A 57671-nucleotide genomic window follows, 5' to 3' on the forward strand; every position below is an offset into this window, starting at 1 on the left:
AGCTCGGCTGGAACCTCCTGTATGAAAATCCAGGCCATAGTCTACGTAAGGCATTACCTCCTTCATAAAGCGGTAAGCAACACGGCTGGCCAGTGATCCTTCCCTGTTCCCCGGGAAACTTCGGTTCACATCTTTGCCATCCGGCACTTCCCTCGAGAAGTTCAGGAAACCGTAAATATTCAGGATTGGGACGGCAATGATAGTTCCCTTCAGCGGGTAGAGCATCTTCTTGGAAAGCATCCGGCGGATGATCTCTGTGCCATTCACTTCGTCGCCATGCATACCTGCCATCAGCAGTACCACCGGCCCATCGTGCACCGACCTGAAAACGTAAACCGGAATTTCGATAACCGTGCCGCTGGGTAATTTACTGATCACCAGTTTGGTCAGTACTTTTTCACCACGGTCTATGCTGCGACCGTTGATAACTATAGAATCGGGCATTTACTCTTTTATTCTTTTCTTTGGCTTGGTCTGGGTCAGACTTTCCACATACTGAACTATTTTACCGGCAATGTCTTTCTGGGTAGCTTTTTCGATCCCTTCCAGGCCTGGCGATGAGTTTACTTCCAGAATTAGCGGACCGCGCTTGGATTGCAGCATATCGACACCGGCTATTCCTAATCCAAGTGATTTGGCAGCTAACAGGGCGGCAGCTTTTTCTGCACGGGTAAGTTTGATAAGAGAGGCTTTACCACCGCGGTGCAGGTTAGACCTAAACTCACCTTCCTTGCCCTGACGTTTCATGGCCCCCACTACTTCGCCGTTAACTATAAAGGCACGTATATCGGCACCGCCAGCCTCTGAAATAAACTCCTGCACTATAACGCGTGCCTTCAGGTTATGGAAAGCTTCAATTACTGATTCAGATGCTTTTTTGGTTTCTGCCAATACTACCCCCAGGCCCTGCGTGCCTTCCAGCAATTTAATTACCAGCGGCGCTCCTCCTACTTCTTTTACCAGCTCCGATGTTTCTTTAGAGTAATTTGTAAAAGCAGTTTTAGGCATCCCCAGCCCAGCACGACCCAAAATCTGAAGGCTGCGCAGTTTATCTCTGGAGCGAACGATAGATTGAGAATCCACAGCGCTCTTCACTTTCATCATCTCGAACTGGCGCACCACGGCCGTACCATAAAAGGTTACCGAAGCACCGATGCGCGGAATAATGGCGTCAATACCTGTCAGACGCTCTCCTTTATATAAAATATGTGGGTCGCCTTTCTCAATGATGAGGTCGCAGCGAAGGTGGTCGAGGACCATGGCCTGGTGCCCCCGCTGCTCAATGGCCTCTACCAAACGGCGGGTAGAGTACAACCTGGGGTTGCGGGAGAGAATGGCTATTTTCATAAATTGGTATGTTTCTGCTTTTGTTTGATCTTAAACTTTTGAGAGACGTTTTTGCGGGAAACATCTACTATAAACCTGCCTTTTAAAAGCTTGCGACCGATAAGCACAGGGTACTTCATATCGCTGCGATCGGATAGCGAAAACTCGGCTTCTATAACTTCACCGAAAAGCTCGATAGTTGTACGGATAACGTAGCGCTGCTGCACCTCGCCAAACGAACTTTTTATATCCCGGAAAACGAATTCAGCGAAACGCAGTTTTTTATGGTTGTACTGCGGATGCGATGGATCGAGCAATTCCACACAGATCACTTTTTTACCGTCTGCGGTGGTTTCTTCGTGTATGTCGGAGCAATGTATGGCTGATGTATACGCACCGGTATCTATCTTGGCTTCGATCTCCTCAATTTCCAGTTCGGGCAGCGCAACCAGCTCGCGCCGGCCTATTACGTGCTTTTCCGGTTTTGCAGGAAGGACTTTTTTATCTTTCATCAGAAGCGAAAGTAGGTATTTTAATTTCGAATTATGAATTATGAATGCTTAATTATGAGTTATCAGAAGCATGATCTCATACTTTGCTGATATCCCATTCACAATTCATAATTTCTAATTCATCATTATTTCTGATAAGAAATCCTATAAATGGCGTTGTTGGTGTCGTCTGAAACAAGCAGTGCGCCGTCTTCCATTACCACTACATCTACAGGGCGGCCCCAGGCTTTTCCGTTCTGTAACCAGCCTTCGGCAAATGTTTTATAGTTTGAGGCGTTGCCCTTACCATCTACTGCTAACTGCATTACACGGTAGCCAATTGGCTCAGAGCGGTTCCAGGAGCCATGCTGCGCTATAAACAATTGGTTCTTGTACTGCTCAGGGAACATGTTACCGTTATAGAATTTCAGGCCTAATGAAGCCACGTGCGGACCAAGCTTTTGTACCGGTTTCACAAACTCGCTGCAATCGCGGTTCTTGCCAAATTCAGGGTCCGGGATCTCGCCTTCGTGGCAGTACGGAAAGCCAAAGTGCTGACCTTGTTTAGTAGCCAGATTCAGTTCATCGTTCGGAATATTATCACCCAGCATATCGCGGCCATTATCTGTAAACCATAGTTCCTTCGACTCCGGGTGCCAGGTAAAACCAACTGTGTTCCGTACACCTTCCGCAAATATCTCCATGCCGGTGCCATCTGCATTCAGGCGGGTTATAGTTGCGTAAACCGGGTTCTCTTCTTTACAAACATTGCAGGGTGCGCCAACCGGCACGTATAGTTTCCCATCCGGTCCGAAGGCGATGTATTTCCAACCGTGGTGCGTATCGCTCGGGTATTTGTCATACACTACTTCGTACTTCGGGTTGTTGCGCATGTTCTGCTCTATCTTCGGAAACTTAATGATGCGGCTGATCTCGGCTACATACAGGTCTCCGTCTTTTAAAGCCACCCCATTCGGCGAATTTAAGCCCGAAGCTATAGTTATGGTTTCGTCTGCTTTGCCGTCTTTATCTTTATCAACTATAGCAAATACCTTGTCGTTGCTGCGTGTGCCTACAAATAATACTCCCGACGGACTCAATGCCATAGAACGTGCATTTTCTACATTTTTGGCATAGTAATCGATCTTAAAGCCATCCGGTAATTTTATTTTGGCCAGGCTTTCATCAACTGGTTCGCTTGGTTCGTCATTGTTGGCCGTGGACTCGGCCTGCTCATTTTCAGTTTTGGTTTCTTTATCTCCTTCCGAAGAACAGGCGGTGCCAGTTAACATCAAAGCAAAGCTAAAAGCGATCAGGCGGTTCGGGTATTTCATAGAGTATAATGTTGAAATTGGTGGAATCTATAGTTAGTTGTATATATACTTTGCTGCAGATCTATAGTTGCCTTAACTATAGATTCAGGCTTTTGCGCTTATGAAGCAGTTCGGCTACATCCTGTATCAGGTTGGAGTGGCCGGTCTTTAACACGATTAATTCGCCTTTATCCAGGGCATCCATAAATACGCTCACGCGCTTCGGGGATATTATTTCGTCGTACTCGCCCAGGAACATAGTAACCGGAATTTTATAGTGGTTAAGCAACCGTACGATCTGCCGTATATCGAAATTCAGGTCCCGGAAACCTATCCAGCTACGGTACACGCGCAGGCGTTTTGCAGTGCTGTCCATCTGGTAATTTGCAAACCGGATAAGGCTTTTGTGCGCCAGGTTATATTTATGGAGTACCTGCAGAAACTTGAAGAAAGGCTGCGGTTTAACAACCGTGCGTTTAAAAAGTTGCTGCATCCAGCCGGGGTAGGTGGCAATGTTATACCAGAAACTGGTTTTAATACCGTCGGGCGCAATCAGGTATAGTTCCTCTACCCTGTGTGGCATTTGTTCTATTAAGGTAAGCGCAAACTTACCACCCATGCTAAACCCCATCACCGAAAAGCGGTCGATCTTATATTTCTCCAGAAAATGCCCGATCATCTCTTTCAGAAACTCCTTGGTAAGCGGCATGTTGTCTTTGTGCAGCCGGCTTCCCCCATGAAAGAAAAGATCGAATGCATAGATCGTATAATCGCTACCTAAGGCCTGCTCCATCGGGTGGTAATACAAACTGCTTTGCCCATACCCATGAAATGCCAGCAACACTTTACTCCCATTCCCGATTACCCGGTAATGCAGTTTCGATTTATCCCTGATCAGGTACACTTTGTTTACTTATGAATAATGAATTACGAATTATGAATGGGTGCTGGTTTATGATCTATAGTTTATTCGTCATGCATACAATTTTGTTGTCTGAACCGGGATTAATCTTGATTTTATAGACTGAGTTTAACTATTGAATACTGGCTGTTTAGTGTAGCAAGTCTTCAACCTGCTTTGCTTTGAGAAAGCAAAAATAACGGTAGCTGCAACTATAGAACGATAGCCATTAACTATAGATATTAATTAAAGAGCTTTTCCTATAATCAGTTACCTTCTTTATACCTAGTCCTATAACCGCGAAACGCCACCCGAAACGATGAATTTCATCACGTCGGAACTTGGTATATTCAGGTAGGTAACGTTGTGGCGCGGCACCAGGAACAGTTCTCCTGAGAAGTTATAAGAGTGCGGAAAATAGACGGCTACTTTATCTTCCACTTGTATAGTTTCCAACACATCCTGCGTCACAAATCCGAACTTATAGTTGTCAGAGTCTTCGCTCATCTTTACCATCACGGGCTTGTTAAACTTCTGGTTATCGCCTACAAATGCATCGAACAGGTCGCGGATGCTGGAGTAAACGATGCCTACCAGCGGCACTTTATGGAAGATGCGCTCCGTAAGAATAATGAAAGGCTTAACGAGGAAAGATGAACCCAGGAAACCAACCAGCGTCAGGAGTATCACCATCAGCAAAATGCCCAGCCCCGGATAGCCGAGGTCAAACATGTCGTTCAGCCAGTCAATTATGGCTACCACTATCCAGACGGTAATGGTAAAAGGTGCTATGATCAGAAGTCCGTTAAGGAAATAACCAAAAATACGTCTCATGTTGTTGGGGTCACAAAAAAGGCTTTGCCGAAGCAAAGCCTAAAAGTAGTAAAAAGCTTATACTTTATAAGTTCTATACTTAACAAACAGGCTCATTTAGCTTGGCAATTCCATCTGCCACCTGCTGCATCAGCCACATGGGCGTAGAAGTTGCACCACAAATGCCTACACTATTTGCATTTACAAACCACTCCGGATCCAGTTCGGTCTCGTTCTCTATAAAGTAGCTGTTTGGGTTATGCTGTTTACAAACGCTATACAAAGCCTTGCCGTTAGAGCTTTTTTTACCGCTCACAAATATTAGTACATCGTGCTCGGTAGAGAACCTGGCCAGTTGCGGTTCGCGGTTCGATACCTGTCGGCAGATACTGTCGTTGGCATCAAACTCCGGTTGCGTGCTGTCCTGGTTGGCTTGCTTAATGCGCTCTTCAATAAGGGCTTTAATATGGTAAAAGCCTTTGGTACTCTTGGTTGTCTGGCTGAACAGGGTTACCGGACGTTTAAAGTCGATCTTATCCAGGTCTTCTTCCGTGGTAACTATAATGGCTTCGTCGCAGGTTTGTCCCGCTAAGCCGATCACTTCTGCGTGGCCAACCTGGCCGTAGATCACAACCTGGCCTTCATCTTTTTTAATAGAATCGAACGCATGCTTTACGCGGTTCTGCAGTTTTAAAACGACAGGACAGGAGGCATCTATCAACTCTAAATTATTTTCCAGCGCGATCTGGTACGTTTCAGGCGGTTCGCCGTGTGCGCGTATCAGCACTTTGCAATCGCGGAGGTTGCGCAGTTCTTCGCGGTCTATTACGCGAAGGCCTTTCTGGTAAAGGCGCTGCACTTCCATGCTGTTATGTACTATGTCACCGAGGCAATATAGTTCTTCTACATGCTCCATTTCGTCTTCTGCCATTTGTATGGCAAACTCTACTCCGAAGCAGTAACCTGAATTCTTATCTATGGTGATCGTCATTATCTGAACTGTTTAGTCTTGCTCTACACTATACTTTTGTTCCAGCAACTTAGATGCCACTTTGTGCATCACAAACTCCACCTGCTCGTCAATCGTCATGTGCGAGGTATCCAGCAGGTCGGCATCTTCGGCGCGGCGCAATGGGCTCTCAGCCCGTGTTGAGTCAATATGGTCGCGCTTCTTCAGGTTTTCCCTTATTTCATCCAGGTTCACGAGCTGGTTCTTCACCAGCAACTCCTGCTGCCTGCGTCGGGCTCTTGTGTCCACGTCGGCAGTCATAAATATCTTCACTTCCGCGTCCGGGAACACGGCAGTACCAATATCGCGACCATCCATTACCACACCGCGGCGCTTGCCCATTTTTTGCTGCTGCGCTACCATAGCATGGCGCACCGCTGCCACTACACTTACTTCGCTTACCTGGTTAGAGATGTACATTTTGCGTATCTCGTCTTCCACGTTCAGGCCATTAAGGTAGGTTTCGTTACGCCCGGTTTTAGGATTATAATGGAACGTGATGTCTATATTTTTCAGGGCATCGCTAACTTCCTTCGGGTTGGTAAGCGATATATGATGATCGAGGAAATAGAGCGTAACCGCCCGGTACATAGCGCCGGTATCAATGTAGGCGTAACCCAGTTCGGCTGCCACCTGCTTGGCCGTTGTGCTTTTACCACACGAGGAATGACCATCTAACGCGATCACGATTTTCTTCATAAAAACAGGGTAAGTATTAATTGGAATCGCAAGGGCAGGGAGCTTTACCGCGCTTGCTCATTTTCTGGTATTTAGCCGTTTTTTTCTGTTGTGCTGATTTGGGGCTACACCCGGCCAGTGTACCAGAGCTCAATACGCAAGCTATCACCAAATATGAAATTATCTTTCTCAAAACGACTGACTTTAATGCAAATATAAAGTAATTTACGGGTTCAAGCCCCATTTACAGGCAATTTAATAAACTAATACCAGATACCATGCAGGCAGCCTATTCTGTTTCCGGACGCATCATAGACATACACAACAAAGAAATATTTGAAGGTACAGTTCAGGTTGAAAACGGCCGCATTTCTAAAATAGTTCGTGAAGCTACTACCACCACAAATTATATTTTACCCGGTTTTGTGGATGCCCACGTGCACGTAGAAAGCTCGATGCTGGTACCCAGCGAGTTTGCCCGCCTGGCAGTGGTACACGGAACTATAGCCACCATCTCTGACCCGCACGAGATCGGCAATGTGCTTGGCGTGAAAGGTGTGGAGTACATGATCGAGAACGGTAAAAAGACGCCTTTCAAGTTTTACTTCGGAGCGCCATCTTGTGTACCGGCTACTCCTTTTGAGACGGCAGGTGCTGAGATAACGGCTGCCGACATTGAAGAATTGTTTAAGCGCGAGGAGATCGTGTATCTGGCTGAGATGATGAACTGGCCCGGCGTACTGCACCGCGACCCGGTTGTGATAGAAAAGATTGAGCTTGCCAGGAAATACGGCAAAGCGGTAGACGGCCACGCGCCCGGTTTAATGGGCGAACAGGCCAAACTATACGCCTCTGCCGGCATTACCACCGACCACGAATGCTTTACTGCCGAAGAAGCCCTGGACAAACTGGCTGTGGGGATGAAGATACTGATACGCGAAGGCAGTGCTGCCAAAAACTTTGAGGCCTTGATTCCTTTACTGCCAGAGCACTACCAAAACATCATGTTCTGCTCCGATGATAAACACCCGGATAATTTAGTAGAAGGTCACATCAACCTGCTGGTAAAACGCGCGCTCGCAAAAGGCAACGACCTGTTTCACGTATTGCAGGCGGCTTGTGTTAACCCGGTGGAGCATTATAAAATGAAGGTAGGCCTGCTCCGCGAAAACGACCCGGCCGATTTTATAGTTGTAGACAACCTGGATAATTTCGACGTACTGGCCACTTACATTAACGGTGAGATAGTAGCTGAAAACGGAAAGTCGAATATTGCTTTTACAGAGAGCGAAACTATAAACAACTTCAACACCAGCCCTAAAACTATAGACCAATTCAGAATTCCCGCGGCAGATGCGCACAAGATACGCGTGATCGAAGCTTTTGACGGACAGCTGATAACGAAGGAAGGTATAGTGGCACCTAAAGTAGACAATGGTTTTATAGTTTCGGATGTGGCGAATGATGTGCTGAAAATGACGGTGGTGAACCGTTATGAAGAGGCTGAACCTGCTGTAGCCTTCATCAAGAACTTAGGTTTGCAGTCTGGCGCTATCGCTTCGTCAGTAGGTCATGATTCGCATAACATTATTGCTGTTGGCGTGGATGATGAAAGTATAGTTCGGGCTGTAAATCTGATTATCAGTGCAAAAGGTGGTGTATCGGCAGTAGATGGCGAAAAGGAACAATTATTGCCCTTGCCGGTTGCCGGAATTATGTCTGCCGAGGATGGTTATAAGGTAGCGGAGGCGTACTCAACTATAGATAAAATGAGCAAAGACATGGGCAGCAATCTGGCATCGCCCTTCATGACGCTTTCGTTTATGGCGCTGCTCGTTATTCCATCACTTAAACTCAGCGACAAAGGTTTATTTAACGGCGATACGTTTTCGTTCGTACCTGTAACAGCATCATAAACTAAACCCGTTGCCTGGCGCACGGCTGCACATGGAAGAATTGCTTATCTTCTTTATTGGTATACTTGTCAGTGGATTCGGTACTGTCATCGGGTTTGGTGGCGGGGTTTTTATGGTGCCGATTCTTATCATCTTCTTCGGGTATAACATCGAGATCGCGATTGGGTCAACGATGGCTGCGCTGGTTCCGGCGTCGTTTATCGCCTCCGTATTCAACCTCCGCGACAAAACCATTGATTACCTGGTGGGCACTTTAATTCAGATTCCGGCTATAGTTGGCACGGTGCTGGGCGCGTTTATGGTTGCTTTTCTGCCAGTATTTAAGTTGCAGCTCATTTTTGCGCTTTTTGTGATAGCTGTCGGCTTTGCAATGGTTATCCCGACGAGACAGGATGCTAACAGCCACGGCGGTATGATGTACCGTATGCGGCGTGTACCAACAACATTTATCCGGAAAAATAAAGCCAAGCACCTGGCTTACAGGTTAAATGGCGGTGTGGTGTCTACGATGGGTTTTGCATCCGGTATTATGGCCGGCTTGTTTGGCATTGGCGGTGGCTTTGTGCAAACTCCTATGATGATAAAGCTTTTCAGGATACCTCCGCAGATCGCCACATCCACTTCCCTGTTCATCCTTGTTATCACCAGTTTTACCGGTTTCATTACACACTTCTTGCTGGGCAATGTACTCTGGAGCCGCTGCCTGCCCCTGATAGCTGCCTTTGCACTCGGCGCACTTGGCGGCAACCTGTATAAACAAACGCGCGGCAAAATCAGCCACATGGAAAAGCTTATCGGAATCGGACTTTTTCTGGCGGGGATTGGTGTATTGCTTAACCTGGCAATAAAGTCTAAAGCCGGTGTAGGATTCTCATTTTAGCAGCAACAAAAAGCCCTGCAACTACAGGGCCCACCTAGATTACAACTATAAATTCAACTATACTTTGTCGGTTTGTTTACTTGAGAAGTATTTCCGCATCAGTTTATCCAGCTTGTCGGCGGTAAGTGGCTTGGTAATATACTCTGCAGCATATTTAGTCACTGCATCCGTGTCCTGTGGGTGCGTGGAGGTTGTCAGCACCACCATAACTATACCCTTTCTGAATTCGGTATCAAGGCGATCGTATAGTTCCAGCAGCTCAAAACCATCCATTACCGGCATGTTAATATCCAGGAATATCAGTTCAGGCTTAAAATAACCGGCGTTACCCGGGTCGTAGTTATTATTGCTGATGTTGTAGAGGTAATCGAAGGCCTGTTTGCCGTTAACGAAAATATGAATATGTTCGGTCACCTGCATTCTGTCCAGCAGGCGCTGGTTCAGAAAGTTTGTGGTCTCATCATCGTCAATGAGCAGTATGCCGGAGAGTTTCTTCATTAGTAATATTGAGTTGCCCAAAACAAGTGCAGTTCCAGGCAAAAGAATCTAGCTAATATTTTGCCAGAAATGCATTGTGCAGTCCGGAGCCAGTGGCCCTACTACTATGCAACAATAAACAAATATAAAATTATAAGGTTTTACCGCAACAGTTTAACAAGGCTGTAACGCTGCTCGCACTACCTTAATACGGCTAAGTTAATAACGAGATCCCTGATATGCAAAAATAGTATGCTTACAGGGTAATACTGTATTTTATAGTACTAAAAATACAAAAAAGAAAAGCCCGGACAAGAGTGAACGGGCTTTTCTTTGTTAAAGTTATAGTTAGTCGATGTACCCCTGGGCGCGCATCCACTCGTCGTTATAGATCTTGGCAAGGTAACGCGTACCGTGGTCTGGCAACAACACTACTACCACATCTTTTTCTGTCAGGTTGTTTTCGCGGGCATACTCCAGGGCACCAACTATAGCTGTACCTGAAGACCAGCCTACAAAAAGCCCTTCTTCTTTGGCCAGTCTGCGCGTCATAACAGCGCCGTCTTTGTCCGTTACTTTTATAAACTGATCGATCAGGTCAAAATCTACGTTCTTTGGCAAAATATCTTCGCCGATGCCTTCTGTGGCATAAGAGTAGATCTCGTTTTCGTCAAAAATACCGGTCTCTTTATATTTCTTGAAAACTGAACCGTAGGTATCAATTCCAATCGTTTGTACAGCCGGGTTCTTCTCTTTCAGGTATTTAGAGATACCTGTTACCGTTCCGCCAGTACCTACACCTGTAATAAAGTGGGTTACTTTACCTTCGGACTGCTCCCAGATCTCCGGGCCGGTGCTTTCGTAATGCGCCTGCCAGTTCGAAAGGTTATCGTATTGGTTCGGGTAAAACGAGTTTGGAATTTCCTTGTTCAGGCGTTTGGCTACCGAATAATATGAATCCGGGTGCTCCGGTGCTACGTTGGTAGGGCAAACTATAACTTCGGCACCTACAGCACGCAGGATGTCCATTTTCTCTTTACTCTGCTTATCAGAAAGCGTAAAAATACACTTGTAGCCTTTGGCAATAGCTGCCAGCGCAAGGCCCATGCCTGTATTACCGGATGTACCTTCTATAATGGTGCCACCGGGCTTCAGAATGCCAGCTTTTTCAGCGTCTTCAATCATCCGGATCGCCATGCGGTCTTTTACAGAGTTACCCGGGTTCATGTACTCTACTTTAGCCAGGATGGTGGCCTTTGTTTCTTTTGCAATACTATTAAGTTTTACAAGAGGTGTGTTACCGATCGCTTCGGTTATATGGTCCAGATACTTCATGTGAGGTATTTTTGAATTCGGTGCAAAGGTAAGTAAATTAAATTATGTTTTCAGCAGGGCTACCGCAGAGGCCTATACCCTTAACTATAGTTGCAACGTAAACGCGGTTCTGCTTCGTTCCGTTTAACTGCAGCAGATGGCTTATATTAGCTTTAACTATTTTTTGTACGCGCCATAAAAAAGCCTATTTTTGCACATCCTTATTATTAGACGGTTATACACAACTAAATAAGATACACATGAGTGTTTTAGTAAATAAAGATTCGAAAGTGATCGTACAGGGCTTCACAGGTTCTGAAGGTTCTTTCCACGCATCTCAGATGATCGAGTACGGCACTAACGTTGTTGGTGGCGTTACGCCAGGCAAAGGTGGTAACAACCACTTAGACCTGCCGGTTTTTAACACGGTAGAAGAAGCTGTAAAAAGAACAGGTGCTGATGTATCTATCATTTTCGTGCCGCCGGCTTTTGCTGCTGATGCTATTATGGAAGCTGCTGATGCTGGTATTAAAGTGATCGTGTGTATCACAGAAGGTATTCCTGTAAAAGACATGGTAGCTGCTAAAAACTACATCAAGTCTAAGAATGTAACGCTTATCGGACCAAACTGCCCGGGTGTAATTACGCCAGGTGAAGCGAAGGTTGGTATCATGCCAGGTTTCGTGTTCAAGCCAGGTCGTATCGGTATCGTTTCTAAGTCAGGTACGCTTACTTACGAAGCTGCTGACCAGATCGTGAAAGCCGGTTTAGGTATCTCTACAGCTATCGGTATCGGTGGTGACCCGATTATTGGTACGCCTACAAAAGATGCGGTTCAGTTACTGATGGAAGATCCTGAGACAGATGCTATCGTGATGATCGGTGAAATTGGTGGTAACTACGAGGCAATGGCTTCTAAGTACATCAGCGAGAGTGGCAACAAAAAGCCGGTAGTTGGTTTCATAGCTGGCCAGACTGCTCCTGCAGGTCGCCGTATGGGCCACGCGGGTGCTATAGTTGGTGGCGCTGACGATACGGCTGCTGCTAAAATGAAGATCATGCGTGAGAACGGTATCCATGTGGTAGATTCCCCTGCTGAGATCGGTGAAGCAATGGTAGAGGCTCTTCAGAAAGCCGGTATCACCGCTTAAGTTAGATTTAACTTTACTTTATAAATAAAGGCTGCTCTTAACAGGGCAGCCTTTATTGTTTGTCTGAATCAGGATTTTCAGGATGAATGGATTTTCAGGATTGGGGTTATTGCTATAGTTATGCCTATAGTTCTATAGTTTAGCTTCTCCACTGGCGCGGGTTTACAACCCGTGCCTAATTATGGTGTTGAGTTTGTAACTCAACTGGCCCGGCAGGGACAGGAATTGTCTGAACCAGAATTCACAGGACAAAGGATTGCTATAGTTGAAGGTAAAGTTTTATAGTTGCGGTTAGTCCAACCACCCCAGCCCCCCTAATCCAAGACGGGGAGCCTGTAGGTTACTTTTTCATCTGTCATCCTGAAAGTATCTTGGTAATAGGGAGGTAAGACTTTTACTTTAGTTAGAGGCACAATTCTATAGTTCGCGTTTTAACCCACCCCTACCCCTCCCGAGAGGGGAATCTTTGCTATTGCTATAGTTAGAGCTATAGTTTTATAGTTAAGGCATCAACACCCCTGTAGTCCCCTTAAGGGGACAATTGCCTTGCCCTCGCTCGTGTCCCGCGAGTGTGAGTTACCTTCGGACTCTGGCCGCTTACATCTATAGTTATGATTCTCGCTACTTAACTATAGTTTATACTTGTTACGATTGACGTGGCGGGACGCCACCTGTAGCTCACACTCGCGGGACGCGAGCGAGTGTGCAGTTTACGCTATCGTTCTATAGTTGCTGCTGGTCATCACTCTGCCCCCTTCAAAGGTGAGACTTGTTGGCCTCTTCTATAGTTCCGGCCAACAACCATGTTATAAAGACCCTTCCTTTCTAACTTTTAACTTCTCAACTTTCTAACTTACTGCAATCACCTGCTGCTTTTTGCGGTTAGCTATAGTTGCGGGTATGGAGGTTATAATTTCCTGTTGCAGTGCTTCTACTAATTTCTTCTTCAGGAAACTTTTATGCACCACCACGCTTACTTCGCGCAAGGGCTTGGGTTCTTTAAATGGTCGTACCAGGCGCTTTTTATCTTCGGGCATTTCCAGCACGGATAGTTCGGGTAATAGCGTTAAGCCGTGCTGTGTTTCTACAATCCGTTTCAGGGTTTCCAGGGAGCCGCTTCTATAGTCGAGGTTTGCCCCTTCCGATCCTCCAAGTTTGCCACCACGGTTACAGATATTGAGCACCTGACTCCGGAAACAGTGGCCTTCGTTCAAAACCCACAAGTCATCCGGCAATAACTCTGCAGGATCTATTTCGGTTTGTTTTGCCAGTGCATGCTTCGGGTTTACATATACCATAAAGGCTTCGTAAAACAGGGGCAGTTCTTTTATAGTCTTGTTCTCCAGGGGCGTAACCAACAGGCCAACATCCAGCTGCTCGTGGTTCAGTTTCTCTACAATTTCATTTGTCAGGAGCTCCTGCACCACCACTCTTACCTGCGGATACTTTTCCAGGAAGTTTGTAATAAAAAGCGGCATCAGGTAAGGTGCAAGGGTAGGTATCACGCCAATTCTAAGTTCGCCGCTCAGCTCCTGTTTCTGGTCCTGCACTATTTCCTGTATCTTTTTTGACTCGGCAAGTACGATACGCGCCTGCGCAATTATCTCCTTCCCTACTTCTGTCGGACGTACCGGCACCCGGCTTCTGTCAAACAACTGCACGCCCAACTCTTCTTCCAGCTTCTGTAGCTGCATACTTAAAGTAGGTTGCGTTACAAAGCAATTCTCTGCAGCTGTAGCAAAATGCCTGTAAGTATCCACGGCAATCAGGTATTCTAGTTGTACAAGTGTCATGGGGCAAAGAGTTTTAGATGACCAACATATAGTAAATGTTCTATAGCTAGCTACAAAGGTACGTTATAGTTTAAAGCTATCAAATCATAAAAACAATCAATTTGATTTATGAGGCTAATAAGGAGACCTTTGTAACACATCAAAAGGAACAACAACTCAAACTATAAGAACTATGACAAAGCTGACAAATATAGGATTGCAGAAAGAAGACTCTAAACAGATAGCTGACAAGCTGAATGAGTTACTGGCCAATTATCATTTGTATTACCAGAACCTGCGTGGCTTTCACTGGAACATTAAAGGGGTAAACTTCTTCCAGCTGCACGCCAAGTTCGAGGAACTATACAATACCGCTTTAACGCGCATCGATGCCATTGCAGAGCGCATTTTAACTGTAGGCCAGCAACCGCTGCATACTTTCTCAGATTACCTGCGCGTGTCAACTATAAAAGAGGCTGCCAACCTAAGCAGCGACAAAGACACCATCAACACTACGCATCAAAACCTGACCGCTATACTTAACCTGGAACGCGAGATCATGAGCCTGGCCGCTGAAACCGGCGACGAAGGAACTATAAGCCTGCTGAGCGAAGACATTAACGAGAACGAAAAAACACTCTGGATGCTGAATGCTTTCCTGAGCTAATCTAAACTATAAATCAATTTATAATTCACCCCATATACATATCATGACACAGAACAGAATATTATCTGTAGGATCTACTTTCCCGGCTTTTACAAAACAGGCTGTGGTATCATTAGAAAAAGGAAAAGAGTTTGCTGACATCACCAGCGAAGACCACAAAAACAACGACCAGTGGATGGTGATGTTCTGGTGGCCAAAAGACTTTACGTTTGTTTGCCCTACCGAAATAGCTGAATTCAACAAAAACTATGACGAGTTCCGTGACCGCGATGCTCAACTGATCGGTGCTTCTACTGACTCTGAATTTGTGCACCTGGCCTGGCGCCAGAACCATGAAGACCTGAACAAACTACGCTTCCCGATGCTGGCCGACACTTCTAAGTCGCTGGCTGAAGAGCTGGGCATTTTAGAAGCCAATGAGAAAGTAGCGTACCGTGTTACCTATATCGTGGACCCGCAAGGCATTATCCGTTGGGTGAGCTTAAACGACCTGAGTGTGGGCCGTAACGTGGCCGAAGTACTGCGCGTGCTGGATGCCCTGCAAACCGATGAGCTATGCCCATGTAACTGGAAAAAAGGCGAAGAAACCATCGCTGCTTAATTTAAACTAAAAAATGAACGAGGTGTGAGTAAAACAGAGGCGGAAGCGGCACAGCTATAGTTGGGCTGCAACCGCACCTGTTATTCCCAACCCTAACTATAAAACAATATGCTGACTGCAACACAAGAAACAAAAACAGACCTGCTTCGCGACCTGGGCCTTCCAGAAGAAAGTAATTACCAGGCATTAGAGAAGCTCACCGAAACAGAATCCAGATACCTGCGCGACCTGCGCGTGAACCTTAAATCGGCTTTATCAGGCGAAACCCTTACTTTAAAAGAGGCTTACTTGCTGGCCCTTTCGGCGGCTGCCAACGAAGAAAACGATGTACTGAGCAAAGCTTTCGAAGAAAAGGCTATAGAAAACGGTGCTGACCAGGGCGAAGTTGCCGAAGCTATTGCCTGCGCTTCGTTACTGGCTACTAACAATATCCTTTACCGTTTCCGCCACTACGCCAACAAGGATGTATATGAGCAGCAACCGGCCCGCGTAAAAATGAACATCATGATGAAGCCTGTACTTGGCAAAGAGTTCTTCGAGTTGATGAGCCTGGCTATTTCAGCAATTAACGGATGCGAACGCTGCATCACTTCCCACGAGGCTTCTATCATGCAACTTGGTACCACCGAGCCTCGCATTTTCGATGCGATTCGCATAGCGGCTGTAGTGGTTGGTGTGAGTAAGATTGTACGATAGAAATTAATATAACTAATCTATATATGTAAAGCGCCTGTAGTTTCTGCAGGCGTTTTTTTATTGTCTGAACCAGGATTTGCAGGATTAAAGGATTGGCAGGATTGTGGTGTGCCTGTAAGTAAGTTTATAGTTCTATAGGCACCGCTTCTCCACTGGCGCGGGTTTGTAACCCGTGTCTTACTATGGTGTTGAGTTTTCAACTCAACTGGCCCGGCAGGGACAGGATTACCAATAGTGTTGGCTATAGTTTCATAGTTGGCAAGATCCAATCACCCCTGCCCCTCCTTGACTAAGGCGGAGAACTTTTACGGCTACTTCTCATTTTGTCATCCTGAAAGGATCTTGGTAGAGGGGAGCTTTACAGCCTTTGCCATAGTTTTGAGTTATCGTTTTATAGTTGTGGTTTTAACCCACCCCTACCCCTCCCGAGAGGGGAATTCCGGCTATAGTTATAGTTTGAACTATAGCTCTATAGTTACCCGCTCCTGTTTTTAGGAGGGGGAAGGGAGAGGTAAACAAAAACCGCCTGCTGTAACGGGTACAACAGGCGGCCTACTTTGGCTAAAAGTATAAAACTATTTGGCGTAACTGATCGCTCTCATTTCGCGGATAACCGTGATCTTGATCTGACCAGGATATTGCATTTCTTTCTCGATCTTCTGCGAAATATCAAACGACAGCTGCGCTGCTTTTTCGTCGGTTACATTATCAGCATCCACCATAATGCGAAGCTCACGACCAGCCTGGATGGCGTAGCACTGGTTTACTCCTTCAAAGGAGATAGCTGCTGCTTCCAGGTCTTTCAAACGCTTGATATATGATTCCATGATTTCGCGGCGGGCACCCGGTCTTGAACCGGAAATAGCGTCACAAGCCTGGATCAGTGGAGAGATCATCGCCGTCATCTCGATCTCGTCGTGGTGAGCACCGATGGCGTTACAGATATCCGGATGCTCCTTGTATTTCTTAGCAAGCTCCATACCGATGATCGCGTGTGGCAATTCCGGTTCGTCTGGGGTTACTTTACCAATATCGTGTAGTAAGCCGGCACGTTTAGCGTGTTTCACGTTTAGGCCAAGCTCTGCAGCCATGGTAGCGCAAAGGTTAGCTACTTCGCGTGAGTGCTGTAATAAGTTCTGGCCATAAGACGAACGGAAACGCATACGTCCTACCATCTTGATCAGCTCAGGATGCAGACCGTGGATACCCAAGTCAATGGCAGTACGCTCACCAATCTCGATAATTTCTTCTTCGATGTTCTTGCGGGTCTTGGTAACAACCTCTTCAATACGGGCCGGGTGAATACGACCATCTGCAACTAAACGGTGCAGCGACAGACGCGCAATTTCGCGGCGAACAGGATCAAAACCTGAGATAATGATGGCTTCCGGAGTATCGTCAACTATAATTTCTACACCGGTTGCAGCTTCAAGGGCACGTATGTTACGTCCTTCACGACCAATGATCTTACCTTTAATATCGTCACTTTCGATGTTAAATACCGAAACGCAGTTCTCGATAGCATGCTCTGCTGCTGTACGCTGTATCGTTTCAATAACAATCTTCTTAGCTTCTTTGGTAGCGGTAAGTTTAGCCTGCGCTACAATGTCTTTGATGTGAGATGAGGCCTGTGTGGTGGCTTCACTTTTCAGGGCATCAACCAGTTGCTCACGAGCCTCAGATGCAGTTAAACCGGCAATTTTCTCAAGTTGGCTAACAACTTCTTTGTGCTGATTCTCTACTTCCTCTTTGCGCTTGTGCAGGTGCTCTAACTGTAGGTTAAGCGCCTCTTTTTCTTTGTTAAGTTCGTTCTCGCGGCGCTTATTATCTTCCATCTGCTTGGTAACATGCTGCTCGCGCTGCTTTACCTTGTTCTCGTTCTGGATGATAATGTTCTTCTTCTTGTTTGATTCTTCTTCAAACTCAGATTTAAGCTTCAGGAATTTCTCCTTAGCCTCCAGCATGCGGTCTTTTTTGATTGCTTCGGCGTTGATCTCCGCCTCACGGATAATAGCTTTTGCCTTTTGGCGGGCGGCTACTTCCTGCTGCTTGTATACCTTTTGCAGCAGCAAACGCCCAATGTACACGCCCACAGCGAGCGCAACAATGGCGGTGATTAGAATTAATAGAATATCGGACATGTTAACATGTTTTAAGGTTTATTAAAACACATTAGCAGTAACTGCAAAAAGACGGGATTAAAGCGGTAAAATAGCTAACACGTAAAAGGCTGCGCGACAAAACACATTACTTTGCCGACGACAGAAGATCGTCCAGCACATTAAGCTGCTGGCCTACTTTAGAAAGATGTTTGTTCTTTTCATCCTCCAGTTTAAGTTTCTCTACCATAGTTTCAAAAGCAACCATAGCCAATAAGTCCTGCTTATCCTGAATCCCAAACTGATCTTTAAAGAACTTTAGTCGCTCATTCAGCAACTTGCCCACAATACGGAGCCTTTCTTCTTCTTCTTCCTTTACCCGCATCGGATACTCGCGTTCTGCGATGCGAATCTTTATCGATAATTCACTCATCCGTTGCGTTGTTTTATAGTTTCCTGCTTACCAGTTTCTGCGCTGTATTTCATATACTTTAGTCGCGCAGGTAAGCAATACACTTATCAATTTCTCTGATATATTCGTTTAGCTTGAGCTTTAACTCAGTCGAATTTGCAGGATTTCCTGCTATCGTGTCTACAATTTTAACAATATTCTCCTGATTTTGAAAATTTTTTATTTGCTGATCTTTCTCTTCCAGCTGTGTTTCCAGAAGTTTTATTTCTTCCTGGGCACTGCTTAACCGCTGATGCACCTCAGCGTAGCGGTCTAAAAGTTTTCGCAGCTTTGTTTCAATATGCTGGAGTTGTTGCAGTTGCGCGTCCTTTGGCATAGCTTATTTCCGGATAAAAGCTCCTAACTGTTTCTCAAACTGCTGCATCAAACGTGTCATCGTAGAGTCAATTACTTTATCGGTCAGGGTTTGCTGTTTATCAAGTAAGCTAAAGCTGATCGCATAAGCCTTTTTACCCTGCTCTATCTTATCGCCTTCGTACACGTCAAACACGTTTACATCCTGCAGCAGCTTGCGCTCCGTTCTGAAAGCAATGTGCTTCACCTGGTCAAAGGTAACATTCTTATCCAGTACCAGCGACAAATCGCGGCGCACTTCCGGGAATTTTGGCAGTTCTTCACCTACCAGGTTGGCTTTATACTTCTTCAGCAGGTAATCCCAGTTCAGTTCAGCGTACCAAACCTGTTCCTTTACTTCCATAAACTTCGTTACACCAGCTTCCACAGGGCCAATTTCGGCAACTACAGTTCCGTTTTTCACATAGGCTACACCTTGCTTCAGGTACGGATTTGGCTGCAGGGGCTGTGTTTCGTAATCCAACGCATTCAGTTTGCGCAATACATTCTGCACCACGCCGGCCAGATCATGGAAAGCAACTTTTGCACCAGGCTGTTTCCAGCTTTCGGCAGTTACATTACCAGCCATATATAAAGCTAAGCGGCGGCTTTCTTTGGTTGTGCCGTCTTCCAGTTGCTGGTAAACTTTGCCCAGTTCAAACAATTTCAGGTCGCGTTGGCGGCGGTTAATGTTGCGGCGCAGCACTTCCAGCCCCGAAAACACCATGCTCTTACGCAACACATCCAGGTCTTCGGAGTTATAGTTTAATACTTTCACCAAGCCTGCCACTTCCGCATCGCCGGCTGGTTTATAGTAGTTAGAGTTTGTAATCGAGTTCGTGATGATCTCATAAAAGCCCTGATCGGCGATGTAATCCATGATACCATCGGTCACATCTTCCGGGTAAGGCTTCGAGAAGCTGGCCATGTATGAAGTCCCCATGTGCTCGCTTACCTCGATGTTATTAAAGCCATAGATACGCAGGATCTCCTCCACCACATCGGCTTCGCGCTTCACATCCACTTTAAATGGCGGAACAGACAGCTCCAGGTGCGTTTCAGTCTCCCCTTTCACTTCGATGCCCAGATCGGTAAGTATTGTTTTGATACGCTCCGTGCCGATGTGCTGCCCAATAAGCTGGTGCGCACGCTCGATGCTCAGGCTTAGTTCCGTATTCAGGATCGGGTTTGGATAAATATCTACAATATCGGAAGAGATAACACCACCGGCAATTTCCTGCATTAACAAGGCAGCACGCTTAAGCGCAGTTATTACCATGTTCGGGTCAGTGCCACGCTCGAAACGGAATGATGCATCCGTCTTTAAGCCATGCGCAGTACCGGTGCGGCGCACATAGTCTGGCGAGAAATAAGCGCTTTCAATAAATATAGTCGTCGTTGCTTCAGTTACGCCAGATTTTTTACCACCGAATACCCCGGCGATCGCCATGGGTTCTTCCGTGTTGCAGATCATCAGGTCGTTAGCTTTCATTTTGCGCTCTACATCATCCAGCGTTACAAAAGGCGTACCTTCTGCCGCGGTTTTCACAATGATTTTGTCGCCTTTTATCTGGTCGGCATCAAATGCGTGCAGCGGCTGACCCAGTTCGTGCAGCACATAGTTCGTGATGTCAACTATATTATTGATTGGTGACAGGTCGATGGCACGCAGTTTTTTCTGCAACCACTCCGGTGACGGGCCAGCTTTTACACCGGTTATAGTAACACCGGCATAACGCGGACAAGCTTCCGTATTTTCAACTTCAACAGCTATTGGTTTGTTCGTATTTTCTACTTTAAAAGCAGATACATCCGGCAGCGTAGCAGGTGTTTTAAGCAAAGCCTGCAGGTCGCGGGCCACTCCGAAGTGCGATGCAGCGTCGGCACGGTTCGGTGTTAAGCCAATCTCAAAAACTTCATCCGGGTTCAGGCCGAAATACTCCGCAGCAGGTGTTCCGTTTGGCAGATCAGTATCCAGCACTATTATTCCGGCATGCGATGTACCAATACCAATCTCATCTTCTGCACAGATCATTCCTTCCGAAACAGCCCCGCGTATCTTAGACTTTTTGATCTTGAACGGTTCACCGCCTGTCGGGTAAAGTGTGCTGTTTACAGTTGCTACCACTATTTTCTGGCCAGCCGCTACGTTTGGCGCACCACACACGATCTGGCTCGGTTCACCTGTTCCGATATCTACCGTCGTCAGGCTCAACTTATCAGCATCCGGATGGCGTTCGCAGGTTAGCACTTCACCTATCACAATACCTTCCAGGCCACCTTTAACAGCCTCCAGTTTGTGAATACCTTCTACTTCCAGGCCTGCGCCCGTTAGCAAAGCACCTACTTCTTCCGCGTTTTTATCTATATGAATCAGCTGTTTTAACCAGTCGAGTGAGATCAGCATGTCGTAATTTTTATTCTTTTATAGTTTAGCCCACGTTGTTTGAGCCAGTTAACTTCAAAATTAAACATTATTCTGTTTCCTGCTGCACGAGATGTGAAATTGTAGGGTTTTATAGTTTGTCTAAAGTTGTCATTTCGAACGAAGTGAGAAATCTATCTCAGCCTATAGTTTGATTTTCTACCGTACGAACCAAGCCTTTTCTTTCAAATATCCTCCAATCCTGGGAGCTTTACTTACCTATAGTTTCATCTTTAGCTGTGGTGCCCTCAGGCCGGGAGGCCCCGTCTTCGGGCATCGCGCTGCTGCTTTCCTGCTATCCTCGTTCCTCGGATTGCCTGACGGCACCGCAACAAATCAAAGGCGCTCAACCCAAAGACTGTGATCAGTTCGATAGCTCAAGCTATAGTTGATTTGAACCGGTAAACTTCGATTTTTATCGTGGTAGTATCTCTAAAGGGACAGGTGAACGTGCCCTGATCATGGACTGTAACCATAGCACTATAGTTTGCGAATTGGCAAGGGTGGAATTGTCCCCTTGAGGGGACTACAGGGGTGTTAAGGCCGCAACTATAAAACTAAACCTCAACTGTAGCAGCAACAAAATTCCCCTCTTGGGAGGGGCAGGGGTGGGTTAAAACAGCAACACTATAGAATAATGACTCAAACTATAGCAATAACAGAAAAACTCCCCGCCTTAGACAAGGAGGGGATAAAGGGGGCGTTGGATTACAGCAACTATAGAACTATAGCCAGCGCTACTACTTTTTCCTGTCCCTATCAGGCCAGTTGAGTCTGGAGACTCAACACCATAATAAGTCACGAGCGAGGACGCTCGCGCCAGTTGTACAAACGATAAACTATAGCTTCTATAAAACTCCCTCCCCTGTTTAAAAGAGGTAATTACTTCTTAATCTCGTAGGTCCTCTCCCCTGCCGGAATCGCAACAGTCAGGCGGTTGTCTTTAGGGGGCACCGGGCACACATACTCAGGGTTGAAGGCACAGAATGGGCTATAGGCGCGGTTAAAATCCAGTACTACAGTTTTGGCGTCTTCTTTATAAGGTATATCTAAGTAGCGGCCACCGCCATAGGTCTCGAACCCGTTGGTTTTATCGGTGAACGGTACAAACCATTGGTCTTTTTCTTCTTTCGCCAGTTTCTTATACAACGTCAGGCGCTGGGGCTGGCCTTCCAGTTCGAAATTTGCAATGGCATAGCGCAGGTAGGGTTCGTAGCTTCCGTTGGTAAGCGGCATCAGCAGCGTGTCCTGTTTTGGCAGGTCCTCTATTTTGGCAGTAACCCGGTAGGCTACATTAGGCTCATAGTATACCAGGTTCTTGAAATCGCGTCGGTCCTCTTCTGCAAACGGACTATTCGTCCGGCTCCTGAACGACAGGTCTTTGTCTTCGCGCTCTTTTAAAAGTGGCTTGGTGTAATTTTCTTCACTTAGGAAGGTCTCGTTAATAAAATATAGAAGTACCAGCACGATGCCGGCAAAAATCACAAGCTTAACTGGGCGTTGCATAGTTTCTGTAGCTATAGTCCGCTACAAAGGTCGGAAAAATGGGGGAATTACATAGATGATATTGCAATAGCAAAGCTTGATTTCCCAGAAGTTGATAAGTTCTAAATAAGTTTATACCCTTTGTTTGTTACTACCATGTTATTTGGTTGCCTTATTTTATAATAGAACCTGATACAGGTCCTGGTGCAAAGCAAGTGTGCACTTTAAAGCCTCACAAAAAATCAAGAAAACATGTACACAACTCTGAAGAGGTTTTTAGAAAGCAAAGCTGATTTTAACAGGCTTGAACTTGATGAAGTTTATGCTCACTTCAGAGTCATAAAAACAAAGCGAAACGAGATTCTCCTAGACTACGACCAGGTCTCCAAACACTACTATTTCGTAAATAAAGGCTGCGTTAGGTTATTTACAACGACAAAAGAGGGCAATGAAATTACACGATATTTTGCCTTTAAAGGTAGTTTCGTAACAGCTTTACCGAGCTTTATAGACCAACAACCTGCAGAAGAATTTTTACAAACGATCGAAAAGTCAGAGTTGCTTTGTATAACAAGGTCTGACTTTTATAAGCTAGTTAACAAATTGCCTCAGTTCACTAAAATCTACACTGAGATTCTGGAGCTCGGTTTTATAGTTGCTCAAAAAAGAATCTATGGATTTCAGGGTTACGATGCGCTGCAGAAAGTTAAGTGGATAATTCAGAACCAGCCACAACTTCTGGTTAGGGTGTCGAATAAAATGGCAGCTTCTTATTTAGGCATTTCCCCTTCTACCTTAAGCAGAATAAAATCAAGGTTGTAAAACGTTGACATAGGACAAGAATCATAGATCCGGGCGTGCTTAATTTTGTAATCAAAAATAAGCCATGAGATTTATTCTATTATTTTTTCTATTTGCTTCAACAACATGTTTCGGGCAACACCACCCTGATAAGAAAATACTAAAAGCCACGGTTGATACTTACATAAAACCAAGCCACAATTTAACCCTGGACGCAGCCTTCGAGCTCGCGAACCGTGCCACCAAATCAGCCACTTCTTTAAACAAAAAGGTTTCTGTTGCAGTTTTGGATGCTTCCGGCAACATCATTCTGCTGACCCGCGGCGATGGTGTAGGCCCGCACAACACGGAAGCAGCCAGGAGAAAAGCCTATACTGCTTTATCTACAAAAACGGCTACGCTTTTATTACTCAGAAATGCAGAAGCAAACCCGGATACAAAGAACCTGAACACACTCCCGGAATTACTATTACTAAGCGGTGGAGTGCCACTCTGGTATCAGGGCAATGTAATCGGGAGTATAGGAGTGGCTGGTGGTGGCAGTCCTGAAAATGATGATTCGATAGCTAAATCTGCTGCCCTAACCGAAATAGGTATTACAACTACAAATTAAACAGATAAAGAACCATGAAAAAGTTAATCCTCACAGTCATTTTTGCAATATCTTCCCTGATCACATTTGCTCAGGACAATACCTACCAGCTTTCCAGCCACATCCTGGATATATCACAAGGCAAGCCTGCAAGTGGTGTAACTATCAGGCTGGAAAAGTACAACGAACAGACAAAAAAATGGGCTTATGTTGATGAAAAAGTAACCGATAAAAACGGAAGGATCTCTGATTTTCTCGATTCAAAAAGATCAAACCCGGGCATTTATAAACTTACCTATTTCACCAGCGACTATTTTAAAAAGAATCATACAGAAAGCTTTTACCCTTTTATAGAAGTAGTATTCCAAATAAAAGATAACAGCCATTATCACGTTCCAATTACGCTTTCAGCGTTCGGTTACTCGACTTACCGAGGCAATTAATATCCTGATTCCTTGCATTAAACTGTAGGTTGGTAACTAGACCAACCTTGCTTCAAATCCATGACCTGTACCTCTATTGCTGAAGTACAGGTCATGGATTTTTCCATAAATATTAGTCTGAAAAGCTAAACCAAACGCTCCTTCCCTTCCAATAATCTACTTAACCTCCTATATTTACGACACAAACCTACTCTACCTTCTATGTTAACTCTAGCCGAACGTCACCAGCATATTTTAAATAGTTTGAAACAAGAGGGGCAGGTGAATGTGCTGGACCTCTGCGAGAAGCTGAGTGTATCGTCGGTTACGATACGCAAGGATCTTAAACTACTGGAAGACAAAGGTTTGCTATTCAGAACACATGGCGGTGCCACAGCCAACAACCCTTACACTACAGACCGCTCGGTAAACGAAAAGGAGAAAATACAGGCTACTGAAAAAACGCGTATTGGTGCTGCAGCTGCAGCTTTGCTGGTACCGAACGATTCTGTACTTATCGCGTCGGGTACTACGGTACTCGCGCTGGCACGTAACATTCAGCCAAAAAGTAGTTTAACGGTTATTACGCCATCCCTTAACATTGCCCTGGAGCTTAACCGCCACCCCGATATTGAGGTAATGCAACTTGGTGGCGTGCTTCGTAAAAGCTCATCATCAGTTACCGGTCCTTACGCCGAAAGTACCCTGACCGATTTTTCGTGCAGCAAGCTGTTTCTGGGTGTAGATGGTATTGACCTGGATTTTGGGCTGAGTACGACCAACGTGATGGAAGCACACCTGAACCGCCAGATGATCAAAGTATCTCAGAAAACGATAGTACTGGCAGACTCTACCAAGTTCGGGAAAAGAGGGTTTGGCAAGATCTGCGGTTTTGAGGACATAGACCAGATCATAACTGATAGTGGCATCTCAGATTACACCGTTAAAACCCTGGAAGGCATGGGCATTAAGGTAACTATAGTTTAAAAAACCTGACAGGTGCATAAAGCTCCCGCCAGGCAAGCGCGTTCCCCATACGCGCACAAAACCTCCTGATGCTGTAAGAAGCGTCAGGAGTTCTACTTTTAAAGATATTTCTTCAGGATTTCTGCCCAAACCTTGTACCCTTCAATCGTCAGGTGCAGGCCGTCGTGGGTGTAGGGCAATTTTAATTTTCCTTCTGCGTCAGCAAAGTTCGGGTGCAGATCAATTAGTGTCACTTTCTCTTCTAAGGCGATCTGCTTTATGCCGTTGTTTACAGTTGCTGTTTTAGCTTCCTTGTTATAGTGCTTCTTAAACTTATCGAAGGTGTTATTGGTCGGCAGCAGCGTCTGCACGTAAATCTTTGTTTTCGGTGAGCCTGCTTTTATCCTGCGCACAATCTTTCTATAGTTGGCCAGTATAACTTCTTCCGGCACGTTGCGCGAAATATCGTTTATCCCGATCAGTAAAAATACTTTAGCAGGCTTGCCTTCAATCACCTCGTCCAGGCGCTCCAAAACCCCAAAGGTAATATCGCTGGAAATGCCACGGTTACGCACATTTTTATTTTCCAGGAGTTCGCTCCAGTCGATGTGGGCAGTTAAGCTGTTCCCTAGAAAGATGATATCCTTTTTCGAGTTTTTATATTTCCTGAAATAATCAACCTGCACCTGGTATGTACCCGGACGATACGTGCTGTCGTATTTTGCAACCCCAGGCTTTGTGCCCTCTACCTGCATCACTCCCGTTCCCTGCTCAGACTCAGGGTTTTCCTGGGCGATGGCACTGGTGGCAAGTAAGCTGAGAATGGAGAGTGTAGAAAGGTATAATTTAGTTGTAAGCTTCATGTTCTGATAACTATAGATTTATAGTTTGAAAGTGTAGTTCGTTTGGTGAAGAAATCATCCCCTACGAAGGAGGACTTTTCATCTTTTAGGAATAAGGACTAAAATTTCTTGTCATCCTGAAAGGAACCTGGTGTAAGTGAGCTTAAGCCTTTACTATAAACCCACAAGATCCTTTCAGGATGATAAAAAAAAGACAGTCATGCCTTTGAATCAGCCATGCGCAGAACTATAGTTTGCGCCATCCCCTATTTTACTTCCTTGAACAAATTCGGGTAATCAGAGATAATGCCATCCACTCCCATCCCTTTCAGGCGGGAAATATCTTCTGCGGTGTTTACCGTCCACGGAATTACTTTTATGTTCTGGGCATGTGCTTTAGCTATCAGTTCCGGGGTCACCAGCTTATAGCTGGGGCTGTACACTTGTGGCGTAAAACCTAAGCGGGCAATATTCTCTTCAAAACTATCCTTGTTACTTACCAGTAGCGATGCTTTGATGTGCGGATATTGCTGATGCAGCACCTGCAGCGTTCTCGGGTCGAAAGACTGAACGATGACCCAGGGTGTTATTTTCTTTTCTTCCAGTACTTCTACCAGTTTAGTTACAAACACGGCAGGCTCCGGGTGTATCTTGTCATCGCCGTCAGCCACCGATTTGGTTTCGATGTTATAAAATACCTGTGGCAGGTTGTTCGCCTTAAGATGGTTTTGCACCGAGTCTATCAGTTCCGCCAGCAACGGAATATAGGTCTTTACTTTTTCCTGCTGCGGATACGCGTCATAGAATTTTGTACCCATTTCAAACCTGCGCACCTGGTCATAATCCAGTTGGTAGACCGCGTAGTTCTTGCTTTCCTCTTTTGTAAAATCCTTACCATCCGGGGTGCGCGCATACAGATGGTTGATGTGTGGATCGTGGGTTACAACAACTTTACCATCTTTGGTAACATGGGTATCCATTTCCAGGGTGGTTACGCCTAGCTCCAGTGCTTTCATCATGGCCGGAATTGAGTTTTCGGGCATCAGGCCGCGCGCGCCACGGTGGCCTTCGGTATCAAAAGCCGGGAAGGATGGATTTTTTTGTTGTGCCGTCATAGTTTCTGTGCTTTTACACCCCGTTACCAGGAGCATGGCGCCAAGCGCTACAGGCAGTAATTTACTAATCATAAGCATATTTATAGTATTGGCAGATGTATAAACTATAGTTGTTGTGAAGGCTATAGTTAGTGCCCGCTTTTTGTTGATTTAAGTTAAACTATAGTTTAAGAAACAGCTTTCCGGTTTTCATATTTTCTGCCGAAGCGGTCTGTTGCTACAACCTTCAGCTCTTTTACAGTTGCCGGCACAAAAGCCTCAAAAAAGTGCTCTGTTTCACGTGGCTCTACATAGGTACGCCCTTTTGGCAACTGATCTCCCTGGTATAGTTCCCAGGCAATCGGGTCGTAGGAGATGATGTTCTGAAGCGTACCTTTGTACTGATTATCAGCCCACCACTCTACTTTCCATTCCGGGTCCCAGTTCCAGACGTTTACCAGCATGCGCTGTTGCTGTTCTTCTGCAGGCTGCATGTAGATGGTCATCTGATGGTCAGCATCAAACCCTGTTGATTTATAGTACCACTTCAGATCAGTGCCATTTGCTTCATACACTGCATAACCGCCGGGTGCGCCATCGCCGCAAACAGGGCCGGTCCAGAGGTTACCGCAAACGGTGCCGTGGTTGTGTTCGAAAATATCCTGCTCTATTACGTTGCGGTTATAGTGTGTGTGCCCCGTCATAATGTGCACCTTGTGGTTTTTGAGGATCGGGTAAAGCTCTTCCCTGTTCTTAACGCCCCAATGAATTGGTATGTGCGCGCAGAGTATAACCAGGTTATCTGTCGGAACCATGGCCAGATCTTTCTTCAACCATTTAAGCTGATGCTCTGTAATGTACCCGTCGTATTGCTTGTCTTTACCCAGGTAACGCACGTCATCCATTACCACATAATGCAGCTTGCCGCGGTTAAACGAATAATAAGTAGGGCCATAAGTAGCTTCAAACGTTTTATCCGAAACCTCATCGCCCCCTTTGTTCAGGTCCTGGTCGTGGTTGCCAAGCACCTGGAAAAACGGAACACCCATCGTAGCCACGCCCTGGTCGTATTCTTTGTAAAGGTCAGGGTTATCCCAGGTAATATCGCCTACCGTAATGCCGTGTACCAGCGTACCGGTAGCCATACCTGCTAATGTTTTCTGCACATCGGGCACAGACTCATCCAGCATGCGCTGGGCATCTTTTTTGTTTCGTGGCTGCGGATCTGCCCAGATAATAAAGCTGTGCTTCGTATCGTCGGTTGGCAGTGCCTTCAGTTCAAAGTTATAATCTTGTTTGCTGCTATGGTCCAGGTACTGGTAGTGGCGGGCAATACCATTCTTGTTCGGAAAATCGTAACCAGCCGGCACTGAAATCCACACAAATCTAGCTTCCCCGTTCACCGGTAGTTCGTACTTACCTTTACGGTTTGTTTTTACCACACTGTACCCATCCGACACCACCACGTTTGCCAGCTTTTTAGCACCAGCTGTAACCCTGCCTTTTATAGTTAGTTTAGATGGGGTTGCCAGCGCAGCGGTATAGCTGCCACTAAGTACAAGTCCGCCCGAAAAAAGGAGCATGCGCTCCAGAAAGGATCTTCTCTTCATGGTCGTGTTAAGTTAAATGCCCGGTACAGTTTTCAGGTTTTCGAAATAGGTCGTATAGTTTGAGAAAAGCACATGGTCCTTCAGCAGCACCATTACTTCGTTATTATTGCGCAGGGCATTGTTAGTAAAGTTATGCGAGCCGGTTATCAGTACCTTTGCATTTTTACCCAGCCAGTTGCCTTCTATCAGTATAAATTTTGAATGGATATTCGCTTTCGAGATGTCATATACTTTCAGGTAGGCGCCTTTTTGCTGCAGCTGCCTTAAACCAGTCATGATGTTATCGTCGATCTTGTTCTTCACAACCACTTCTATAGTTGCGCCTTGTGCCTGTAGCTGGGCCAGTTTATCCACAATGTTCAGGCGGGTATTTGTCCAGTCAGACATACCGATTTTTATGGTTGCCGAAGCCGGATCCTGTATGTTGTTCAGAAACTCAATGATGCTGTCGTCGCCATACGAAGTGCCGTTGCGGCGTTTTGGCAGAAAGTAGCCGTTTATACCTTTGGCAGCATCCACATATTCGGTATAGTTATAGTTCTTCATGCCCGAAGCAGCTTTCGCCTGCATATCGGTCCAGTATGTTTTAAAGGCACCGTACAGACCTGCGTCTGCCAGCATCACAGCATCCTGAAATTTGCGCGCATCGGCCAGCGTAAAATTATGAGATGTCTGGAAAACCACGTTCTGCACATTGCCGGCTGTAGTCTCCAGGTTAGAGAAAAGGACAAACTTATTGTGGTTAATGGCTGTAGCGCTGGCATCGTTATAAACCGGAACTATAATATTGCCTTTGGCTTCCAGCACTCTTTTTAATTCGTGGAAAGTAAGCGGGTTCACTTCCAAAGATTCTTCGCGGCCCATATCCATGGCCACGTGTAGTTTTACGCCTCTATCGTTGGCGTCTTTAATGGCTTTTACTAATTCAGGGTAATCAAACAGGAAAACACTCAGGTGTATAGTTGCGTCTTTTGGTGTTGCATTGATCAGGGCGATCAGTTGATCCAGAATTGCCAGGGAATTTTTGCCTTGTTTAACCAGGTTCACATCTGTAAAAACTGCAGCAGGAAACGTGGCACTTACAGGAGTTACTTTTCCGGTTTCAGGTTTGGTAGGTGCTGGTTCTGTTTTTTCGCTGGAACAACCAACAAATACAAATAGCAGGGCAACTATAAAATGGATCGGTTTCGGCATGATAATTTAGCTTTTCAGGCAGGAGCACCTGATGGTATTTTAGCTACTCTCAGTACTGGCAAAGCAAGCTTTTATAGTTGACTTTGCCAGAACCGAAAGTGATATTATAAAACTGATTAACCTGGAAATGCGCTAACTATAAACACAAACTATAGCTAGCAGGCAGGTTTGGATTTGCAGCCATTCGTAATCTACAGTTACCGGCTGCGGTAAGTAAAAAGAGGCGCCCTATTTGCGCAGGCCGCCTCTTTTATAGTTTGATATTAGTTCGAATAAACTGCGAAGTCATCGATACCCAAGCGGCCGTTTTCAACGATATTGCCATTCTTGTCCTTCGTACCGGAAGCTCCAAGACCAAGCTTGTTGATTCTGAAACGAACAGGGCCTGAAATATCCATCAGGAAGGTGGCCATCTTGTGAGCACGCGCCGCATCCGATACAGCCTCTCCAACTTTTGTCCAGGTTGCGCCCTGGTCCTGAGAATACTCCAGCTGCCATGTGCTTGATTTATCTGTGTAGTAAGTAGCATACCACACTGTAACCTTGCTGGCACCGTTCGGCAGGTCAAAGTTCATTTGCAGCAACGCTGATTCAGTCAGGTTTTGCTGGAAACGTACGGCCTGCTTTCCTGAAACGATAACATCTCTGCCTGCTGTCTGCTCCAGAATAGACTGGTACAATGTCCAGTTACCTGTAGCCAGATCTCTGTTATTGTTCGAAGAGCCATCCGTATTCTTCATGTTATAGCTTTTCTTTTCCTCGAAATTAGGAATCTCGAAGCTTTCAGGCCAGCCAGCATAGATCGGACCACTTGCATTAAGCGCATCGGCAATTGTACGCATACGTAATTCCGGGGTACCATCCGCAGCTATAGTTGGGATACCAACAAAGCTGGCGCTAGCCGGTAACTTACGACCTGCAAAGGTCGCGTTAGCATCTGTGTACAGTGTTATTGACTTTCCGGATCCGTCTACGATCTGTTTCTTACCTGCGTATGTTTCGCCAGATGCAGGAACTACTTCAGGACCACCGGTTACCATTACCAGTGTGCTTTCATACTTACCGAAATTAGCGAGCAGCTCAGCTATACCCACAGCCTTTGGCGCAATAGGCAAATCCGAAGATACTTTTCTGATGCTCTCAGGCTTCAGGCTTGTAATCTGCAAAACACCATCTTTACGCTTCAGAACGGAACCTCTTACATCAAAAAATACAGAGTCGCCTACGCTATAGTTTGCAGCAGCAGATTCGCCTAGGTCAAGTATCATGCCTCTTCGCATGCCTCTCCACGAGTCCTGAATGGCTACCTTACCAGCCGGCCAGTTGTTACCTGATGGGTCTGAAACCACAACGCCACCTACCTGGTACGCATCAAACAAAGGTCCGGGGCCAAGAGCAAGGTCTTTTTCATGAAATGCATCGCGCACTACATAAAGGGAAGCAACCGGGTTAGGAATACCTTCCGAAGGATTTGGATTATCTTCCACGCAGGAAGTAAAGCCCAGAACGCTTAAACAGATGGCCAGAAATGATAAATATCTATTTTTCATGACGTATGTCTTTTACTAATCTTTTGAACTCGAGCTGTTATTTGTTCCACCAAACTTTTGTGTTGATGTCGTCGGCACCCATAGCTGCTACTGCTGCGCTATAGTTTGCACCATTCAGCGACTGAACATACACAGGATATCTGAAACGGGCAGGCATTACACCTCCATTCTGCACTCCAGGACCGATAGGCAATACCGGATGTCCGGTTCTCTTGTATTCGTGCCACTGCTGGAAGTCTGTAAAGAACAGGGTGAAATATTTCTGCAGCATGATCTTCTCCAGTTTAGCTTCAAAGTCTGCAGCAGGATCAAACGCTACTGCTGGTTTGGCTAAATGACCAGCCGGAACTTCAACTCCCCACATCGTGATAGCAGCTGCTGTACCTCTGTCAAAGTAGGTTTTAGGCTCGCCGCCTATGTATCCTCTCAAGGCAGCTTCAGCCAGAATAAACTGCACCTCAGCATAGTTAATGATATTACCTAAAAGAGGCTCGTTTTTAAGCGCTAAATGATAAGAGGACTGACGGTCCGGAATATTACCTGGTGAGTAACCGCTTGGTATGCCATAGTAACCCGTACCGAACAAAGTTGCCCAACGCGTGATGCGCGGATCGTCCATTGCATTCAGGTTGTTTACAAAAAACTCAGTTAAACCATGCGAGCCGTTAAAGTCATAATCACGCATGTTTGTAAAAGCAGATACTAATGGCAGCGTAGTTGTGTACTTTAAGATGGCAGATTCCTCGTTGCTCGCGAAGATCGGGTAAAAACCAGGGTTCGTCTCTACAATCTCTTTTATTTTGGCAGGTGCATTTACTTCAGGTCTTCCGGAAGCACGCATCAACAGACGCAGATAAAGCGAGTTACCAAACTTTCTCCATTTAACTACATCACCGGCATAAAGCGGATCTATTGCTTTTTCATTGTCCTTCATTTGCTCATTGGCAGCCAGCAATGCATTTGCTTCTTCCAACTTGGCAAACAGGTCTTTGTAGATCGTTTCTTGGGCATCAAACTTTGGCTGAAGTAAATAATCACGGCCTTTGTTAGCTTCTGAGTAAGGCACATCACCAAACATGTCTGTTATCTGCGAAGTAACCCACACATCCAGGATAAGACCAATACCCATAAAGCTTTTCTGCTGTGTTATCAATGCACCGTTGTAGATGTCTACAAAGTTGGTGCGCTGCAGATACCAGTTGTTCCACATATAATCAGACTCACCTGGTCTGATCACATAGCGGTGGATCTCATCAGAATCCAGAATGGTTGCGTGCACCTGCATAAGTTCATTGTTCAGGCGAAGCGCGCGGTTATTGTTACGGGTTACTACGTCATGTAGTGCCGGTGCCAGCAACGAGGCCGGTGTAGCTGCTACAGTTTCGTTAGGGTTTGTATTCAGTTCCTCAAAGTCCTTGGTACAGGAAGAGGTAGCAAGGCAAGATGCTGCCAATGCTGTTAACGTAAATATCTTTATCTTTTTCATGATAGTTTCTTCCTCTAAATTAAATGCCAACTGTCAGGTTAATGCCGAATGTTCTGGTTGGCGGGAACTGGCCTACTTCGAAGCCACCTACAATTCCGGATCCGCTTAATGTACCTACTTCCGGATCGAAAGCTGGCCAGTCTGTGATCATGAACAGGTCGCGACCAAATACACCTATACTTGCGCGCTGTATCTTAAACTTCTCCAGCAGAGTTCCAGGAACAGTGTAATCCAGGCGAACTTCACGTAGTTTAATATAGTCAGTGCTAAAGGTGTTAGCTTCCACGTTATCGCGGCCAAAGTGTCTGGTATAATACGTCTGCATGTTTGTAACCAGTACATCGTTAGGGCGGTAAGAGCCATCTGCATTTTTGATCACACCATTGCCAACTATACCGTTATAGCGGCCAGGCACTGTCTTATTCAGTTTACCTTCTTCCATCAGTACAGCGTGTGTTAAAGAGTATGCTACACCACCAAACTGACCATCAAAAAGTACGTTCAGGCCAAAGTTCTTATACTTCACGTTTGTACCAATGCTACCTTTCCAGTCTGGTGTTACGTCACCTATGTGTTTGATTTCGCTGCCGAGTAATGGTAATCCGCTCTGGTCATAAACAATCTGTCCATCAGGAGAGCGCTCATAGCCAAGGCCGTAAAGTGCGCCCATTGTTCCACCCGGACGTGCCTCAATTGTACCACGTGGTCCGGATGCCAGCACAAGCGTACTAAGGCTATCCACAAGCTCCACTACCTTGTTTTTATTTTTAGCATAGGTAGCAAACAGGTCTATATTAAGGCCACCTTTATTCTCAAGCAGTTTAGCATTTGTCTGAATCTCGATGCCTGTGTTGCGAACTAAACCCGCATTTAACACAATGGCATTATAACCTGTCGACTTATCCAGAGGAGCCTGTAAGATCTGGTCTTTGGTATCGTTTTTATATACAGAAACATCAAAGCCTAATCTGTTCTGGAATAAGCGCATATCCATACCAAATTCGATACTTGTAGTAAGAAGCGATTTCAGATCTTCATTCGCTATTACTTTCGGGTTAGATAAACCACCCGGGAAGCCGCTCTCAATTCCGTAAGTATAAGAAGTCAGGTAAGGAATAACACCACCGCTACCTACCTGCGACCATGATCCTCTAAGCTTGGCAAAAGAAATAGCTCTAGGCATCTGGAACATATCAGATACGACAGCACTCAGGTTAAATGATGGGTAAGGGAATCCAGCATTATCGAAATTTGCCTCGTTGCCCAGTATACCAGGAGTTACCAGTGTACTTGTCCAGTCGTAACGACCGGTCATGTCTAGGAAGATAACGTTATCGTAGCTCAGTTCTGCCAGTGTATACAAGCTGTTTACTGCAAAGGCAGATCTTTCATTTGTTGCAATCGGCGTTTCTTTACTGTTCGCAAAAGTGTAGATGTCCGGGAACAGCAGTTTGCCCGCAAACATAGAGTTGTTTGTGCTTCTGTTCTCCATTCTGCTACCACCAACAGATATTCTTCCCTGGAACTTATCAGAGATCTTACGGTTGTAGCGTAACAGGAAATCTGTAGTTATTTCACTTGAGCTAATGTCTTGTGTACGGAACATGCCTTCCGGGAATTTCTGTGTATCCCATGGGCGCTCCTGCGAACGCTTATCCTGAACCAGGTCAAGGGCACCACGCACCATTAAACTCAGGTCACTTGTAAAGTTGTAAGTAGCTGAGATATTACCTACCACACTGTTTCTCTCAGACTTGTTCAGCATTTCATAAGCCTGCAGGTACGGGTTATCCAGGATTCCACTAAAAGGAGTGCTTTGCTCTATGCCTTCTCTGCCCGGCACCCAGTAAGGCTTAAACCAATCCAGGTTCAGGTTAGGCGAAAGCCCCCTGATGAAGTACATGATAGTGTGGTTGTTATACCCTGAAGATGGCAGGTTATCGCTGGTATTCTGGGTATAGTTTACTTTGGAAGCTATTTCCAGTTTATCAGTTATCTTATGGTTAAGGGATAGCGCTATCGTGTTACGGCTGTAGCCTGTGTTAGGCACAATCCATTTGTTCTGCAGGTTGGTGTAAGATAAACGGGCTGATGATTTATCTGAGCCACCGTCTATACTGATGCTGTTTGTGAACGTAGAACCGGTTTCAAAAAAGTCTTTACGGTTATTTTTGTAAGGTACCCATGGAGTTCGGGTTGCACCTGTAGTTCGTGTTACCGGGTCGTACTGGAAAAAGCTTTGTCCGTTAAAGCGTGGTCCCCAGGCAGAGCTGGTACTTCTAGTACTTGGACCATCTTCAGTGTTCAGGTAAGAATACCACAGATCCTGTCCGCCGGTACCCTGTCCGTACTCATACTGGTAATCTGGCCAGCGCGATACATTGCTGATAGTGCTGTTGGAGTTTATAGTTACGCCAATACCTTTCTTTTTTGACTTACCTGATTTTGTAGTGATGATGATAGCACCGTTTGCACCTCTGGCACCGTAAAGTGCAGCGGCACCAGGACCTTTCAATACCGATACACTCTCAATATCCTCCGGGTTAATGTCGCCAAGGCCATTTCCAAAATCCACTGCGTTGTCTGCCTCCAGGTACGATCCGCTTCCTGAACCAACAGCACGGTTACTCATAACCACACCATCTACAACTATAAGAGCTTCACTGCTACCTGTCAGGTTATTTTCGCCACGTAAGATAATCTTGTTAGAACCGGCAGGACCACCACCAGATTTAACCATGTTCAGACCGGCTACTTTACCAGATAAAGCGTCTGTCCAGTTGTTAGATACAGCATTTGTAAGGTCTTCGCCTTTTACCTGCGATATCGCATAACCCAGCGCTTTTTCTTCACGCTTGATACCAAGGGCAGTTACAACAACTTCTGAAAGCTGCTTGCTATCAAGAGGCAGGGTTACAGCCAGGTTTTCTTCAGCTTTTGTTACAGTAACATTCTGTTGCTGGTAACCTACAAATCTGAAAGACAGAACAGTTCCAACTGCCACATCTACTTTAAAATTGCCTTCTGCATTTGAAATGCCAACGGCCTGCTGATTGGCCAGAATTGTTACGCCAGGTAATGTACTACCGTCATCACCGGCAATTACTTTTCCTTTTACAGTTACTTTCTGGGCTTGAGGAGCCTGCACATATACGGTAGACGCTATTGCGTTTGCCGCCAGTCCATTTCCTGCTAACAGCAGGCATGAGCATAGCCAAAGACTCTTCTTCAGACTATTCCTGCTCTTTTTGGGCGGATGTAAAAGTTTTTCCATCTGATTTGGTTTAAAACTGGTATTGAGAGTTATCTAGATTGAGTTAATTGAAGGTTTTCTTTTTCTTTATTCCAGGTAAGGGCCGTGAAGAAGATAGATAGGAGACAAGCTGCTATCAGCACCATAAAGCCGCCATCCCAGCCCCATGCATCTACTACAAAACCCATGGCTATATTGGCAAACAAGGCACCGCCCATATACCCAAACAAACCTGTCAGGCCGGCGGCAGTACCAGCGGCTTTTTTAGCTACCAGGTCGAGGGCCTGCACACCTATCAGCATTACAGGGCCATAGATCAGGAAGCCAATCGCGATCAGGGCCAGGTTATCGATCCAGATGTTGCCGGCAGGGTTTTTCCAGTAAACGATTACTGCTACCAGTACAAGCGCCATGTATATAATAGTAGCAGGTGCACGGCGGCCTTTAAATACTTTATCGCTCAACCAGCCACAAAGTAGCGTACCCGGTATACCGGCGTACTCGTAAGCAAAATAAGCCCAGCCCGTTTCTTTCACCGAAAAGCCTTTTGCTTCTTCTAAATAAGTCGGAGCCCAGTCCAGGATGCCGTAGCGTACCAGGTACACAAATGCGTTGGCAAATGCAATGTACCACAGCAGGCGGTTGTTGAATACATATTTAAAGAAGATGTCTTTGGCGCTCAGCTCTTTTTCGTGCTCGGCAGAATAGTTTTTAGGATAGTCGTTCTTATACTCTTCTATAGTTGGTAAGCCGCAGGACTGAGGTGTATCGCGCACCAGCATATAAGTTACCAATGCAGAAAGCAATGCAACCAGACCCGGGAAATAGAGAATACTCTGCCATGTACCGAAAATGGCAATTGCAGCGATAGATAATGGCCCGATTAAGCCACCACCCACGTTGTGCGCCACATTCCAGATCGACATTTTGGTACCACGCTCTTTTGTAGAGAACCAGTGCACCATTACGCGTCCGCAAGGCGGCCATCCCATTCCCTGAAACCAGCCATTAAGGAACAGCAGCACAAACATGATAAGGATAGAACTGGTAGCAAAAGGCACAAAGCCCATGAAGATCATAGTCAGGGCAGAGAGCAGCAAACCAACACTCAGGAAAGTCCGGGCATTGCTCCTGTCAGAGAGGTTACCCATTAGGAATTTGCTCAGACCATAGGCTATAGATACGCCGGACAAGGCAAAACCAAGATCTGCTTTAGAATATCCCTGCGCTATCAGTTCGGGCATTACAAGCGAGAAATTCTTGCGTACCAGGTAATAACCTGCATACCCAATAAATATCCCGATAAAAACCTGAAGACGCAGTCGCTTATACTCCGGATCAATTCTTTCTAAGGGTAGCCGATCTGTGTGAGGGGCCGGTGCAATAAGACGCATACTTATCCTGTAAAATTTTTAAGCTATTCGATTATATCTTTTTTAATAATAGTTGCTTTGTTCAGCCTCATCAGCCTCCCATAAACAATAGTATTCTTCCACGAATACAACTTTTTATTTATTTACTTATTCAGAATCAATATCCTGTGTTATGAATGCTCTAATTTCTTATTTTTTACTAGAAAACAAGGCATTATCAGCTCATTTCAGACATAAAAAGTAAACCAATCAACATAGCATTTTACTAATATTGAAGACTTTACGAACTAGTTCTAACTATAACCCGGTCCGCAGATTATAACTATTACTTTATAGTTCAGGCCACCTGGCTTGTGCTGTTTTCTTTTAAAGCAGCCGGATCATAAGCTTCCAACAGATACTGGTTACCCAGTTTTATAAAACTGTTTATCTGGTTCTGTTTCCAGGCTTCGCTTAAGCCTAATTCGGCTGCCATTATAGCTGCTACTGCCGGCGCCATATCTATTGCTGCTTTCGCATTCAGGAACAATACACGCATTCTTCTGGCAAGTACATCTTCTATAGTTCTCGCCATTTCGTGCTTCACAACCCAAACCACTTCTGCCTGTGTATTCGGGAAGGCGGCAATCAGTTTCTGGTTTAACTCAGGTCGTTGCTGCATAAGTGCTTTAATACCTGCGGCGTCACTGCCATACACATCCAGGTGATCTGGTGCAGGCTGTGGTTTTGCGTACCCATGAATTTTAAGGTCTGCAGTAACACATGGTTTTGCTGCCAGCTTGCCTATAGTTATAGCCTGCTCTAATGTGTCTTCGGCCATCTTGCGGTAGGTTGTCCATTTGCCACCGGTTATAGTTACCAACCCAGAATCCGCAACTATAAGCTTATGACTGCGCGATATCTCTTTTGTGCTGTTGGTGCCTTTAGCAGGCGCTGCCAACGGACGTAATCCTGCAAATACACTCAGCACATCTTTACGGTGTGGCTTGCGTGTCATGTACTGGCCTGCTGTATCCAGTATAAAATTGATCTCGTCTTCCAGAGCAGTTGGCTCCAGGCTTGCTGTGTTAAGTGGCGTATCAGTTGTACCAACCAACACATGGTCGTGCCACGGAACTGCAAAAAGCACCCGGCCGTCCGGCGTTTTCGGGATCATCAGTGCTGTGTCGCTTTTCAGGAAAGACTTGTCCAGCACCACGTGCACGCCCTGGCTCGGACGAACCAATGGGTCCTGTGCCGGTTTATCCATCTGCAGCACATCGTTCACAAACACGCCGGTGGCATTTACCACTACTTTAGCCTGCAACTCAAATTCTTCGCTGCTTTCCAGGTCGCGGGCTTTTACACCTGCCACTTTTCCACTCGCATCTTTCAGTAAGCCTGTCACTTTAAAATAATTCAGCAGCACGCCACCCTGTTCTGCGCATGTCTGCGCAAGGTTTACAGCCAGGCGGGCATCATCAAACTGGCCATCGTAATAAATGATACCACCTTTAAGGCCATTTTGCTCCACGTTTGGCAACAGTTTCTGCACTGTTTTTTTACCTAGCAGCTCTGTTTTTTTAAATCTGTATTTACCAGCCATCCAGTCATAAACTTTCAGACCGATACCGTAAAAGCCCTGGTTAAAGAAACTATAGCTTGGTATCACAAAGGGCTGCACGTGTACCAGGTGCGGGGCATTCTGGAGCAGTAAACCTCGTTCGTGCAATGCTTCATACACCAGGCTAACATCGCCCTGAGCCAGGTAGCGTACACCACCATGTACCAGTTTTGTGCTGCGGCTCGAGGTACCTTTTGCATAATCAGATTGCTCCAGCAAAAGCGTTCTGTACCCCCGCGAAGCTGCATCAACAGCAACACCAAGTCCGGTTGCACCGCCTCCTACCACAATTATATCCCAGGTTGTTGTTTCATGCTTTAAGCGCTGTACAAACTTAGCCCTGTCAAATATACTTCCTTCTGCTTCTAATGCTTTCGAATGCATTGTTACTTTATTGTTATTATTTACCTTGTATTTCGTTTAAAGCTAAAAATAAAAACAATATAAAAGCAAATGAAATACGTAAAAAATATATAAAACCTGTTTTACGTTTCATAAAGCCATTTTATTCTAAAAACGAACAATCCCCTTAGGGTTAATACACCAAACGAAACCTGCCTATATCAATCGAAACCAGCTTAACAACTATAGTTCATTCATTTGCAGACAAAGGCATTCTGCTGCTTTAAGACAGATTCATAAGTAACAGAACGCCATAGGATTGCTCATACTCGTGGGACACAAGCTAGGGCTTTATCATTTCGACGAAAGGAGAAATCTGAATTAGTTATAGTTACACACCACGAGCAGGACAGGTTTACCTGTCCCTTTGAAACTATAGCCACGATCAATCTCGAAGCTTACCGGTTCAAACTATAGGTAAACTATAGCTATCGAAACTTATCAGTCTTTGGGTTGAGCGCCTTTGATTTGTTGCGGTGGCGCAGCCAACCCGAGCACAGCGAGGGTAGCAAGAAAGCAATAGCGCGATGCCCGAAGACGAGGCCTCCCGGCCGTGAGGGCACTAAAGCTAATTTGAAAATGTAGGCAAGTAAAGCTCCCAGGATTAGAAGTAATTTGAAATGATAGCTTGGTTCAGGTAGTAGAAATGCAAACTATAAGCTGAAATAGATTTCTCCTAACGTCGAAATGACAGTTGAGAAGTAAATCAATTATAGCCCAGACGCTAGCAGGAGCTACGCACGCCACCAGGTCTTACCAAATCCATATAATCAAGCCTCAAAACTTATCTATAGTTACTACAGTTGTATACCTGAAAGGAATGTAAACTATGGCCGCAAAAACGACACATTATTTAAACCTGATCTCCCAGATCGATATGCTCTATGAAGATGCCTTAGCACTTGAGAAGAAATTTGAGGGGCAAGTAAAGAAAGTGCATCCACGTTTTAAGAAAAGTGCCAAAAACCTGTTACACTACCTGGCGCTCAGGCAACATGACATCCGGGAGCTTCAGGAATCCTTATCACTTATCGGGCTTTCGTCGCTGGGTCGCGCGGAGGGGCATGTACTCGCAAGTTTAAGCGCCGTACGCGGTCAATTGTGCCAGTTAGCCAAATGTACTCCGCAGCACAAAGAGCTGGCTGTTTCGTTCTTCGAGAACAGAAAATTGCTGGCGAAACATACCGAAAGCCTTTGGGGACCCTTGCCCGAAAAAAGGACAACCCGCATTATGGTGACTTTCTCGTCGGATCTGGCAAAAGATTACGACCTGGTAGTGCGTATGCTGAAAGCGGGTATGAACTGCGCCCGCATTAACTGTGCTCACGACAACGAAAAAACCTGGATGGCCATGATCCGCAACATCCGTAAGGCAGAAAAGGAAACTGGTTTAGCCTGTACTATCCTCTTCGATCTGATGGGGCCTAAGTTGCGAACCGGCGAACTGAAAGCAGGACCTAAAGTGGTAGCAATTCATCAGATACATAATGAGTTGGGAGTACCTACTTCACCGGCAACAGTATGGCTTACAGGTTCCGGCGAACCGGCTCCGATTATGGCAGATGCTGTTTTACCGGTAGAAGATAGCTGGGTAGCCCAGTTACAGGAAGGCGACAAGATCAAGTTTACCGATACCCGTGGCAGAAAACGAACAATGGCTGTCATTCGAAAGGAAAAGAAAGGCGTAGTGGCACATCTGCTCAAAACCTCTTACCTGGTTACCGGCACGGAACTGACCGTAAAAAACAAAACTATAGCCGACAGCACTACACAAGTTGGGGCGTTGCCATCTATTGAGCTTCCAATACTTTTAAGGAAAGACGATTACCTGGTCCTGCACAGAGATCCTGCACCAGGTGAGCCAGCCCGTTTTGATGCGAGTGGCCACATACTTAGCCCCGCCTTTATTTCCTGTACCCTGCCTGCAGTATTTGATCAGGTAAAAGCCGGCGACCCGATCCTGTTTGATGATGGCGCGATAGAGGGCATAGTAGAAGAAGTGAATCCGGATAAGATGCTGGTTAAAATTACGTTTGCCAAAGCCAAGGGAAGCATTCTGCGGGCCGACAAAGGTATAAACCTGCCGGAGAGCAACCTGCACCTGCGCGACCTTACAGAGAAAGACAAAGCCGACCTGAGATTTGTGGCGAAGCACGCTGATATTGTAAACTTATCGTTTGCAAACCACCCTGTGATGGTAGAGGCGCTTTTTGCAGAGATAAAAAAACTGAAGGCAAAAGATTTGGCCGTCATGCTGAAGATCGAAACCAAAGAAGGCTTTAAACACCTGCCGCATCTGTTGCTTTCCGTTATGCAAACTTACCCTGCCGGTATTATGATTGCGCGCGGAGATTTGGCTGTGGAGTGTGGCTGGCAACGATTGGCGGAGGTGCAGGAAGAGATCTTATGGTTATGCGAGGCTTCTCATATTCCGGTGGTGTGGGCGACACAGGTACTGGAAACGCTTGCCAAAAAAGGGCGACCATCAAGAGCTGAAATTACAGATGCTGCCATGGCCCAGCGCGCCGATTGCGTGATGCTGAATAAAGGTCCGCACATTATAGAAGCCATTTCCATGCTTCACGATATTATGCACCGTATGCAGGAGCATCAACACAAAAAAACATCTATGTTGCGCAGTCTCCATATTTCAGAACTTACAACCGAAACGGCAGACTAAACTATAAACCCTACCTTTGCACCGCTTAAACTATAACCTATGGACGGAAGAAAACGCTCGAATATAAAACCAGGCCTGCGGGTAAACATTGTGATGAAAGAAGACCAGCGCACCGGCTACCTGACCGAAGGCTACGTACAGGACATCCTGACCAATTCACCAAACCACCCGCACGGCATAAAAGTAAGACTGGAAACCGGCGAAGTAGGAAGAGTGCAGGAAATACTTCCTGAGTTATAGAGTTTGTGAGTTTAGGAGTTAGAGAGTCTAGGAATTTGTGAGTTAGTGAGTTTGGGAGTTAAAGATTGGTTATTTTTTTGCTGCGTTTTTTCTGATTGTTGCTAGGATGGCGGTTAGCTCGAATGCTTCCTGCTTCAAAGCAGCTAAAAGATTCGGTTTTATAATTTCGGCTTCCTCCAGTATTTCGAGCCAGAACAGCGACTCGTCTGCTTCTTCTAACACCACTCCTATTTTAGCAACAAACTCAGCTTTTGACCTGGCTCTGCAAGTTGCTCTATAGTTAGCCGCAACCGAAGTAGCCGAACGCAATAACTGCTTTCCAATAATCTGTGCCTCATCATTTTTAGGCAACGACTGAAACAACTTGATCACGCGCAAAGCAAAGGTTTTTGTTCGCTTCTTAAACTGTTCCCCAAAATCAAAATTTCTAATTCTTACATCCACCATTTTCCAACTCTTTAACTCCCTAATTCCTAAACTCTTTAACTCCCAAACTATAGTATCCCTTCATCGGCAAAGCTATAGTAGTCATTGTCAGTGAAGATGATGTGGTCGAGAATGGGGAGATCAAGAAACTGGCCGGCTTCCTTCATTTTTTTGGTGAGGGAGATATCAGCGGCGCTGGGCTTGGTGTTGCCGCTCGGGTGGTTGTGTACCAGTATAACAGAGCTTGCCAGCTGTTCCAGTGCTTTTTTAAAGATGATCTTTGGGTCAGCAACTGTTCCGGCCACGCCGCCGGCGCTTATGCTTTCCTTTTTCATGACAATGTTGGCTCGATTCAGAAGGATAATCCAAAATTCTTCGTGCGGAAGATCCAACAATTGTGGCTTTATATAGTTGTAGATGTCGGTGGAACAGGTGATCTGGGTTTTAGCGGAAGCAGCAGTTTCTTTCCGTCGGCGGCCAAGCTCCAGGGCACTAACTATAGTTATCGCTTTTGCTTCGCCAATACCTTTGTGTTTCATCAGGTCTTTTACCGAGAGGCGGGCCAGTTCGTTAAGATCATTGTTAACCGCAGAAAGTATCAGTTTGGCTACATCTACAGCTGTTAATTTGGGTGTACCGGAGCCTATGAGTATCGCTATTAGTTCGGCATCGCTCAGGGCTGCTTTGCCTTTCAGCAGCAGTTTTTCGCGCGGACGGTCTTCTTCGGCCCAGGTTTTAATGTTAAGTGCAGGGGTGTAAGCAGCAAGAGTGTCAGTGTCTTTCATGCGGTACAATATTTGTTAAGTAAAAGCTGTGCTACTGAAAGTATTTTATAGTTTATTTAGTTCAGTGACAGGCATTTTTACTTCTTTTTTTATTACTATTTCCTTTGTTGCCAGTTCATCCAGGGCTGGCTCTTTTTTTATGAAGCAACGCATGATGTCTTTTCTCATTCTAATACTCCTCCTCTTCCTGGTAGACCTTTATGCATTCCAGGCGCTCAAAACTGTTATACAGGGCTTGTCTCCGGCAACACAGCAATACATTAAAATCGGATACTGGGTATTATTTGCAGCGGCAGTTATCGTGTTTGCCATATTTGCCAATACGCCAAAGCACCCCTCCACTCCGCTTAAAGTTTACTTAACCAACATCTTTTTTATACTATATGCCAGTAAGCTGCTGGTGGTGTTTTTCCTTTTTGCAGATGACCTGATCCGGCTAGGCAAACTCACACTTGGTGCTCTTAATACCGATGTAAAATATGATCCTTCGCGCAGCAAGTTCCTGAGCCAGATGGGATTTATGGTAGCGGCGGTGCCTTTTACAGCGTTTATTTACGGCATGGTAAAGGGCGCTTACGATTACAGGATAAAGCGCATTACGCTTAAATTCCCGAACCTGCCTGCTGCCTTCGATGGCTACAAAATGCTGCAGATATCGGACCTCCATACAGGAAGTTTTCATTCTAAAGAGCCTTTGCAGGAGGCGGTGCGGCTGATTAACAAACAGGAAGCAGACCTGGTATTTTTTACCGGCGACCTGGTAAATAACGTGGAAACGGAGCTACACAATCACCTCGACACCCTGAAAGAGATCAAAGCCAAAACCGGCGTATTCTCAGTGCTGGGCAACCACGATTATGGCGATTATGTGAACTGGAGCAGTGCCGAAGCCAAACGCGCTAACCTGGAAAAACTGATCGCATCGCACGGTAAAATGGGCTGGCAAATACTGATGAACGAGCACCGCAAGATTGAGAAAGATGGCGCACACATAGCGATACTTGGTGTAGAGAACTGGGGTAATCGTGCTGGTTTTCCAAAATACGGCGACCTGCGTAAAGCGTACGCCGGTACCGAACAAAGCCTATTTAAAGTATTACTATCACACGACCCCTCGCACTGGGACGGCGAAATAAACCAGAAATATTCCGATATCGACCTTACTTTATCGGGGCATACGCATGGCATGCAGTTTGGCGTGAATATACCCGGCTTTAAATGGAGCCCGGTGCAGTATGTTTATAAACAATGGGCCGGCTTGTATCAGAAAGGGAAACAATACCTCTATGTAAACACTGGCCTGGGCTTTCTCGGCTATCCGGGGCGCGTTGGCTTCTTACCTGAAATAACCGTGTTTGAGCTCAAAAAAGCTTAAACTATACCACACATAAAGCAACGGACCGGCCCTGAAAGCCGGTCCGTTTTATTTTACCCAAACTATAGCTGGGCGCTCACTTGCACCGGCTTTTTAACTTTACCAATTGCTGCACGTAAAAAATCAGGCACATGCTATATAAAACTATAGTTTACCAAAGTTTGTGCGCCCATGTATAACGCTAGAAAACAAACCATGAAAAAGATAATCTATAGTATGAGTATGGCTGCGGCTTTACTTTTCACAGCATGTTCCGAGCATAGAAGCACTACCGATAGAGGCACTACCTATGAGGTAGCAGATGCGAATAAAGATGAAGTTGTCGATCCTACGCAAATCAGGCAATATCCGCTTCCGGGTACGGCTGGCAACGCTACCACATCAAATAATGCAAGCACAGACAATGCCACTTCTAACTTAACAGCAACACAACTGGTAATTGCATATTACGACAGCGTTAATCCGGCGCAGGCTTACAGATCTCAGAACTATAAATTCAGTTCTACCAAGCTAATGGGCGGTAAAGCAGCGGCAGCGGACATGTCAACAAATACTAACAAAACGAACATGGATTCGGCCACAACCAGAACCCCGGGCAGCACTACCGCCCAAGGAGAGAGCCGCAACGCTGTTGGTAGCCAAAAGACCGGAAACGATAAAATCAGGGTAACAGACAGCAAGAAAAAGCCTGTTGATACCGGAAACAAAACGAAGAAAAGACTGACTCCGGATCAGTAAAATATGCCAACCGGATAGAAAAGTTTATTCAAAAGCCTGTGACAACTATAGTTACAGGCTTTTGCTTTATTAATGCACAAAATATAACTATAGACCAGGTGGCACTACTATAAATTTTGGACCTCGCATACTTTTTAACCATCTTTGGCGTATTACAAAAGGCAACATAAATTGCTATTGCACCCGACCCTATACATGCACCGGTTCCTCTTCGTAATTAGCTGCGCTTTTACCTTTTTGCTGCTGGCCAACATGCCTGCACAAGCACAGCGTAATGTAAGAATAAGCGGAACGGTACTTGGGCCTGACAAAAAAACGCCTGTGCCTGGGGCTGGTATTATCCGGTATGGTACTACAAGGGCTGTTATTTCTGATGCCGAAGGAAAGTTCCTGATAGATGTAGCCGTTGATGATACCTTGCTGATACGGGCAGTCGGTTATAAGCCGCTGCTTTATTTGCCACAACGCCTGCCGGTTTCAGAGATGCGCGTAAACATAGTGCTGCAGGAAGATAGCGTGATGCTTGGCGAAGTGGAAGTTACCAACCGCCCATCAGAAGAAATGATACAGCGCGCCCTGCGTAACATGAACCGCCCCGACCCCAACTATGTAAAGAACCCGGCTTATGTGGAGCCGCCAAAAGCCATCGAACTGCCGCCCCCACCCCCACCTACGCTGCTTACGCCAATCAGTTTGCTGTATGATCTTTTCTCGAGAGAGGGGAAAGAGCTACGAAAGATGCAGGAGATTTACATGATGCTGGAACTGCAACGACAGTTGAAGGAACAGGAAGACTATAACCGCTTTTTTAAGGATAATACCGGCTACGAACAAGAAAAAAAACAGTAAATCGCCAACAAAACCGCAAAGCTATAGTTAGCATTAACAAACTATAGCGCCATGAAAATAGGTTATCCCTGCATTAATCAGTCCCTCGACTGCACCTCTTCCCGCACTTTCCGGCTGGCCTCTTACTCTGAAGAGCGCCTGATAGAAACCGTGGCTCTCAACCTTGCCTGTTTGCAGCGCATACTGGAATACAATGTGCAGAACGGCTTGCTGTTTTTCAGGCTCACCTCTGACCTGGTGCCTTTTGCCTCGCATGAGATAAACCAATACAACTGGCAGGAGCATTTTAAATCTGAATTTCAGCAACTGGGCAACTATATAAAAGAGCACAACCTGCGCATCTCCATGCACCCCGACCAGTTTGTAGTGCTTAACTCGCCTAACCCACAAACGGTAAAAAACAGCATTGCCGAACTAGTGTACCAGGGCACTGTACTCGACCTGATGGAACTGGACACAACCGCCAAACTACAGATACACGGCGGTGGCGGTTACGGCGACAAGGGCTCTGCCTTGGCACGTTTTGCAGAGGTCTACCACACCCAGCTACCCGATGCGGTAAAAGCAAGGCTTTGCGTGGAGAACGACGACCGGACCTATAGTTTACTCGACTGCCTGCACCTGCACGAACTTACCGGCATCCCTATCATTTTCGATAATCTGCATCATGAATGCGTAAATAACGGCGAGCCGATGCGCGAGGCAGTAGAGATGGCAGCATCGACCTGGAAACCGGACCGGGATGGAATTTTGATGATGGACTATAGTGCACAGGCGCCAGCAGAGCGCAAAGGCAAACATGTGCAAAGTATTTCAGAACAGCTTTTTCACGATTTCTTAGCTGAAACCGAGGGGCTGGATATGGATATAATGCTGGAAATAAAAGACAAAGAAACCAGCGCCCTGAAAGCTGTGGAAGTTGCCAGGGCGCTGGGCCGTTTATAGTATTGCTGCCAGCTGGTGGTAGATCCAGGCAGCCAGTTCCCATAGCACCCACACCAGGAGAGCGAACAGCACCAAAACACCTATAATTACGCCTATGATCACGTTTTTACCGCTGCCCTGGTATTTACCTTCTTCGTAATGCCTGGTTAGCAGGCGCACATTTTTTTCGTTTGCCTTAAAGAAGAAGTCGAAAACGTTACCTAACACCGGTATACTTCCGATCAAAGTATCAAGCGCGATGTTGATGAGCATTAGCGCAACCAGTTTACCACTTGCTCCGTGGCGTGCCATTGTCATTACCAACATTGCCGACACACCAAACGAGGCCAAGTCGCCGGCCACAGGCAACAGGCCAAGTATCGGGTCGAGGCCAAAACGGAAGTTAGTGCCGGGCAACCTGAACTGGTTATCCATTAACTTCACCATGTGGTTTACCCATTTCAGTTTTTCGGTGTGCGGAGTACGGCTGTAGCGTATGTCTTGTGGTTCCATAGTAGCCGCTTATACGCATATATAGCCGTTAAGTATAGGTTTATAAACTATAGCCTATACCCTCACGGATATAGTTTTGAAAGCCCCGTCCGTAAACTATAGTTTAGTCGCGCCGGCTATACTTATTCTTCTTGAAGTTCTTCTTTTTGCGGGCATCCCATTTCTTGTTCTTAGTTTCCTTGCGATTACGATCAAAACGCATGCTTTGCCCGTCATCATCAATAACTACAGCCTTTCGCCCCTGCATTGGGTTACAGGATGCAGCCATTAAACAAATAAAAGTATAAAGTAACAGGTGTCTAAGTATTCTCATAGGTGAAGTAAAAATGGGCAACAGCCATTAAACTATAGTTGCTTAAGGCGTTGGTTCCGGTAAAACATAAACTTTGCTGAATGAGATTTCTTTATACTTTTATTCTTGTTATTGGTTTAATTCAAATCGAAATAAAATTTATTTAATACACCGTTACAAAAGCAAAAGGCTGTAGCTATAGTTTTACAACTATAGCTACAGCCTTTCGTGCCGGCACAAGAATATTACTTTTTCTTGCCTTTGCCTTTCCCCTTGCCCTTGGTATGGCCCGGGTTAGTAGAGTTTGGGTGATGTGGGTTGTTAGGGTTTTTATACCAGCCTTTGTGCAGGCCATTGTCCTTACGGGTAGTGCCCGAGCTACCGATCCTTACCGATTTGCTGTCAACTACAATAACCTTCCCTGTTCTGCTGCTGGTTGTTTTTTTAGAGGATGAACATGATGCCAATACTGCTACTGTGGCCATTAGCCAAATTACTTGCTTAAAATGCATTATTTTAAAATTAAGGATACCTGGGGCTCAAACGAAAACCTGGCTGCAAAAGTATCTCAATAAAGATTATACTGCAAAACAGGCTACTATAAATTGCACTTTATAGGATGCCTTTAAATTTACAAAGGTTCAGTTCGTCTCCCTGATCTGGCAACTATAGTTAACCCATCGCTGGTAACTTCAGCGCTGGGTTAACTATAGTTGAGAAAAAAGCTATTCGTTAGACAGGGAATAAGGCGCATCCGCTTTAGAAGTACCTCTCTTTTTATCAGGCTTGTCGGTCATTGTATAGTTCAGCGTAGCACCTTTCATCAGTTCCGAATGACTCAGCCAGTTACGGCTACCTGAGAGGCAAAACTGTATGACGCTGCTTTATACCATCGACAAATCTCCCCAATCCATAAGATCTTTTGAGCAGCTTTTTCCACTTGCTTTTTATTTTAGCAACAGGGAAATCAGCCGAAAACTATGCCAGGCAACTGTTCACATCTCCTCAGAAAACCCACATTATACTGGTAAAACAAGGCTGAATTCTGTAGTTTTAAGCATGCTACAAAAAATTAACCTTTCTTCTTTCAGAGACTTTCTAAAGTCCGGATCAGCAGGTGGCTTTATCTTAATGGCCTGTGTTGTACTGTCTTTACTTATTGCAAACTCTCCGCTCGGCCCTGGCTTTGAGCGTTTTCTTGCCCAGGAAATAGGGTATGAATCTGATTTTTTACAATTAAGATATCCTGTTCTGTTATGGATAAATGATGGTTTAATGGCAGTGTTTTTCCTGCTGGTCGGGCTGGAAATAAAGAGGGAATTGGTGGAAGGAGAACTGTCTTCTTTTAAACAGGCAGCCTTACCTGTTTTCGCTGCTATCGGGGGGATGTTGGTTCCTGCTGTTATCTATGCTTTGTTTAACCAAGGTACCACTACCGCTAATGGCTGGGGTATTCCGATGGCTACCGACATTGCCTTTGCTATTGCCGTGGTAACACTTTTGGGTAAGAGGGTGCCGCTCTCACTTAAGGTATTCTTAACTGCCCTGGCTATAGTTGATGATCTAGGTGCCATCCTGGTCATCGCTCTGTTCTATTCTTCTGAAATGCACCTTAATTACCTTTTGTATGCAGCAGGAGTGCTTGTCTTGCTAATTATCTTCAATAGAATAGGCGTTAAAAACATCTGGCTATATCTGCTGCCAGGAGTGGCGATGTGGTACTTTATTCACCATTCAGGTATACATGCTACTGTTGCGGGTGTGCTTACGGCGCTAACCCTGCCAACTACCCCAGACGAAACAGAATCGCCCCTGGAGAAGCTGGAACATGCGTTAACCAAACCTGTAAACTTCCTGATCATGCCCATCTTTGCTTTAGCCAATACAAACGTAAGGTTTGAGTCAGAAATGTTAGATGGCCTGACAACCAGCCTTGGGTTAGGCATTATTGCTGGATTGATACTTGGTAAACCTATTGGCATTGTCTTCTTTTCCTGGCTTTCAGTGAAGTTAGGAATCAGTTCCCTGCCTGAAGGAACCAGATGGATTCAGTTCCTGGGTTTAGGTTTACTGGCAGGGATAGGATTTACCATGTCAATCTTCATTGCCTTGCTCTCTTTCAGCGAGCCTACTTTTCAGACGCAGGCTAAATTTGCTATTCTGATCGCCTCTCTTCTGGCCGGTATTTGCGGGTACCTGTTTCTCAGAAAAGTGGGTGCAGCCAATACGTATCCCGAAGAAGCTTAAACCTGGCATTTCCTAAGGTGGTGAAGGAACAACAACTAGATGAGTTGTCTGCTTTAGATCAGTAATAAACTATAAAAGCCCGCAGTTTGTGAAAACCACGGGCTTTTATAGTTTATTACTGATCTTTTAATTTATAGTTAAGTTTAAAAGCAGACGCTTTTTTATTTGGTTCCGCCCCCTTTTGGAATAAAGAATCTCATTGGCATGGTATAGTATACTGATATTATGCGTCCGTTCTGCTTTCCGGGTATCCAGGTGGGCATAGCTTTTAAAACCCGTATGGCTTCGGCATCTATACTTTCAGATATTCCTTTCTGAATTTTAAACTCGCGCAACTCGCCGGTCTGGCCAACTATAAAATTGACGACCACCAGTCCTTCCTTGTTTTGCGCGATGGCATCTTTAGGGTATTTTATGTTAGCGGCGATAAAATCGAACATGGCCTGTTGCCCTCCCGGAAATGATGGCATTTGTTCTACGTAAGTATAAATCAACTCCTTTTCTGGAGCTACTTCTAAAGCTGATATATTTACCGGAACCGATACCCTCACCGGAACAGGTTTGCCATTTACCTCACCTGGCCTCCATCCCGGCATAGTTAAAGCAGCTTTTGTCAGGGCCTGCTCCAGCTTTACATTCGCTTCAAGTGTTCTTTTAACGTTGGGCACATAACTATCTGCTATAGTTACCTCGCTCACCTGGCCTGTGGCACCTACAACCAGACTCAGGGTGATCACTCCCCCCGGCTCCCTGTTTACATTGGTTAGCGCTTTTGCAAAATATGCATCTATAGACTGCTGCCCGCCCAGCACCGAAGGCTGCTTATCAGCAGAACTATAGATTTTTTCGGTATTGCCCTGAGCTATAGTTTCTGTTGTAACTGCTCCTGCCAGAGCCAGCAAAATTGAGAGTGCACATATGCTGCTTATGCGTAAGGTTTTCATATATCGTAGCTAAAAGTATAAGGTGTTAAGAATTCCCAATGAGGGGTAATAAAGCTGTTATGCTGCAAAGTACATAAAAATAACCTAGGAGTGCAGCATTTAATTTCTCGCCTGTTTTGCTACTGCCTCATTTAACTTAATGAAATACATACCGGTAGAACTTGCTATCGTATGGTCGTCCGTCGTCATGTATGGAAACCTGCCCTTCAAGCAAACCATTTTCATTGTAATAGTAATTGGTAATTATTCCTTCATCACTTGTTCTGGTAACAACCCTGCCTGATGCATCTCGGGTGTAGGTAATGGTAATATACCCTTTCTCCTGCATCAGTTGTCCTTGCGCGGTATAAACATAAGTCCTGGAAGGCACACGCCTTCCAGGGGAATGACGCGCTATTTTGTCCATTACCGGGTAGAAACCATATTTAGTAAACAGGAGCCTGCTTGCCTCAGGATGCTGCTGCAGATACGCCATTATCTCCATCTCGAAATCCATTTTACCAGACTCTACCACTTTTCCGTTTTCTGTTTTGGTGTAGTAATAGCTAGGTTCACTCATTCCTTTTGGCGAGAATTGCACATGGTCATGCCGCAGAATTGTAGGGTCTGAACCAAGTAAATAAAACCGGCTGATACTTTTAGATTTTTGAGATGACCCTGTTCGTTCTTCTACATAAGTTGTGTCGTTCTTTACCCAGGTGCGACCTGATTTTTCCGCTACCCATTTTCCTGCTGTTGTGTCCCATCTATAGTGGCCGGGCGCCTTCTTGCCTGCTTTAACATGCCGATGCTGAGACGATGGCTTCCAGGTTGTGTCCCTGCTGGCATCTGCACTGCGCACAAAGGAGGTAGACACTTCCAGTACTCCTTTGCTGTTGTACTCATATTTTGTTTTTCCGGTCAGTTTACCATTGTGGGCATACTTCTTTTGTATCATTTGTCCGTTACTATCCATCAGGTAGTAGTCAGACACAAAACGGGGGCGAATCAGTGTGCCATTGTAGTATTCGTCGGATTCCACATAGACTTCTTTTACCTTGTTGGTGAGGTAAACATTTTTTTCATCCTGACCATAGATAATTTCAAGGTCGGTTTCCTGCGCTGTTGCAGAAAAGCTTAAAAGCAGCACTAAGCCAGACAAAAATGTATTGTGGAAACTTTTAGTGAGGAAGTTCATAGCTCAGTAAGTCCGGCTTAAAGCCGAAAGATTTATAAAAACGATGGCCCGGCACTTAAACTATACTTTGTTCTCATGAGGCTAAAGCTGCTAAAAGTAACACAACTATATATCAACATCCAAATTTAAAATAAGCCTGAACCTTGAACTATAGCAGACCATGACATTACTTAGAGATTGCCTCCTTGGCTTAGGCTACTCCCCGCGACATCAAAGCCGTGGCGCGGGCAATCGGGCATATTTGGGTGCGCATGACGAAACTACCTGCAGGAGCTAACCGAATCGGAACAGGACAGCCTGCCGAACACCACCTTTGAGGGGTTTAAACCAAATGTTTGACTATTGTTTACGTGAAATAAAAAAGGGTCCTTTACGATATGTAAAGGACCCTTTTAGAATAGAGTTGTGGAGTAGCAGGGATTCGAACCCTGGTCCAGACAAGGAAATCGACGGGCTTTCTACATGCTTAGGTTTATTCGGATTGTCGGGAGCTTGCTAGTATAAACCAAACTAATGCGCACTCCTTAGATGCTTAATTTCGCCTGTGCACCGCACCTTTACACAAGCTAGCAAATCGGATCGAAGCCTCTGATGTGCAAGCAGATTTACGAAACCTGCACGAGACTATGGCTAGTGCTTAATACCTAGATTAAGCAGCCATGGCGTAGTTATATTCGCCAGTTATTGTTCGAACGGATTTTTAACAGGTGGTACGTTCATCACCCGACATGCTTACACGCAATCTGCACAAGCTGTCAATTCCGGTCTACCCCATAAGTTAAAGAACGGATTCTTGATTTGTATACTCCAAGAAGTACGCCACAAACATACGCAATTTTATGGCATTCCGATGTCGTATTGGTTATTATTTATAACACATTTACATGGCTTAAAAGTTTCAGGCTATCATTAAACTATAGGTGCTATAGTTTCAAAGAGACCTTTAAATAACCAAACCCTTCCTCGGCATGTATAGGACACACCTCGGAAAGGGATGGGTTACAACTAATCTAATTATTGGAGTAATTTACTTCTGAGCGGTAGTTACCTTACTCTTCATTACCGGTGCCTGGTACAGGTCAACTATAGAGTTGGTGTATTTGCAGTAATTTATCGGGTTGCTTACCTGGAACACTTCAGGTTGTTTTGCACCCATTGGCACAAGCATCAGCGATTTTTTAGAATCTATAGTCTCGCGGGTGAAGTCTACTCCTTCACGGTTATCGAATTTTACATCAAAGTAATAAAGGTACGGATACACCCATTTCACATACTGCGCTTTGTCGGCTCCGGACAGGCTCCTGATCTCCAGCTTATCATAGTTCTTGGCTATTGCCTGCTGAAACTCCACGGCATTAAGCGGCACGTTGTTCAGCACGGGCATTACATCGAACTGACCATCCAGCAATACCCACTTTTTCATATCCGGCAAGTAAACTTCCAGCAACACGTGGCCTGCACCAGATTCTATAGTTTCAACGTCTTTCATTTTAAGGCCCATTGTTCGGGCTGGCAAACCAATGGCATTCAGGCAGGCGGTAGTTACAATACCATATTCTACGCATCGGAACTGTTTACCTTCTTTTACCTCGGCCAGTATAGTTAGCGCATCCGGGCTGCTAGGCTGGTTCATACCGTTGTGCTTCCACTGGTTGTGTACCCAGTTTACCATGCGCAGTGCTTTTTCAGTATCATTGGCGGCGCCCGCAACTATAGCATCCAGGTTATATTGCGCCCGCAGCTGGTCCAGGTAAGTATTGCCGTTATTCTGCTCATACAGCATTGTATAAGCCGGAACGGTATTGGTCTCATTGAATTTCAGCGCTTCAAAACTATAGCCTTTAATCTCTGTCAGGGCATAGTCTTTATTGTTCAGCAATACATAGAACTGATGCGACTTGCCTGGCTTTAACCTGAAGCTGATAGAGTCGGAGTCGGTGTAAAAAGAGAACTTTACTTTTTTGTTGTGCACGGGCACTTTCAGTTCGTCAACTGCTATCTGCGGGCTGATGTTCCAGTTACCTTTTACCCATTCGTTGCCAACTTTATAGTCTGCAACTTTATTGGTGGCCTCAATTACCGGCAGGCCTTTGTAGCTTTTCTGAGCAATGGCAGGCGCTACCAGCACCAGCATCAATAGTAAAAATGATAATGACTTTTTCATGGTTTTAGATTGTACTTATAGTTCGGAAATAGGAATTCTTATTCTGTTCGGAGGGAAGTAACTGGGTTAGATACAGCTGTTTTAATAGCATGGAAGCTCAGGGTAATAATGGCTATAACTATAGTTAAGATGAAAGCCGAGGCAAAGATCCACCAGCTCAGATCGGTACGGTCTACATAGTTCTCCAGCCAGCCGTTCATAAAATACCAGCCCAGCGGCAAGGCGATCAGGTTCGCTATCAGCACCAGTTTCAGGAAATCCTTGCTCAGCATGTACACAATACTGGCTACCGATGCGCCCAACACTTTGCGGATACCGATCTCTTTGGTGCGCTGCTCGGCAGTAAACAAGGCCAGGCCAAATAAACCCAGGCAGGAAATAAAGATGGCGATGATGGCGAAGTATTGCGTTAAGCGGCCCATTACGGCTTCGCTCTTGTACATGCGCTCAAAATCTTCGTCCAGGAAGTGGTACTCGAACGGGAAGGCCGGATTATGCCTTTTCACTACCTTTTCTACAGCTGCCAGTACTTCGGGCGTCTGGCCTGGCGCTATGCGTGCGTACAGATACCGCTGGTTTGCATCCTGTAATCTTAAAATAAGCGGCTGCATGCTACTGTGCATCGAGCGGGAGTTAAAATCTTTCACTACCCCTATGATATGGCCTTTGATATTCCAGATCTGGATCGGTTGCCCCACCGGGTCCTGCAGTTGCATCAGGCGGGCAGCTTCTTCGTTTATGATAAAAGCAGCCGTATCGGTGCCAAAATCCTTCGAGAAATCGCGGCCGTCCTTTACCTGAATTCCCATGGCGTTTGCATAGTTATAATCCACGGCCATCATCCCGAACAACACGTTTGCATTAGGGTCTTTCCCCTTCCAACCCACATCGCCGGTCGAGTTACTGATCTCAAGCGGGATCTGGTCAGAGGCGCTCAGGCCTACAATACCCGGTATATTTTGCAGATCACGTTTGAGTACTTCATACTTTTTGCCAAGATCACCATCCAGCTGAAAGTAAAGGACATTTTCTCGGTTCAGGCCAATGTTTTTGGTGCGGATGTAGTGCAGCTGCAGGTACACAACCAGCGTACTGATGATAAGCAGACCAGATAAAATAAACTGGAACACCACCAGCCCTTTGCGGAAAACGGAAATGCGCTTGCTCACTTTGCTTGTTCCTTTCAGCACCACCACCGGGTCGAAAGACGACAGGAAGAAAGCCGGGTAGCTGCCTGATAGAATACCAGTAACTATAGCTACCCCAAATAACAACAGAAGCAAGGCAGGGTCGCTCAGGTCCAGGTCTATAAACTTACCGGTAAGCTCGTTAAAGTGCGGCAGCAGTATGCCCGTCAGGTTTACCGATACAAACAGCGCCAGAAAAGCCACCAGCACCGACTCCACCATAAACTGTTTTATCAGCGAAGATTTGTTTGCCCCGATGGCTTTACGAACACCTACTTCTTTAGCGCGTTTAGCAGAGCGGGCCGTAGCCAGGTTCATGAAGTTGATGCACGCAATGGCAAGTATAAAAACAGCTACCACCGAAAACAGGCGCACCGTTTCTATTCTGCCGCCCCCGGCTACCTTAGTCCCATTAAATTTACCGTACAGGTACATTTCGCTCACCGGCTGCAGAAACAGTTCAATGTTGGTGTCCTTGCTGTACTTTTCTACATAATCTTTAATTTTCTCATTAAAAGCCGCCAGGTCGGTGCCCGGTTGCAGCTGCACAAACGTACGTATCCCGTTGTTATCCCATCTTTTTAACCAGTGGCCGTCCGGGTGATTAATCAGGTCTGCCAACGGAATTACCCAATCAAACTGCATCGACGAGTTTTTAGGAGCATCCTGCATCACGCCGGTCACTTTGTAGCTGTCCCGGTTATCTACTTTAAATATTCTACCAACGGCCTCTTCAGCAGAACCAAAGAACTGAATAGCTACTTTCTCAGAGATAACTATAGAATTGGGATTTGCCAGCACCTGCCTCGCATCGCCGTGAAGCAGCGGGAACGAGAACATCTCAAAAAAAGCAGGATCGCTGTAACGGCCATCCACTTTCAGAACTTTATCCTGGTAGGTCAACAGCTTTTTCCATTCCCATGTAGAGCTGCGCAAAGCATGCTTTATTTCCGGAAAGTCTTTTTCCAGGGCTTCGGCCAGTGGGCCTGGTGTAGCATCGGTCGTCAGGTTATCGGCTCCCGGATAGCTCTGCAGTTCCATTAACCGGTACAGGTTATCGGTATCCTGGTGAAAGCGGTCAAAGCTCAGTTCGTCGCGCACCCATAGTAGTATCAGGATGCTG

General features: G+C 45.7%; 50 protein-coding genes, 1 other RNA gene and 1 pseudogene (2 of these 52 running past the window's edge). 17 read left to right on the top strand and 35 right to left on the bottom strand.

Annotated elements, in window-relative coordinates; all coding sequences use genetic code 11:
- The 8 genes from KYK27_RS14370 to cmk all read right to left on the bottom strand — a co-directional run.
- Positions 1–444: the beginning of a succinylglutamate desuccinylase/aspartoacylase family protein gene (locus tag KYK27_RS14370; RefSeq protein WP_199110798.1), read on the bottom strand. Its footprint begins 498 nt before the window's first position; 444 of the gene's 942 nt are visible here — the first part of the coding sequence; its start codon is at positions 442–444; its stop codon lies beyond the left edge, outside the window.
- Positions 445–1347 carry a 30S ribosomal protein S6--L-glutamate ligase gene (gene rimK / locus KYK27_RS14375; RefSeq protein WP_199110800.1) on the bottom strand — a complete coding sequence of 301 codons (903 nt, stop codon included), beginning with the start codon at positions 1345–1347 and terminating at the stop codon, positions 445–447. It lies immediately after the preceding gene.
- Positions 1344–1838, bottom strand: a complete 495-nt coding sequence (locus KYK27_RS14380; RefSeq protein WP_199110801.1) for an ATP-dependent zinc protease — start codon at positions 1836–1838, stop codon at positions 1344–1346. The genes rimK and KYK27_RS14380 overlap by 4 nt, the downstream gene beginning before the upstream one ends.
- 125 nt (positions 1839–1963) lie before the next feature.
- Positions 1964–3151, bottom strand: a complete 1188-nt coding sequence (locus tag KYK27_RS14385; protein ID WP_233150457.1) for a PQQ-dependent sugar dehydrogenase — start codon at positions 3149–3151, stop codon at positions 1964–1966.
- 76 nt (positions 3152–3227) lie between these two features.
- Positions 3228–4034 carry an alpha/beta fold hydrolase gene (locus tag KYK27_RS14390; RefSeq protein ID WP_199110803.1) on the bottom strand — a complete coding sequence of 269 codons (807 nt, stop codon included), beginning with the start codon at positions 4032–4034 and terminating at the stop codon, positions 3228–3230.
- Between the two features lie 288 nt (positions 4035–4322).
- Positions 4323–4865 (bottom strand): DUF502 domain-containing protein, encoded by a 543-nt coding sequence (locus KYK27_RS14395; RefSeq protein ID WP_199110805.1) that lies wholly within the window; start codon positions 4863–4865, stop codon positions 4323–4325.
- 79 nt (positions 4866–4944) lie between these two features.
- Positions 4945–5835, bottom strand: a complete 891-nt coding sequence (locus KYK27_RS14400; protein ID WP_199110807.1) for a 4-hydroxy-3-methylbut-2-enyl diphosphate reductase — start codon at positions 5833–5835, stop codon at positions 4945–4947.
- 12 nt (positions 5836–5847) lie between these two features.
- Positions 5848–6552, bottom strand: coding sequence for a (d)CMP kinase (cmk, locus tag KYK27_RS14405; protein ID WP_199110808.1), 705 nt, complete (start codon positions 6550–6552; stop codon positions 5848–5850).
- A gap of 257 nt (positions 6553–6809) precedes the next feature.
- On the opposite strand from cmk, the gene ade reads away from it, so the two are divergent.
- Both ade and KYK27_RS14415 read left to right on the top strand, forming a co-directional pair.
- Complete coding sequence (ade, locus tag KYK27_RS14410) at positions 6810–8447, top strand: adenine deaminase (RefSeq protein ID WP_199110810.1); 1638 nt, start codon at positions 6810–6812, stop codon at positions 8445–8447.
- Between the two features lie 31 nt (positions 8448–8478).
- Positions 8479–9327, top strand: coding sequence for a sulfite exporter TauE/SafE family protein (locus KYK27_RS14415; protein WP_199111123.1), 849 nt, complete (start codon positions 8479–8481; stop codon positions 9325–9327).
- 57 nt (positions 9328–9384) lie between these two features.
- Here KYK27_RS14415 and KYK27_RS14420 read toward each other — a convergent pair whose 3' ends face one another.
- Both KYK27_RS14420 and KYK27_RS14425 read right to left on the bottom strand, forming a co-directional pair.
- Complete coding sequence (locus KYK27_RS14420; protein ID WP_199110812.1) at positions 9385–9825, bottom strand: response regulator; 441 nt, start codon at positions 9823–9825, stop codon at positions 9385–9387.
- 330 nt (positions 9826–10155) lie between these two features.
- Positions 10156–11139, bottom strand: a pseudogene (locus tag KYK27_RS14425) (PLP-dependent cysteine synthase family protein); the annotation flags it as partial.
- 239 nt (positions 11140–11378) lie between these two features.
- Between KYK27_RS14425 and sucD the strand changes: the two are divergent.
- Positions 11379–12269, top strand: a complete 891-nt coding sequence (gene sucD, locus KYK27_RS14430; RefSeq protein WP_199110816.1) for a succinate--CoA ligase subunit alpha — start codon at positions 11379–11381, stop codon at positions 12267–12269.
- An 848-nt stretch (positions 12270–13117) separates the two neighbouring features.
- Here sucD and KYK27_RS14435 read toward each other — a convergent pair.
- On the bottom strand, positions 13118–14062 hold the full coding sequence (locus KYK27_RS14435) for a hydrogen peroxide-inducible genes activator (RefSeq protein ID WP_199110817.1): 945 nt from the start codon (positions 14060–14062) through the stop codon (positions 13118–13120).
- Between the two features lie 172 nt (positions 14063–14234).
- On the opposite strand from KYK27_RS14435, the gene KYK27_RS14440 reads away from it, so the two are divergent.
- From KYK27_RS14440 to KYK27_RS14450, 3 genes are all read left to right on the top strand, one after another.
- A complete protein-coding gene (locus KYK27_RS14440; protein ID WP_199110819.1) occupies positions 14235–14708 on the top strand; it encodes a Dps family protein in 474 nt (157 codons plus the stop codon).
- 58 nt (positions 14709–14766) lie between these two features.
- Complete coding sequence (locus tag KYK27_RS14445; protein WP_410524807.1) at positions 14767–15309, top strand: peroxiredoxin; 543 nt, start codon at positions 14767–14769, stop codon at positions 15307–15309.
- 108 nt (positions 15310–15417) lie between these two features.
- Positions 15418–16005 (top strand): carboxymuconolactone decarboxylase family protein, encoded by a 588-nt coding sequence (locus KYK27_RS14450; RefSeq protein WP_199110822.1) that lies wholly within the window; start codon positions 15418–15420, stop codon positions 16003–16005.
- A gap of 575 nt (positions 16006–16580) precedes the next feature.
- Here the strand turns inward: KYK27_RS14450 and rny are convergent.
- The 5 genes from rny to KYK27_RS14475 form a co-directional block, all read right to left on the bottom strand.
- Positions 16581–18146 carry a ribonuclease Y gene (rny, locus tag KYK27_RS14455; RefSeq protein WP_199110824.1) on the bottom strand — a complete coding sequence of 522 codons (1566 nt, stop codon included), beginning with the start codon at positions 18144–18146 and terminating at the stop codon, positions 16581–16583.
- Between the two features lie 106 nt (positions 18147–18252).
- The gene (locus tag KYK27_RS14460; RefSeq protein ID WP_199110826.1) at positions 18253–18537 is read right to left on the bottom strand and encodes a cell division protein ZapA; all 285 of its coding nucleotides are present in this window, start codon (positions 18535–18537) and stop codon (positions 18253–18255) included.
- Between the two features lie 58 nt (positions 18538–18595).
- Positions 18596–18892, bottom strand: coding sequence for a hypothetical protein (locus KYK27_RS14465; protein WP_199110828.1), 297 nt, complete (start codon positions 18890–18892; stop codon positions 18596–18598).
- A 3-nt stretch (positions 18893–18895) separates the two neighbouring features.
- Entirely contained in the window at positions 18896–21316 is a 2421-nt protein-coding gene (gene pheT / locus KYK27_RS14470; protein WP_199110830.1) for a phenylalanine--tRNA ligase subunit beta, read from the bottom strand.
- Between the two features lie 900 nt (positions 21317–22216).
- A complete protein-coding gene (locus KYK27_RS14475; RefSeq protein ID WP_199110831.1) occupies positions 22217–22840 on the bottom strand; it encodes a DUF1684 domain-containing protein in 624 nt (207 codons plus the stop codon).
- Positions 22841–23071: 231 nt separating this feature from the next.
- Here KYK27_RS14475 and KYK27_RS14480 point away from each other — a divergent pair, with 231 nt between their 5' ends.
- The 4 genes from KYK27_RS14480 to KYK27_RS14495 all read left to right on the top strand — a co-directional run bounded on the left by KYK27_RS14480 (position 23072) and on the right by KYK27_RS14495 (position 25621).
- Positions 23072–23641, top strand: coding sequence for a Crp/Fnr family transcriptional regulator (locus KYK27_RS14480; protein ID WP_199110833.1), 570 nt, complete (start codon positions 23072–23074; stop codon positions 23639–23641).
- Positions 23642–23705: 64 nt separating this feature from the next.
- Positions 23706–24233 carry a GlcG/HbpS family heme-binding protein gene (locus KYK27_RS14485; protein ID WP_199110835.1) on the top strand — a complete coding sequence of 176 codons (528 nt, stop codon included), beginning with the start codon at positions 23706–23708 and terminating at the stop codon, positions 24231–24233.
- Between the two features lie 14 nt (positions 24234–24247).
- Positions 24248–24655, top strand: coding sequence for a hydroxyisourate hydrolase (gene uraH, locus KYK27_RS14490; protein ID WP_199110837.1), 408 nt, complete (start codon positions 24248–24250; stop codon positions 24653–24655).
- Between the two features lie 201 nt (positions 24656–24856).
- Entirely contained in the window at positions 24857–25621 is a 765-nt protein-coding gene (locus tag KYK27_RS14495) for a DeoR/GlpR family DNA-binding transcription regulator (RefSeq protein WP_199110839.1), read from the top strand.
- Between the two features lie 98 nt (positions 25622–25719).
- Here the strand turns inward: KYK27_RS14495 and KYK27_RS14500 are convergent, their stop codons facing one another.
- The 9 genes from KYK27_RS14500 to KYK27_RS14540 all read right to left on the bottom strand — a co-directional run bounded on the left by KYK27_RS14500 (position 25720) and on the right by KYK27_RS14540 (position 39989).
- Positions 25720–26463 (bottom strand): GDSL-type esterase/lipase family protein, encoded by a 744-nt coding sequence (locus KYK27_RS14500; RefSeq protein WP_199110840.1) that lies wholly within the window; start codon positions 26461–26463, stop codon positions 25720–25722.
- 245 nt (positions 26464–26708) lie between these two features.
- Positions 26709–27629 carry a glycerophosphodiester phosphodiesterase family protein gene (locus KYK27_RS14505; protein ID WP_233150459.1) on the bottom strand — a complete coding sequence of 307 codons (921 nt, stop codon included), beginning with the start codon at positions 27627–27629 and terminating at the stop codon, positions 26709–26711.
- Positions 27630–27724: 95 nt separating this feature from the next.
- Entirely contained in the window at positions 27725–29146 is a 1422-nt protein-coding gene (locus KYK27_RS14510) for a calcineurin-like phosphoesterase C-terminal domain-containing protein (protein ID WP_199110841.1), read from the bottom strand.
- 12 nt (positions 29147–29158) lie between these two features.
- Positions 29159–30340, bottom strand: a complete 1182-nt coding sequence (locus KYK27_RS14515; RefSeq protein ID WP_199110843.1) for a phospholipase D-like domain-containing protein — start codon at positions 30338–30340, stop codon at positions 29159–29161.
- A gap of 263 nt (positions 30341–30603) precedes the next feature.
- A complete protein-coding gene (locus KYK27_RS14520) occupies positions 30604–31890 on the bottom strand; it encodes a DUF5689 domain-containing protein (RefSeq protein WP_199110845.1) in 1287 nt (428 codons plus the stop codon).
- Positions 31891–31927: 37 nt separating this feature from the next.
- Positions 31928–33406, bottom strand: a complete 1479-nt coding sequence (locus KYK27_RS14525; protein ID WP_219337373.1) for a SusD/RagB family nutrient-binding outer membrane lipoprotein — start codon at positions 33404–33406, stop codon at positions 31928–31930.
- A complete protein-coding gene (locus KYK27_RS14530) occupies positions 33396–36650 on the bottom strand; it encodes a SusC/RagA family TonB-linked outer membrane protein (protein WP_199110848.1) in 3255 nt (1084 codons plus the stop codon). Before KYK27_RS14530 ends, KYK27_RS14525 begins: the two co-directional genes overlap by 11 nt.
- A 29-nt stretch (positions 36651–36679) precedes the next feature.
- A complete protein-coding gene (gene glpT / locus KYK27_RS14535) occupies positions 36680–38023 on the bottom strand; it encodes a glycerol-3-phosphate transporter (RefSeq protein WP_199110850.1) in 1344 nt (447 codons plus the stop codon).
- Positions 38024–38339: 316 nt separating this feature from the next.
- On the bottom strand, positions 38340–39989 hold the full coding sequence (locus KYK27_RS14540; protein ID WP_199110852.1) for a glycerol-3-phosphate dehydrogenase/oxidase: 1650 nt from the start codon (positions 39987–39989) through the stop codon (positions 38340–38342).
- Positions 39990–40836: 847 nt separating this feature from the next.
- Between KYK27_RS14540 and KYK27_RS14545 the strand changes: the two genes are divergently transcribed.
- Together KYK27_RS14545 and KYK27_RS14550 are read left to right on the top strand one after the other, a co-directional pair.
- A complete protein-coding gene (locus tag KYK27_RS14545; RefSeq protein ID WP_199110855.1) occupies positions 40837–42687 on the top strand; it encodes a pyruvate kinase in 1851 nt (616 codons plus the stop codon).
- 39 nt (positions 42688–42726) lie between these two features.
- Complete coding sequence (locus KYK27_RS14550) at positions 42727–42927, top strand: YwbE family protein (RefSeq protein WP_199110856.1); 201 nt, start codon at positions 42727–42729, stop codon at positions 42925–42927.
- 69 nt (positions 42928–42996) lie between these two features.
- Here KYK27_RS14550 and KYK27_RS14555 read toward each other — a convergent pair whose 3' ends face one another.
- The gene (locus KYK27_RS14555) at positions 42997–43374 is read right to left on the bottom strand and encodes a four helix bundle protein (protein WP_199110858.1); all 378 of its coding nucleotides are present in this window, start codon (positions 43372–43374) and stop codon (positions 42997–42999) included.
- Between the two features lie 47 nt (positions 43375–43421).
- Positions 43422–44138, bottom strand: a complete 717-nt coding sequence (radC, locus tag KYK27_RS14560; RefSeq protein ID WP_199110860.1) for a RadC family protein — start codon at positions 44136–44138, stop codon at positions 43422–43424.
- A gap of 151 nt (positions 44139–44289) precedes the next feature.
- Between radC and KYK27_RS14565 the strand changes: the two genes are divergently transcribed.
- The 4 genes from KYK27_RS14565 to uvsE all read left to right on the top strand — a co-directional run bounded on the left by KYK27_RS14565 (position 44290) and on the right by uvsE (position 48045).
- Positions 44290–45513 carry a metallophosphoesterase gene (locus KYK27_RS14565; protein WP_199110862.1) on the top strand — a complete coding sequence of 408 codons (1224 nt, stop codon included), beginning with the start codon at positions 44290–44292 and terminating at the stop codon, positions 45511–45513.
- A gap of 195 nt (positions 45514–45708) precedes the next feature.
- Entirely contained in the window at positions 45709–46251 is a 543-nt protein-coding gene (locus KYK27_RS14570; RefSeq protein ID WP_199110864.1) for a hypothetical protein, read from the top strand.
- Between the two features lie 195 nt (positions 46252–46446).
- Positions 46447–47100 (top strand): carboxypeptidase-like regulatory domain-containing protein, encoded by a 654-nt coding sequence (locus KYK27_RS14575; protein WP_199110866.1) that lies wholly within the window; start codon positions 46447–46449, stop codon positions 47098–47100.
- Positions 47101–47151: 51 nt separating this feature from the next.
- On the top strand, positions 47152–48045 hold the full coding sequence (gene uvsE, locus KYK27_RS14580; RefSeq protein WP_199110868.1) for a UV DNA damage repair endonuclease UvsE: 894 nt from the start codon (positions 47152–47154) through the stop codon (positions 48043–48045).
- Here the strand turns inward: uvsE and KYK27_RS14585 are convergent.
- The 3 genes from KYK27_RS14585 to KYK27_RS14595 all read right to left on the bottom strand — a co-directional run bounded on the left by KYK27_RS14585 (position 48040) and on the right by KYK27_RS14595 (position 49314).
- The gene (locus tag KYK27_RS14585; RefSeq protein WP_199110870.1) at positions 48040–48537 is read right to left on the bottom strand and encodes a DUF4112 domain-containing protein; all 498 of its coding nucleotides are present in this window, start codon (positions 48535–48537) and stop codon (positions 48040–48042) included. The genes uvsE and KYK27_RS14585 overlap by 6 nt on opposite strands.
- Positions 48538–48640: 103 nt before the next feature.
- Entirely contained in the window at positions 48641–48850 is a 210-nt protein-coding gene (locus KYK27_RS14590; protein ID WP_199110872.1) for a hypothetical protein, read from the bottom strand.
- Between the two features lie 224 nt (positions 48851–49074).
- The gene (locus tag KYK27_RS14595) at positions 49075–49314 is read right to left on the bottom strand and encodes a hypothetical protein (RefSeq protein WP_199110874.1); all 240 of its coding nucleotides are present in this window, start codon (positions 49312–49314) and stop codon (positions 49075–49077) included.
- A 574-nt stretch (positions 49315–49888) separates the two neighbouring features.
- On the opposite strand from KYK27_RS14595, the gene nhaA reads away from it, so the two are divergent.
- Positions 49889–51076 carry a Na+/H+ antiporter NhaA gene (nhaA, locus tag KYK27_RS14600; RefSeq protein ID WP_199110876.1) on the top strand — a complete coding sequence of 396 codons (1188 nt, stop codon included), beginning with the start codon at positions 49889–49891 and terminating at the stop codon, positions 51074–51076.
- A gap of 161 nt (positions 51077–51237) precedes the next feature.
- Here the strand turns inward: nhaA and KYK27_RS14605 are convergent, their stop codons facing one another.
- From KYK27_RS14605 to KYK27_RS14625, 5 genes are all read right to left on the bottom strand, one after another.
- A complete protein-coding gene (locus KYK27_RS14605) occupies positions 51238–52020 on the bottom strand; it encodes an energy transducer TonB (RefSeq protein WP_199110877.1) in 783 nt (260 codons plus the stop codon).
- A 136-nt stretch (positions 52021–52156) separates the two neighbouring features.
- Positions 52157–53197, bottom strand: coding sequence for a hypothetical protein (locus KYK27_RS14610; protein WP_199110879.1), 1041 nt, complete (start codon positions 53195–53197; stop codon positions 52157–52159).
- 403 nt (positions 53198–53600) lie between these two features.
- Positions 53601–53970: a transfer-messenger RNA gene (gene ssrA / locus KYK27_RS14615) on the bottom strand.
- Positions 53971–54224: 254 nt separating this feature from the next.
- A complete protein-coding gene (locus tag KYK27_RS14620) occupies positions 54225–55361 on the bottom strand; it encodes a transglutaminase-like domain-containing protein (protein ID WP_199110880.1) in 1137 nt (378 codons plus the stop codon).
- 38 nt (positions 55362–55399) lie between these two features.
- Positions 55400–57671, bottom strand: the 3' portion of a protein-coding gene (locus tag KYK27_RS14625; RefSeq protein WP_199110882.1) for an ABC transporter permease. Its footprint extends 98 nt past the window's final position; 2272 of the gene's 2370 nt are visible here — the last part of the coding sequence; its start codon lies beyond the right edge, outside the window — the gene reads right to left on this strand; it ends in the stop codon at positions 55400–55402.

Source organism: Pontibacter populi (genome assembly GCF_019336435.1).
GTDB classification, from domain to species: domain Bacteria; phylum Bacteroidota; class Bacteroidia; order Cytophagales; family Hymenobacteraceae; genus Pontibacter; species Pontibacter humidus.

Coding starts and splice junctions, on each gene's coding strand:
- KYK27_RS14475 (WP_199110831.1), bottom strand. CDS start 22,840: ATGCAACGCCCAGTTAAGCTTGTGATTTTTGCCGGCATCGTGCTGGTA.
- KYK27_RS14400 (WP_199110807.1), bottom strand. CDS start 5,835: ATGACGATCACCATAGATAAGAATTCAGGTTACTGCTTCGGAGTAGAG.
- uvsE (WP_199110868.1), top strand. CDS start 47,152: ATGAAAATAGGTTATCCCTGCATTAATCAGTCCCTCGACTGCACCTCT.
- rimK (WP_199110800.1), bottom strand. CDS start 1,347: ATGAAAATAGCCATTCTCTCCCGCAACCCCAGGTTGTACTCTACCCGC.
- KYK27_RS14435 (WP_199110817.1), bottom strand. CDS start 14,062: ATGACACTTGTACAACTAGAATACCTGATTGCCGTGGATACTTACAGG.
- KYK27_RS14460 (WP_199110826.1), bottom strand. CDS start 18,537: ATGAGTGAATTATCGATAAAGATTCGCATCGCAGAACGCGAGTATCCG.
- KYK27_RS14465 (WP_199110828.1), bottom strand. CDS start 18,892: ATGCCAAAGGACGCGCAACTGCAACAACTCCAGCATATTGAAACAAAG.
- KYK27_RS14515 (WP_199110843.1), bottom strand. CDS start 30,340: ATGCCGAAACCGATCCATTTTATAGTTGCCCTGCTATTTGTATTTGTT.
- KYK27_RS14520 (WP_199110845.1), bottom strand. CDS start 31,890: ATGAAAAATAGATATTTATCATTTCTGGCCATCTGTTTAAGCGTTCTG.
- cmk (WP_199110808.1), bottom strand. CDS start 6,552: ATGAAGAAAATCGTGATCGCGTTAGATGGTCATTCCTCGTGTGGTAAA.
- KYK27_RS14420 (WP_199110812.1), bottom strand. CDS start 9,825: ATGAAGAAACTCTCCGGCATACTGCTCATTGACGATGATGAGACCACA.
- KYK27_RS14545 (WP_199110855.1), top strand. CDS start 40,837: ATGGCCGCAAAAACGACACATTATTTAAACCTGATCTCCCAGATCGAT.
- ade (WP_199110810.1), top strand. CDS start 6,810: ATGCAGGCAGCCTATTCTGTTTCCGGACGCATCATAGACATACACAAC.
- KYK27_RS14590 (WP_199110872.1), bottom strand. CDS start 48,850: ATGAGAATACTTAGACACCTGTTACTTTATACTTTTATTTGTTTAATG.
- nhaA (WP_199110876.1), top strand. CDS start 49,889: ATGCTACAAAAAATTAACCTTTCTTCTTTCAGAGACTTTCTAAAGTCC.
- KYK27_RS14565 (WP_199110862.1), top strand. CDS start 44,290: ATGATGTCTTTTCTCATTCTAATACTCCTCCTCTTCCTGGTAGACCTT.
- KYK27_RS14500 (WP_199110840.1), bottom strand. CDS start 26,463: ATGAAGCTTACAACTAAATTATACCTTTCTACACTCTCCATTCTCAGC.
- KYK27_RS14570 (WP_199110864.1), top strand. CDS start 45,709: ATGAAAAAGATAATCTATAGTATGAGTATGGCTGCGGCTTTACTTTTC.
- KYK27_RS14480 (WP_199110833.1), top strand. CDS start 23,072: ATGTACACAACTCTGAAGAGGTTTTTAGAAAGCAAAGCTGATTTTAAC.
- KYK27_RS14385 (WP_233150457.1), bottom strand. CDS start 3,151: ATGAAATACCCGAACCGCCTGATCGCTTTTAGCTTTGCTTTGATGTTA.
- KYK27_RS14620 (WP_199110880.1), bottom strand. CDS start 55,361: ATGAAAAAGTCATTATCATTTTTACTATTGATGCTGGTGCTGGTAGCG.
- KYK27_RS14440 (WP_199110819.1), top strand. CDS start 14,235: ATGACAAAGCTGACAAATATAGGATTGCAGAAAGAAGACTCTAAACAG.
- KYK27_RS14530 (WP_199110848.1), bottom strand. CDS start 36,650: ATGGAAAAACTTTTACATCCGCCCAAAAAGAGCAGGAATAGTCTGAAG.
- KYK27_RS14380 (WP_199110801.1), bottom strand. CDS start 1,838: ATGAAAGATAAAAAAGTCCTTCCTGCAAAACCGGAAAAGCACGTAATA.
- KYK27_RS14550 (WP_199110856.1), top strand. CDS start 42,727: ATGGACGGAAGAAAACGCTCGAATATAAAACCAGGCCTGCGGGTAAAC.
- KYK27_RS14595 (WP_199110874.1), bottom strand. CDS start 49,314: ATGGCCACAGTAGCAGTATTGGCATCATGTTCATCCTCTAAAAAAACA.
- KYK27_RS14575 (WP_199110866.1), top strand. CDS start 46,447: ATGCACCGGTTCCTCTTCGTAATTAGCTGCGCTTTTACCTTTTTGCTG.
- KYK27_RS14505 (WP_233150459.1), bottom strand. CDS start 27,629: ATGATTAGTAAATTACTGCCTGTAGCGCTTGGCGCCATGCTCCTGGTA.
- KYK27_RS14540 (WP_199110852.1), bottom strand. CDS start 39,989: ATGCATTCGAAAGCATTAGAAGCAGAAGGAAGTATATTTGACAGGGCT.
- KYK27_RS14555 (WP_199110858.1), bottom strand. CDS start 43,374: ATGGTGGATGTAAGAATTAGAAATTTTGATTTTGGGGAACAGTTTAAG.
- pheT (WP_199110830.1), bottom strand. CDS start 21,316: ATGCTGATCTCACTCGACTGGTTAAAACAGCTGATTCATATAGATAAA.
- radC (WP_199110860.1), bottom strand. CDS start 44,138: ATGAAAGACACTGACACTCTTGCTGCTTACACCCCTGCACTTAACATT.
- sucD (WP_199110816.1), top strand. CDS start 11,379: ATGAGTGTTTTAGTAAATAAAGATTCGAAAGTGATCGTACAGGGCTTC.
- KYK27_RS14605 (WP_199110877.1), bottom strand. CDS start 52,020: ATGAAAACCTTACGCATAAGCAGCATATGTGCACTCTCAATTTTGCTG.
- rny (WP_199110824.1), bottom strand. CDS start 18,146: ATGTCCGATATTCTATTAATTCTAATCACCGCCATTGTTGCGCTCGCT.
- KYK27_RS14610 (WP_199110879.1), bottom strand. CDS start 53,197: ATGAACTTCCTCACTAAAAGTTTCCACAATACATTTTTGTCTGGCTTA.
- KYK27_RS14415 (WP_199111123.1), top strand. CDS start 8,479: ATGGAAGAATTGCTTATCTTCTTTATTGGTATACTTGTCAGTGGATTC.
- uraH (WP_199110837.1), top strand. CDS start 24,248: ATGAAAAAGTTAATCCTCACAGTCATTTTTGCAATATCTTCCCTGATC.
- KYK27_RS14510 (WP_199110841.1), bottom strand. CDS start 29,146: ATGAAGAGAAGATCCTTTCTGGAGCGCATGCTCCTTTTTTCGGGCGGA.
- KYK27_RS14585 (WP_199110870.1), bottom strand. CDS start 48,537: ATGGAACCACAAGACATACGCTACAGCCGTACTCCGCACACCGAAAAA.
- KYK27_RS14495 (WP_199110839.1), top strand. CDS start 24,857: ATGTTAACTCTAGCCGAACGTCACCAGCATATTTTAAATAGTTTGAAA.
- glpT (WP_199110850.1), bottom strand. CDS start 38,023: ATGCGTCTTATTGCACCGGCCCCTCACACAGATCGGCTACCCTTAGAA.
- KYK27_RS14450 (WP_199110822.1), top strand. CDS start 15,418: ATGCTGACTGCAACACAAGAAACAAAAACAGACCTGCTTCGCGACCTG.
- KYK27_RS14395 (WP_199110805.1), bottom strand. CDS start 4,865: ATGAGACGTATTTTTGGTTATTTCCTTAACGGACTTCTGATCATAGCA.
- KYK27_RS14485 (WP_199110835.1), top strand. CDS start 23,706: ATGAGATTTATTCTATTATTTTTTCTATTTGCTTCAACAACATGTTTC.